The 57336-nt window shown below is 59.7% G+C and carries 51 protein-coding genes and 9 pseudogenes; 37 read left to right on the forward strand and 23 right to left on the reverse strand.

Annotated elements, in window-relative coordinates; genetic code table 11:
- Positions 1-15: 15 nt before the first annotated feature.
- From GHK62_RS07540 to GHK62_RS07565, 6 genes are all read right to left on the reverse strand, one after another.
- Positions 16-961 (reverse strand): IS630 family transposase gene (locus GHK62_RS07540; RefSeq protein ID WP_167528167.1). Its coding sequence is split into 2 segments (ribosomal slippage): positions 16-621 and positions 623-961, totalling 945 coding nucleotides; the frame shifts between segments, so codons are not numbered across the junction.
- A gap of 34 nt (positions 962-995) precedes the next feature.
- Entirely contained in the window at positions 996-2204 is a 1209-nt protein-coding gene (locus GHK62_RS07545; protein ID WP_234886815.1) for a DUF1501 domain-containing protein, read from the reverse strand.
- Positions 2170-3546 (reverse strand): DUF1800 domain-containing protein, encoded by a 1377-nt coding sequence (locus GHK62_RS07550; protein WP_327791065.1) that lies wholly within the window; start codon positions 3544-3546, stop codon positions 2170-2172. The genes GHK62_RS07545 and GHK62_RS07550 overlap by 35 nt, the downstream gene beginning before the upstream one ends.
- A gap of 146 nt (positions 3547-3692) precedes the next feature.
- Positions 3693-5039 (reverse strand): KpsE/RkpR family capsule polysaccharide export protein, encoded by a 1347-nt coding sequence (locus tag GHK62_RS07555; RefSeq protein ID WP_153437764.1) that lies wholly within the window; start codon positions 5037-5039, stop codon positions 3693-3695.
- Positions 5040-5699: an ABC transporter ATP-binding protein gene (locus GHK62_RS07560; RefSeq protein ID WP_153437766.1), complete on the reverse strand. Its 660-nt coding sequence runs from the start codon at positions 5697-5699 to the stop codon at positions 5040-5042.
- Positions 5696-6466, reverse strand: a complete 771-nt coding sequence (locus GHK62_RS07565) for an ABC transporter permease (RefSeq protein WP_153437768.1) — start codon at positions 6464-6466, stop codon at positions 5696-5698. The genes GHK62_RS07560 and GHK62_RS07565 overlap by 4 nt, the downstream gene beginning before the upstream one ends.
- A gap of 1551 nt (positions 6467-8017) precedes the next feature.
- On the opposite strand from GHK62_RS07565, the pseudogene GHK62_RS35180 reads away from it, so the two are divergent.
- Together GHK62_RS35180 and GHK62_RS07570 are read left to right on the forward strand one after the other, a co-directional pair.
- Positions 8018-8311: pseudogene (locus GHK62_RS35180) on the forward strand (transposase); the annotation flags it as partial.
- A 12-nt stretch (positions 8312-8323) separates the two neighbouring features.
- The gene (locus GHK62_RS07570) at positions 8324-9166 is read left to right on the forward strand and encodes an IS1595 family transposase (RefSeq protein ID WP_234886816.1); all 843 of its coding nucleotides are present in this window, start codon (positions 8324-8326) and stop codon (positions 9164-9166) included.
- 79 nt (positions 9167-9245) lie between these two features.
- Here GHK62_RS07570 and GHK62_RS07575 read toward each other — a convergent pair whose 3' ends face one another.
- Both GHK62_RS07575 and GHK62_RS07580 read right to left on the reverse strand, forming a co-directional pair.
- A complete protein-coding gene (locus GHK62_RS07575; RefSeq protein WP_327791064.1) occupies positions 9246-9698 on the reverse strand; it encodes a hypothetical protein in 453 nt (150 codons plus the stop codon).
- A 109-nt stretch (positions 9699-9807) separates the two neighbouring features.
- Positions 9808-10353 (reverse strand): annotated as a pseudogene (locus GHK62_RS07580) (HEPN domain-containing protein); the annotation flags it as partial.
- Between the two features lie 344 nt (positions 10354-10697).
- Between GHK62_RS07580 and GHK62_RS07585 the strand changes: the two are divergent.
- Positions 10698-10895: a hypothetical protein gene (locus GHK62_RS07585; RefSeq protein WP_153437772.1), complete on the forward strand. Its 198-nt coding sequence runs from the start codon at positions 10698-10700 to the stop codon at positions 10893-10895.
- Positions 10896-10987: 92 nt separating this feature from the next.
- Here the strand turns inward: GHK62_RS07585 and GHK62_RS07590 are convergent, their stop codons facing one another.
- On the reverse strand, positions 10988-12298 hold the full coding sequence (locus GHK62_RS07590) for a calcium-binding protein (RefSeq protein ID WP_234886817.1): 1311 nt from the start codon (positions 12296-12298) through the stop codon (positions 10988-10990).
- Positions 12299-12745: 447 nt separating this feature from the next.
- Here GHK62_RS07590 and GHK62_RS07595 point away from each other — a divergent pair, with 447 nt between their 5' ends.
- Both GHK62_RS07595 and GHK62_RS35380 read left to right on the forward strand, forming a co-directional pair.
- On the forward strand, positions 12746-12913 hold the full coding sequence (locus GHK62_RS07595; RefSeq protein WP_153437774.1) for a hypothetical protein: 168 nt from the start codon (positions 12746-12748) through the stop codon (positions 12911-12913).
- Between the two features lie 508 nt (positions 12914-13421).
- A pseudogene (locus tag GHK62_RS35380) lies at positions 13422-13801 on the forward strand (ATP dependent DNA ligase); the annotation flags it as partial.
- On the opposite strand, the gene GHK62_RS07600 reads toward GHK62_RS35380, so the two are convergent.
- Complete coding sequence (locus GHK62_RS07600; RefSeq protein ID WP_153437776.1) at positions 13736-15337, reverse strand: calcium-binding protein; 1602 nt, start codon at positions 15335-15337, stop codon at positions 13736-13738. The pseudogene GHK62_RS35380 and the gene GHK62_RS07600 overlap by 66 nt on opposite strands.
- Before the next feature lie 1035 nt (positions 15338-16372).
- On the opposite strand from GHK62_RS07600, the gene GHK62_RS07605 reads away from it, so the two are divergent.
- On the forward strand, positions 16373-16717 hold the full coding sequence (locus GHK62_RS07605; protein ID WP_153437778.1) for a hypothetical protein: 345 nt from the start codon (positions 16373-16375) through the stop codon (positions 16715-16717).
- A gap of 75 nt (positions 16718-16792) precedes the next feature.
- Positions 16793-16993 carry a hypothetical protein gene (locus GHK62_RS07610; RefSeq protein ID WP_153437779.1) on the forward strand — a complete coding sequence of 67 codons (201 nt, stop codon included), beginning with the start codon at positions 16793-16795 and terminating at the stop codon, positions 16991-16993.
- 96 nt (positions 16994-17089) lie between these two features.
- Here GHK62_RS07610 and GHK62_RS07615 read toward each other — a convergent pair.
- Positions 17090-17541: pseudogene (locus GHK62_RS07615) on the reverse strand (HEPN domain-containing protein); the annotation flags it as partial.
- Positions 17542-17621: 80 nt separating this feature from the next.
- On the opposite strand from GHK62_RS07615, the gene GHK62_RS33490 reads away from it, so the two are divergent.
- The 4 genes from GHK62_RS33490 to GHK62_RS07640 all read left to right on the forward strand — a co-directional run bounded on the left by GHK62_RS33490 (position 17622) and on the right by GHK62_RS07640 (position 23550).
- Positions 17622-18170, forward strand: coding sequence for a hypothetical protein (locus GHK62_RS33490; protein ID WP_167528178.1), 549 nt, complete (start codon positions 17622-17624; stop codon positions 18168-18170).
- A 115-nt stretch (positions 18171-18285) separates the two neighbouring features.
- A complete protein-coding gene (locus tag GHK62_RS33495) occupies positions 18286-22461 on the forward strand; it encodes a colicin E5-related ribonuclease (RefSeq protein WP_167528179.1) in 4176 nt (1391 codons plus the stop codon).
- 14 nt (positions 22462-22475) lie between these two features.
- Positions 22476-22724, forward strand: coding sequence for a hypothetical protein (locus GHK62_RS07635; RefSeq protein WP_153437781.1), 249 nt, complete (start codon positions 22476-22478; stop codon positions 22722-22724).
- A gap of 151 nt (positions 22725-22875) precedes the next feature.
- Positions 22876-23550, forward strand: coding sequence for an RHS repeat domain-containing protein (locus tag GHK62_RS07640; protein WP_167528180.1), 675 nt, complete (start codon positions 22876-22878; stop codon positions 23548-23550).
- An 81-nt stretch (positions 23551-23631) separates the two neighbouring features.
- Here the strand turns inward: GHK62_RS07640 and GHK62_RS07645 are convergent, their stop codons facing one another.
- Positions 23632-23820 carry a hypothetical protein gene (locus GHK62_RS07645; RefSeq protein ID WP_153437783.1) on the reverse strand — a complete coding sequence of 63 codons (189 nt, stop codon included), beginning with the start codon at positions 23818-23820 and terminating at the stop codon, positions 23632-23634.
- Between the two features lie 235 nt (positions 23821-24055).
- On the opposite strand from GHK62_RS07645, the gene GHK62_RS07650 reads away from it, so the two are divergent.
- The 17 genes from GHK62_RS07650 to GHK62_RS07720 all read left to right on the forward strand — a co-directional run bounded on the left by GHK62_RS07650 (position 24056) and on the right by GHK62_RS07720 (position 35810).
- A complete protein-coding gene (locus GHK62_RS07650; RefSeq protein WP_153437784.1) occupies positions 24056-24322 on the forward strand; it encodes a hypothetical protein in 267 nt (88 codons plus the stop codon).
- A gap of 94 nt (positions 24323-24416) precedes the next feature.
- Positions 24417-25166 carry a hypothetical protein gene (locus GHK62_RS34150; RefSeq protein WP_234886818.1) on the forward strand — a complete coding sequence of 250 codons (750 nt, stop codon included), beginning with the start codon at positions 24417-24419 and terminating at the stop codon, positions 25164-25166.
- A gap of 5 nt (positions 25167-25171) precedes the next feature.
- Positions 25172-26533 carry a secretin N-terminal domain-containing protein gene (locus GHK62_RS07655; protein WP_234886819.1) on the forward strand — a complete coding sequence of 454 codons (1362 nt, stop codon included), beginning with the start codon at positions 25172-25174 and terminating at the stop codon, positions 26531-26533.
- Positions 26534-26542: 9 nt separating this feature from the next.
- Positions 26543-27016: a prepilin peptidase gene (locus tag GHK62_RS07660; RefSeq protein ID WP_153437786.1), complete on the forward strand. Its 474-nt coding sequence runs from the start codon at positions 26543-26545 to the stop codon at positions 27014-27016.
- A gap of 1 nt (position 27017) precedes the next feature.
- Positions 27018-27488, forward strand: a complete 471-nt coding sequence (gspG, locus tag GHK62_RS07665; RefSeq protein ID WP_153437788.1) for a type II secretion system major pseudopilin GspG — start codon at positions 27018-27020, stop codon at positions 27486-27488.
- On the forward strand, positions 27475-28536 hold the full coding sequence (locus GHK62_RS07670) for a PilN domain-containing protein (protein ID WP_184108716.1): 1062 nt from the start codon (positions 27475-27477) through the stop codon (positions 28534-28536). Before gspG ends, GHK62_RS07670 begins: the two co-directional genes overlap by 14 nt.
- On the forward strand, positions 28536-29126 hold the full coding sequence (gspM, locus tag GHK62_RS07675) for a type II secretion system protein GspM (RefSeq protein WP_167528181.1): 591 nt from the start codon (positions 28536-28538) through the stop codon (positions 29124-29126). Before GHK62_RS07670 ends, gspM begins: the two co-directional genes overlap by 1 nt.
- A 23-nt stretch (positions 29127-29149) precedes the next feature.
- Positions 29150-29665 carry a hypothetical protein gene (locus GHK62_RS07680; RefSeq protein WP_153437796.1) on the forward strand — a complete coding sequence of 172 codons (516 nt, stop codon included), beginning with the start codon at positions 29150-29152 and terminating at the stop codon, positions 29663-29665.
- Complete coding sequence (locus tag GHK62_RS07685; RefSeq protein ID WP_153437799.1) at positions 29662-30531, forward strand: general secretion pathway protein GspK; 870 nt, start codon at positions 29662-29664, stop codon at positions 30529-30531. The genes GHK62_RS07680 and GHK62_RS07685 overlap by 4 nt, the downstream gene beginning before the upstream one ends.
- The gene (locus tag GHK62_RS07690; protein WP_153437801.1) at positions 30528-32168 is read left to right on the forward strand and encodes a GspE/PulE family protein; all 1641 of its coding nucleotides are present in this window, start codon (positions 30528-30530) and stop codon (positions 32166-32168) included. Before GHK62_RS07685 ends, GHK62_RS07690 begins: the two co-directional genes overlap by 4 nt.
- A complete protein-coding gene (locus tag GHK62_RS07695) occupies positions 32165-33172 on the forward strand; it encodes a type II secretion system F family protein (protein ID WP_234886820.1) in 1008 nt (335 codons plus the stop codon). The genes GHK62_RS07690 and GHK62_RS07695 overlap by 4 nt, the downstream gene beginning before the upstream one ends.
- Positions 33079-33378 carry a type II secretion system F family protein gene (locus GHK62_RS34155; RefSeq protein WP_234886821.1) on the forward strand — a complete coding sequence of 100 codons (300 nt, stop codon included), beginning with the start codon at positions 33079-33081 and terminating at the stop codon, positions 33376-33378. The genes GHK62_RS07695 and GHK62_RS34155 overlap by 94 nt, the downstream gene beginning before the upstream one ends.
- Positions 33375-33854 carry a prepilin-type N-terminal cleavage/methylation domain-containing protein gene (locus GHK62_RS07700; RefSeq protein ID WP_153437803.1) on the forward strand — a complete coding sequence of 160 codons (480 nt, stop codon included), beginning with the start codon at positions 33375-33377 and terminating at the stop codon, positions 33852-33854. Before GHK62_RS34155 ends, GHK62_RS07700 begins: the two co-directional genes overlap by 4 nt.
- Entirely contained in the window at positions 33847-34236 is a 390-nt protein-coding gene (locus GHK62_RS07705; protein WP_167528182.1) for a type IV pilus modification PilV family protein, read from the forward strand. Before GHK62_RS07700 ends, GHK62_RS07705 begins: the two co-directional genes overlap by 8 nt.
- Positions 34223-34891 carry a PulJ/GspJ family protein gene (locus GHK62_RS07710; RefSeq protein ID WP_153437806.1) on the forward strand — a complete coding sequence of 223 codons (669 nt, stop codon included), beginning with the start codon at positions 34223-34225 and terminating at the stop codon, positions 34889-34891. The genes GHK62_RS07705 and GHK62_RS07710 overlap by 14 nt, the downstream gene beginning before the upstream one ends.
- 224 nt (positions 34892-35115) lie before the next feature.
- The gene (locus GHK62_RS07715) at positions 35116-35367 is read left to right on the forward strand and encodes a type II toxin-antitoxin system Phd/YefM family antitoxin (protein ID WP_153437808.1); all 252 of its coding nucleotides are present in this window, start codon (positions 35116-35118) and stop codon (positions 35365-35367) included.
- A gap of 2 nt (positions 35368-35369) precedes the next feature.
- Positions 35370-35810: a PIN domain-containing protein gene (locus GHK62_RS07720; RefSeq protein ID WP_153437810.1), complete on the forward strand. Its 441-nt coding sequence runs from the start codon at positions 35370-35372 to the stop codon at positions 35808-35810.
- A gap of 80 nt (positions 35811-35890) precedes the next feature.
- Here the strand turns inward: GHK62_RS07720 and GHK62_RS07725 are convergent, their stop codons facing one another.
- From GHK62_RS07725 to GHK62_RS07740, 4 genes are all read right to left on the reverse strand, one after another.
- Positions 35891-37462: a Fic family protein gene (locus tag GHK62_RS07725; RefSeq protein WP_153437813.1), complete on the reverse strand. Its 1572-nt coding sequence runs from the start codon at positions 37460-37462 to the stop codon at positions 35891-35893.
- 647 nt (positions 37463-38109) lie between these two features.
- Positions 38110-41127 carry an AsmA family protein gene (locus tag GHK62_RS07730; protein WP_153437815.1) on the reverse strand — a complete coding sequence of 1006 codons (3018 nt, stop codon included), beginning with the start codon at positions 41125-41127 and terminating at the stop codon, positions 38110-38112.
- A gap of 689 nt (positions 41128-41816) precedes the next feature.
- Positions 41817-42146: a type II toxin-antitoxin system PemK/MazF family toxin gene (locus tag GHK62_RS07735; protein WP_153437817.1), complete on the reverse strand. Its 330-nt coding sequence runs from the start codon at positions 42144-42146 to the stop codon at positions 41817-41819.
- Positions 42136-42393, reverse strand: coding sequence for a hypothetical protein (locus tag GHK62_RS07740; RefSeq protein ID WP_153437819.1), 258 nt, complete (start codon positions 42391-42393; stop codon positions 42136-42138). Before GHK62_RS07740 ends, GHK62_RS07735 begins: the two co-directional genes overlap by 11 nt.
- 223 nt (positions 42394-42616) lie before the next feature.
- Between GHK62_RS07740 and GHK62_RS33500 the strand changes: the two genes are divergently transcribed.
- Complete coding sequence (locus GHK62_RS33500) at positions 42617-43753, forward strand: SpvB/TcaC N-terminal domain-containing protein (protein ID WP_167528183.1); 1137 nt, start codon at positions 42617-42619, stop codon at positions 43751-43753.
- A gap of 445 nt (positions 43754-44198) precedes the next feature.
- Here GHK62_RS33500 and GHK62_RS34160 read toward each other — a convergent pair.
- Positions 44199-44643, reverse strand: a pseudogene (locus GHK62_RS34160) (TA system VapC family ribonuclease toxin).
- On the reverse strand, positions 44640-44867 hold the full coding sequence (locus GHK62_RS07750) for a CopG family transcriptional regulator (RefSeq protein WP_153437820.1): 228 nt from the start codon (positions 44865-44867) through the stop codon (positions 44640-44642). Before GHK62_RS07750 ends, GHK62_RS34160 begins: the two are co-directional and overlap by 4 nt.
- Positions 44868-45033: 166 nt before the next feature.
- Here GHK62_RS07750 and GHK62_RS34165 point away from each other — a divergent pair.
- A pseudogene (locus tag GHK62_RS34165) lies at positions 45034-45335 on the forward strand (substrate-binding domain-containing protein); the annotation flags it as partial.
- Here the strand turns inward: GHK62_RS34165 and GHK62_RS34820 are convergent.
- Positions 45316-45441 (reverse strand): hypothetical protein, encoded by a 126-nt coding sequence (locus GHK62_RS34820; protein WP_268833797.1) that lies wholly within the window; start codon positions 45439-45441, stop codon positions 45316-45318. The pseudogene GHK62_RS34165 and the gene GHK62_RS34820 sit on opposite strands and share 20 nt — an antisense overlap.
- Before the next feature lie 645 nt (positions 45442-46086).
- Between GHK62_RS34820 and GHK62_RS07755 the strand changes: the two are divergent.
- The 4 genes and pseudogenes from GHK62_RS07755 to GHK62_RS07770 all read left to right on the forward strand — a co-directional run bounded on the left by GHK62_RS07755 (position 46087) and on the right by GHK62_RS07770 (position 50495).
- Positions 46087-48199, forward strand: a pseudogene (locus GHK62_RS07755) (ParB/RepB/Spo0J family partition protein).
- 107 nt (positions 48200-48306) lie between these two features.
- Positions 48307-49497, forward strand: coding sequence for a DUF932 domain-containing protein (locus GHK62_RS07760; protein WP_153437822.1), 1191 nt, complete (start codon positions 48307-48309; stop codon positions 49495-49497).
- A gap of 193 nt (positions 49498-49690) precedes the next feature.
- Positions 49691-50134, forward strand: a complete 444-nt coding sequence (locus tag GHK62_RS07765; protein ID WP_153437824.1) for a DUF3846 domain-containing protein — start codon at positions 49691-49693, stop codon at positions 50132-50134.
- 127 nt (positions 50135-50261) lie between these two features.
- The gene (locus tag GHK62_RS07770; RefSeq protein WP_234886822.1) at positions 50262-50495 is read left to right on the forward strand and encodes a hypothetical protein; all 234 of its coding nucleotides are present in this window, start codon (positions 50262-50264) and stop codon (positions 50493-50495) included.
- 57 nt (positions 50496-50552) lie between these two features.
- On the opposite strand, the gene GHK62_RS07775 is transcribed toward GHK62_RS07770, so the two are convergent.
- Together GHK62_RS07775 and GHK62_RS07780 are read right to left on the reverse strand one after the other, a co-directional pair.
- Positions 50553-51743 (reverse strand): DUF1173 domain-containing protein, encoded by a 1191-nt coding sequence (locus GHK62_RS07775; protein ID WP_184108714.1) that lies wholly within the window; start codon positions 51741-51743, stop codon positions 50553-50555.
- Between the two features lie 122 nt (positions 51744-51865).
- Positions 51866-52110 (reverse strand): annotated as a pseudogene (locus tag GHK62_RS07780) (ATP-binding protein); the annotation flags it as partial.
- Between the two features lie 206 nt (positions 52111-52316).
- Between GHK62_RS07780 and GHK62_RS07785 the strand changes: the two are divergent.
- The 3 genes and pseudogenes from GHK62_RS07785 (at position 52317) to GHK62_RS07795 (ending at position 55021) form a co-directional block, all read left to right on the forward strand.
- Positions 52317-52643, forward strand: a complete 327-nt coding sequence (locus GHK62_RS07785) for a hypothetical protein (protein WP_153437826.1) — start codon at positions 52317-52319, stop codon at positions 52641-52643.
- A 15-nt stretch (positions 52644-52658) separates the two neighbouring features.
- Positions 52659-53695: pseudogene (locus GHK62_RS07790) on the forward strand (DUF7146 domain-containing protein).
- Positions 53696-54079: 384 nt separating this feature from the next.
- Positions 54080-55021 (forward strand): DUF2493 domain-containing protein, encoded by a 942-nt coding sequence (locus tag GHK62_RS07795; RefSeq protein ID WP_153437828.1) that lies wholly within the window; start codon positions 54080-54082, stop codon positions 55019-55021.
- A 653-nt stretch (positions 55022-55674) separates the two neighbouring features.
- On the opposite strand, the gene GHK62_RS07800 is transcribed toward GHK62_RS07795, so the two are convergent.
- Both GHK62_RS07800 and GHK62_RS07805 read right to left on the reverse strand, forming a co-directional pair.
- Entirely contained in the window at positions 55675-56079 is a 405-nt protein-coding gene (locus tag GHK62_RS07800; protein ID WP_184108712.1) for a type II toxin-antitoxin system VapC family toxin, read from the reverse strand.
- Positions 56076-56336, reverse strand: coding sequence for an antitoxin (locus GHK62_RS07805; RefSeq protein WP_153437830.1), 261 nt, complete (start codon positions 56334-56336; stop codon positions 56076-56078). The genes GHK62_RS07800 and GHK62_RS07805 overlap by 4 nt, the downstream gene beginning before the upstream one ends.
- Positions 56337-57336: the final 1000 nt, after the last annotated feature.

The following is a 57336-nucleotide window of genomic DNA, read 5'->3' on the forward strand; positions in this document are numbered from 1 at the left end:
TAGAGTCTGTCAGACCTACGTTGAAACGTATCCTGCATGCCTGAGATAGGCGGCGCATTCGTGCGGGCTGAACGCCTTGAGAGCTTCGCCGACGCGCCGCCATGTCGCCTCGACGCTACGCTCGTCGGCCTTGCGCAGCAGGGTCTTGAGTTTGGCGAACATCATCTCGATCGGATTGAGGTCGGGGCTGTAGGGCGGCAGGAAGAACAGATGGGCGCCGGCGTCGCGGATGGCGCTGCGCGCCGGCTTGCCCTTGTGGCTGCCGAGATTGTCGAGGATGACGATATCCCCGGGGTTGAGGGTTGGCGCCAGGCATTGCTCGACCCAGGCGGTGAAGGCAATGCCGTTGATCGGGCCGTCGAGCACGAAGGGTGCGACGATGCGGTCGTGACGCAGCCCGGCGAGGAAGGTCAGCGTCTTCCAATGGCCATGCGGTATTCTGGCGATCAGCGGCTGGCCGCGCTGACACCAGCCGCGGCTGCGCGTCATGTTGGTTTTGACCCAGGTTTCGTCAACGAACACCAGGCGGCGCGGATCAAGTCGATGTTGATGGGTCTTCCAGCGGCTTCGGAAGCGCGCCACCTTCGGCCTGTCCTGCTCGCTGGCGATCAGCGTTTTTTTTAAATGTCTTGCCTTCGCGGCGCAGAAACCGCCAAACGGTGTCATGCGAGACATCGATCCCGGCCGCCTTCAGATCGGCGGCAAGCGCCCGCACCGTCCAATCGGTTTTGGCCGCCAGTCGGCGGTGAACCTCATCGGCCGCCGCGCCCCGCAGCATGGGTTTGACATGGCCCCCCATCTTGGCCGGCGCCAAACCGCGGCCGGACCGGTCGAGCTGGCCGATCCGCACCGCCGTCGCCGCCGATATCCCAAAGCGCAAGGCGGCCGCCCGCACCGTCATGCCTCCGGCCAAAGCGGCGGCGACGCGCTGGCGTAAATCAAGAGAAAGAGGTCGCGCCATCATTGCTGGCCTCCTCACCAGCAATGATCTTGAATCACAATCCCAACAAAAAGGGAATCCTGTTTCGATTCAGCTTAACGCTGACCGACTCTAGCGGGCGGTCCGGAAATAGCTTTCGCATGACCAGTTCTGGGTCGAGCCTCAAGCTTTCGGCGGCTGACATGGCGATCAAGGCGTCTAAATCGATCGTGGGGGTAAGATCGCGCCCCTCATAGAGTACATGTGCCGAGAGCCCCGGCCAATCCGATAACACCCTGCCGCCGTTTACTGCGCCACCCAGCAACATGGCAGCTGACGCAGTTCCGTGGTCTGTGCCACCGGTACCATTTGCCCGGGCTGTACGGCCAAACTCCGTCGCAACCATAACTGTTGTGCTATTCCAGACGCCGCTAAGACCGTTGCGTAATGCAGCAATCAATGCGTCGAGACCTTGTAGTTGATTCGATAGGCGAGTCTTTTGTGCGCTGTGCGTGTCCCAACCGTTGGTCTCTATCATGGCGATTCGTGGACCATTCTCGCGTGCAAGAAAGCGCGCGGCAGTACGCCCGACAGCCGCTGAATCTCGCCCAGCCTCCACATCCTTGACGAGGCTATGGGTCTCCATCGCCGTACTCCAAAGCGCGTGCAATTCCGGGTCGGCGTCGTACAAGGCCGCCACCCGCATCAGTAGGTCTTCCGGCGCCTCCGGCAGCGCCGAAGGCTCGTAGGAGATGACTTCCATCTGTCCCCTCAAGGCCAAGGGAACCGTTGGCGCGAAGGCAATCGCCTCATCTCGCGTTTTTGGTAGTAGCGAAGCGAGCCTATTCAGCCAGCCGTCTTTGATCTCATAGGGTTTGTTGCCGCCGCTTTCCAAGACATTCTGTCCATCAAAATGGGAGCGCTCCCGATAGGGCGAGGCGACAGCGTGGATGAACAGCGCTTGTTTCTTAGCATAAAGGCCGGCCATGTGCTTAAGGGAGGGGTGTAACGCGAAAGCGCTGTCGAGCTTGTGCATCGCTGCCGGATCGATCGCAAGATCGCCGCGCAAGCTCGCTAAGGCTGGCTCGCCATATGGAACCACCGTGTCGAGACCATCAGCAGCACCGCGTTGGATGACGAAGACGAAACGCCTGTCAGTTTCAACATTCGCCAGCACAAGTCGGGGAGCGACCAGATATGCGCCAGCGTTTGCAGCCGTGCCACACAGGAATTGCCGACGAGGAATCATGCTATCTCCTTTGAAACTCGGGGGAGACCAGAACAAGGGTAGTTCCTACAATCACCGAGTCGGCGCGGGAGACCTCGGCGAGCGTCCGGTCGGAAAGAGTTCCAGCCTGCAGATTCCGCGCCAATGAGCGTGCGTCGAGCACGTTGGCGGTTAATGCCAACCTTTGCGAGATCTTCACTCTGCGCATAAGCGCATCTGGCGCGACCCAGCTTGCTGCAACATCGTCGTATCCGGCCGGAGAGCGCGGCTGCCAAGCGGGCTGGCCGAGCTGGCGCAGCAGCTGCGCGGCATCTACATTGCCGGGCTCGGTCCAGCCGAGGCCGCGCAAAGCGGAAATTATCCACTCCCAAGGCGTTTTGAACTTCCGAGGCCGAGGATCCCAAGCTTCAGGCATATCGATCAAGGTCCTGTAGACGGACGGGAGATCGCCGCTGGTCTCAAGAAACGATATCTTGAGTTTTTCGACGGCACTGCTCGGTGGATCATCAGCAATGAAGTGACGAGCCAGTTTTGTGGCGAGGTGCGTAGCCGTCGCCTCTGCCTTTGCAAGGTACGCAAGCACCGCGCGGGCCTGTCCGTCGCCATCTTGCGGATAGACTTTGCTGATTATGACGCGCTCGCCTGGTTCGTGCCATTGAGGTTTGAAAAGAAAGCTGCCAGGGCGACCATGTTCGGAGCGGGTGACACTCCATCCAGTGAGGGCGAGCGCAAATTCCGTAACGTCCTTTTGCGTGTAGCCGCTGCGCGCGCCAAGGGTATGCAATTCCAGGATCTCACGAGCGAGATTCTCGTTTACACCTCTTTGTTTCGCTTTTTTAGCTTTCGCGTCGCGCTTGGCGCGACTACTGCCGGGCCCGATAGAACTAACTTGGTCCAGGAATATTTGCATAGCGGGATGCTGCTCGGCGGCAACGAGCATGTCCTCGAAACGCCCCAAAACGTGTGGCCGGATGACCTCGCGTTCGAATGCACCGGCGAGCACCACGAGTTCTGGCTTGTCTGCCGAAATCGCGAAGTGGTTGGACCAGAAATGCACTAGGCGTTCGATGAATGGCGCGCGTGTAACGAGTGCCGAGATCACGCGCATTTCTACCTCGTCACGATAAAGCCGGCGGCCGCGCTTGCGCAGCCTCATGCCGGCAGCCATTCGCGGCGCTTCATCCATGGCACGCAAGTCCTGCCGCGCCCGTGCAAAGTCTGCGAAGATTTCGCTTGCCGACCGAGCGGAAGCAAAGGGCGAGGGCGTCTCCTGATAAAGATTAAACTGATCGAGCAAAAAAGCTCTCGCCTCACTCGGCGGTGCTTCTTCGTAGCGTGCGCCGAGACCGAAGCGGTTCAATGCGATCGACAGATCGGCGGGGCGAGCTTTTGAAACCACGCATCCCTCCATTCTCTTCGTCGCCGCCCTTGACAGCCGTGCTTTATCCTTCGCTTTTGTGCAGCGGATTGGATTAAGGCGCCCGCGCGGCGCAGGGGCCGTTGGACCGCCATCGTCCACGGAAATCGACAGCCGTTTCTTGTCGATTATGCGCGATCCCGAACATTGTAGTAGGCCATCACGCCAATGCCCCAAGCAAATATCAGCCCGAGGGTTACGAGCAAGGTGTTGAGCAGTCGGCTCGGGTATTGCGCCAATTCGGAGAGCGTTGGCTCGATGAAAAGCGCGAGATAGCGCTGACGGTTGTTCGCTTCAATACGGGCCTTTTCTAGAGAGCTCAATGCCGCCGTGTAGGCGCGCTCGGCAAATTCGCGCTCGGTTTCCAACTCCTCGAACTCCGCGATGCGCCCAGCGACGTCGGGCGAATTGACTTCCATCGCGGCTGCGTCTCGTCCTTCTCCTGCGCCCAGCCGCTGACGCTCAATGGCGAGTTGCTGCTCCAAGCTCTCGATGCGTGTTTTTAGGACCCGGATCCGCGGTGTATCTTCGCGCATCTGGCTTTTCGCCGTCGCGAGATCAGCGTTCAACTGCGTCAGCTGCTGCTCGAGCGAACCGATTAACTGGACGGCGAGCTTTGCTCCCTCTACCGGGTTGATTTCCTGTGATTTGTCGCGATAGTCGCGTAAAGCGGCACGCGCCTTGACGAGACGCGCTTCCCCCGCCAATACCTCGTCCTGCGCTGCTCTCAGCACGTCGTTGCGTGCCGAAAGTGATAAGCTATTCACGAGGCTGTCGCTCTGATTGACGATGAATTCAGCGATCGCCTGCGCCCGCTTCGGGTCGAAGGCCTTGACAGTCACCTGCATGATGCCGGAGGCGTGGTCGAAGTTGACGCTGACCATATCCCGCCAATATTCGAGCTTGTCCTCGATCGGAAGGCCGGACCCGATGCCATAGAAAAAATCGAGGCCGCGGGTGGTGTAGGTATCCTCCAAATTGAACTTGCGGTCGGCTACTGCAACCATCCGCTCGCTAAGGATGTAATCCATGAGGATGTAGCTGTCGGAGACCGTGCTGCCGCCGGAAGCTTGGGTAAACATGCCGAGGATGTCGCTAGAAACGCCGCCTTCAACGCTGCGCACGGCGAAGGATGCGGAGCTATGATATTGGTCGGCGGCGATGAACGCCATATAGATGGAAGCTAGTGTTGCAGGCAGGGCGACAAGCCCGAGGAAAGAGATGCCGATGATGGCGTGGCGCAAACGCACCTGCATCTTGAGCCAGCTAGGGCGCCAGCGCGTGTGTTCGACGGGTTCAACCGTGTAGAGTCGCTCTGGAAGCGGAATGACCGGCGCGCTGTGCTTGCCGAGAAGTCCTTCGAGAACGGCTATGCCCTTGCTTTTGGTGCCGCCTTTGGCGGCGGGCGGGGCATCGTTGTCGGCGGCCTGCGCGGAACCAGACCTGTTGACCGCGGCGTCTCTGCTGACCGCCATTTAATTCCCCTTCATATTGTTGTCGTGCGCGCGGATGGCGTCCTCGACATCCTCATAATAGGTCAGCTTGCCCTTTTCCAGCACGACGCCGCAGTCACAATAATCGCGGATCGTGCGCGTGCTGTGCGAAACCATAACCACATCGGAATCTTGAAGCTTGGTCTCGAAAACTGTCTGACACTTCTTCTTAAAATTTGCGTCACCAACCGCCGTGATTTCATCGACAAGATAATAGTCGAAGTTGACGCCCATGCTCAAGCCGAAGGCGAGACGCGCCTTCATGCCAGAGGAATAGGTGCCGACTGGTGCCTTGAAGAAGGGACCAAGTTCGGCGAAATCCTCTACGTAGTTGATCAGTTGCTCGGTATCGACGCCATAGATCCGGGCGACGAAGCGCACGTTCTGCTCTCCTGTCATCGAACCCTGGAAGCTGCCTTGAAAGCCGAGCGGCCAGGAGATCTTACCGCGTCGGATGATTCGGCCTTTGTCGAGCTTGATCGCGCCGGCGATCAATCTCAAGAGCGTCGATTTGCCGGCTCCGTTGCGGCCGAGCAGGCCGACACTCTTGCCCCTGTTAAGGGTGAGCGAGGCGTCCTCAATGATCGGCTTCTTGATGCCTTTGGTGCGGGCATATTTCGTCGCCTGCTCAAACCGGATCATTCGTTTCTCAGTGTCTTTTTGGAAAGGGTGAACACAAGCATTCCGACAAACAATGTCAGAAATGCGAATCCATATAAGTAATTCATATCGAGGCCGATCGCCCGATATTCAGGATAGAAACCCCGACGGAAGCCCATGATGATGTGCACCAAAGGGTTGAGCAGCACAAGATCATGGTAGGGCGCCGGGATCGAATCCGGCAAGAAGAATACCCCAGAGATAAGGAAGAGCGGGCGGTTGAGGATACTGAACACCTGTTCGTAGAGCGGATACTTCAAAAACAGTACGCAGTTGACCATCGCCACCCCGAGACCGCAAAGGCACGCCATCGCCACCGCTTCGAGGATGGCCGGCCAATGTAGGCTCGTCTCCACCCGCATGGTTGCAACGATCGTACCAAGGACGACGAAGGCAACAAGTGATGTCGTTCCCACCTGGAGGACGAAGCGCGCGACGACCGTGTCGATCGGCGCGACATTCGGGTAGCTGAGCAGAGTCCTGTTTGCTCTGACGGCGCTGTTCAGATAGCTGGTCATCGCTTGGTAGAACTGGAAGGCGATATAACCTGTTGCGAAAAACAGGGCAAAGCTCGTGCCGAGCGCAGGTACGCGGGCGATTGCGCGGAAAATCAGCGTCATCAGCAGGATATGGGCCGCAGGGTCAAGCAGTGCCCACACGTACCCACCGGGTTTTGATCCAAAACGAGTGGACATTTCCCGGACCAACAGGGCGCCAACAACACGGAAATGTGTGGAAAAATAGCTCATTTTAGTCACCCGAACGGATAGAGAAGAAGCCCCATCATCCTAAGCCTCCATTCCGGACAGGTGGTGGAAAAGCGAAGAGATCTCCTGACGCCGGCGAGGTCTTCATTGCCGACGCGGCGCGCGACGGGTGCAACTATACCGGTCAACAGGACGCCATCCGAATTCGTCGGTGAGCTCCCAACTCGAATAGAAGGGACAGCCGAACTGCAGGTCTTCGGTGGGAAAAGTATATGACTTTCCCCAGGGTCCTGGCTCGACGCGGTCAACAAGGTCATTATCCGCTCACGCAAGCTTCGTACAGCTAAACAAATATATTATTGTTGGCAGGGCGCCAAGCCTCTGTGGCCGGTGGGTCATTCTCAGCCGATCTTCATCAGCCGCCCACCGTGTTCGCCCCGACATTGTTCGTCGACCCTCACTGCAGATAGGGCCTTCGGAGCCATCTTCGAGCCTGCTGTTGCGGATTATGTTGTGTTGAGCGAAGTCAAGATTGCTGCTGCCGAAGCGGGCAGCAGGCGCGTCGGAGCAGTAGCTGCGGTTTCCGTTGCGGGAGTTCAGCCAGACAGCCGGTTCGGCGAGCAAAGCCGATCGTGATCTGATTGAACTCACGTTTCTGATGGCGGCTGATGCCACCTCTCCTCAGCCGCGATAGACAAATATTCCGCCATTCCGTTCGAAGGTATGGTTGGCAGTCCTGTTATGCCGAACCGTCGATGGAACGCGCCGATTCGGAGGGCGGCGCCGTATGATATCTCAGCCATGCGGATGGGAACCACAGACTTTGAAGCGCCAAGTGGAGGCTACACTCGCCTTGGGGCCTATCGCGGTCACTGCAAGTTTGCGGAATTATGTAGCAAATGCCACAAGGTTGAAATGCTCCATTGGACTTCGCAACTGATGCGAGTATAGGTGCATTTGTTGATGAATATGCATGTTGGTAGACTTTATGGTTTCCCCTACGTTTGTGCACCTGAACCTCAATTGGAATGCCGAACCCAATGCGCCTGCCCCTGAGGTTCGCACCTCCGGTTCCACGGTCGAATTGCGGTTCCGATTGAACACTTGGAAACCGGGAGACGGCCACCAGAATGTTGGATTTCTCACGTTCAAGGGGTGCCGAGTGTGGCGACTTGGCCCAACGAACGACGAGGGCTGGTTTTTGGGCCAATGCCGCTACAGCGGACAGGCCCCAGAATGGGGCGAATTCTATGAATTGAAAGGGAATGATCCCTTTAGGGACGCGCCTGATGACTGGCAGGTGCCTTCTTGTCCCGGTGACGGTGAAAGGCACTACCTGTTTTATCTTCGCGATGAAACCTTCGAATGTATTGCGAGCGGATGGGCTTTTCGGGGTTAGGCAGCCAAATCCCGCGAACCGGCCAAAGGTGAGAATAGTAAGCCGGGGCAACAATCCGAGCCTCGTTAACCATGTAAAGGCCGAGCGATCGACTCTCTTCAGCCCGCCTGGTATGAACGGGCATGATTACGAGAGCGACACGAATAGCCCGCTGATCCCGACGCCTTCCGAGGCGGCGTATCGGCATTCGTTCGTTGTCCCGAGGTGATCATGCTCCGCACCAACCTTCCGATCCTGGCTCCCAACGCCTACGACCCCTTCGAAGAAGAGGCCCGGAGGTTGGAAATACGAGCGTTGCCGGCCAGCACTTCCTGCTGACGAAGAAGGCCCGAAACGTCGATCCGTCGGCCGTCTGGGGGCTGGGTGAGGACGAGGCATATGGCCTGTTCTGCAGCTTCCGCTGGTCAGCAAACGGCGGCCAGCCGTTCTGCCCTGCCTGTGGCGATGTCGAACCATACAGCATTCGCCGCCGTCGCTTCCGTTGCTCGGAAGGTGATTGCATGCGCGAGTTCTCGGTGACGTCGGGTACCGTATTCCACTCCCGCAAACTCTCCTTCAAGAAGCTCCTGATGGCAATCTGGGAGGAGGTGACGGCCGTCAAGGGGCTTGCGGCCCTGCACCTGACGCGCAAGCTCGGCGTCGAGTACAAGACCGCTTGGGTGCTGCTGGCGAAGATCAGGGAGGCGATCGGCAAGCGCCGGGCGAAGATGAAACTTTGGGGCTCCGTCCAGATCGACGGCAAGTACATCGGCGGGCACATCAAGCCCGAGAACAAGAAGGAAGATCGCATCGACCGCCGCCGCAAGGAGAACCAGAACGGCAAGAGAATGTGCGTTCTCTCCCTCCGCGAACACAATCCCGATGCGCCGAACCGCACGATCACCCGCGTCGTCTCCGACGAAAACCCCAAGGCGGCATGGGCGGCTGTCCGCGACCACATCCAGCCAAAGTCGGTGCTCACGGCAGACGAACACGGCTCCTACGACGACTTTGTCGGGCTGGCGATCCTGCGGCGGGTGAACCACAGCCAAGCCTATCAGACCGAGGACGGGACCGACACGAACCGGATCGAGAGCTTCTTTGCCCGCGCAGAGCGCTCCTACGTCGGCATTCACCACCGCTTCTCGGTGAAGTACCTGGACTGGTACATGGCTATGGTCGCGTGGAAAGAGGACACCCGCTACATGGGGCTGCGCTGGCAGCTCGCGGACGTGCTGCGGACGGTGACGCATCGCACGACGTCGGAGAACCTCTGCGGATACTGGCAGGGCGCGGCGGAGCGCATCGAAGACCAGGTGTGGAGCGAAGACACGACGGTCGAGAAGCAGCGTTATCTCCGCTGACGGCCGACGTAGACGCTGGGAGATAATCAAAAGGAGATAGCGATGAAGGTCGGAACTGAAGAAGGTCTTTGACCTTGGACTACCTGGCGATCTCCCAGAGACGCCGCCGTCCGTCGGGAGCGCCTGACGACCGAACCAGCCCCGCCTGTTCCATCCGTTCGAGCAGGCCGGAGAACCTCCCTGCCAGGTTTGGGCGAATCTCGTCGATCTCAGCGCCAAAACCCTCGCGTTCGGCAAACTGTTTCGACAGATCACCTGCAAGGATCGGCTCTTCCGCATCGCGAAGAAGCTCGAGAACGCCGCGGCGGACATCACGGCCCCTGAGAAGGTCGGTCACGCGGCGACCAGGGGTCGATCGATCTTTCCTTCTCGGCTGCTGAGAATGCCCAGGCGTTGCACTGGGATCGAAGACCTTGATCACGGTCGCGAAAGCGGCCTTTTGCGCTTCCAAGACGAGCGCCTCGGCCTTGATCTCCTCAAGTCTGGCCTCCAGTTCAGCCAGCTTTTCCTTCAGTTCTTCGACGACCGACACCATACAATCCAACTCCATCGACAGAGCTGGAGGTAACAATTTTTGCAGTCGGAATCTTGTGGCATTTGCTACCTAATTCCGCAAGTTTGTGGGACCGCGACGGACAGCATCAATTGACATCCACAGCCCGCTCCAGGTTCACCAATCGTTCCTTGCAGATGGTTTCAACAAGCCGGTGAAGGTGCCGGATTCGTTCGAGGATCCAGGCGAGCGCTTCCTCGGTGATCTCGAAATGTTTCGAGTAACGCGCCTTCACATAGGCCTCGTTGAGTATGTTGTACCAGGCGGTAAAGCGGTGTTGGTCACGCGGCCACGCCTCGACGAGCCGGCGATCGTGATCCTCGGCAAGCCCGCGGAGGAATTTCAAGTTGTGCGACGGTGGGCTGTAGTTGGTAAGCGTTAGGAGCACGCACGAATACGCCGTTTCGACTGCTTGGTGGAGCAGAAAGGCGGCGAGGGCGAGATTGGATTTGTCTTGGTAAAAACGACCACCATCAACGAAATCCTTCGCATTCGCGAAATGTCTCTCGAAATGCTCCCGTGCCACCCTGAGTGCGTCGGCCGGAGACAGCCGTCTCGGCTCGGCCAGCCGGCGATCATCGAGCTCGTAGAGCACGATGCCTTCGCGGCGGATGTCGACAGAGAAATATTGCCCGGCTTGTATGGCGTCCTGCTGATGATCGCACTCTGCTTCGCCGGCAGTTGGGTCCTGGCCTCTCTGGCCTCCGCAATATTCTGACTGAGCGCTCTAAAATGATCTACTTTAGACGGCTCCACCATGCCACTTATCAGGCACGAAGGCTGTGGGTGGAAGTGGTTGGAAGCGGTTGCCGGCGCTCAGCGCCGGAAACATAGTTTCGGCGAGCGTCGACGTCTAAAAAATTGGCGGATGTAAATTCTCGCGGACTAAAAATCACAATCCCACAGCATATTTGGGGGAGTAGGATTTCTATTTACCTTTCAAGGCATAACATCCCTGAACCACTTGGGGAGGGGGATATGAGACTCGCATTCAGTTTATTACTTGCCGCAATTGGTATTTCGTTTTTGCTGCCAAGCGACGGCTATAAGGCAGCCTTCTTTATCGCATGCGCGCCCTTTGCATACTTTCTCACAAAGGAAACATCGATTGAGCCTCAGCGCGCGTTTGCAGGCACGGATCAAGCAACCAGCGATGACGACGATTACACCACCTGAGCGTGCGTAGGCAGAAGTCCTGCTTAGCGGGCTCAGTCCGATGGCAATAAAAACCCCACCGAAGCGGGTTTGATCTCGCGCATGCCGTCCGGTCAGAGGATGAAATAGTCCTTCGTCAGAGTCACGGCGTCATCCAGATGGATCTTGAGATCGACGACCTTGTCGCCGTTCACGTCCGCGTAAATGTAGGTGTCGGATGCCAGCTGTTCGTAGCGCAGCTGTCCCGCGCTTCCGTTGAACGCAGCCGTCCCCACAAAGGAGAATGCCTGATTTCCCGTCAGTTTCGTGCTTGCGTCGATCGCCGAGAGATCGATCTTGTCCTGCTCGCTTAAATTGAAGTCGAAGATCGTATCGAACGTCGAGTTGGACGATTCAGAAATGGCCTGGAAGATGTGTCTGTCGGCGCCGAGACCACCGTAAAGGCTGTCGGCTCCTCCGCCACCATAGAGCCAGTCATTGCCCGAGCCCGCGGCGATGATGTCGTTGCCGCCGCCGCCAGTCATGCCATTCGCACCTGCGGTGCCGAACAGCTGGTCGGCGAAATTGGAGCCGATCAGATTTTCGACCAACGAGTAGCTGTCACCCTTCGCGTCCCCAGTGTTACTGCTCGGGCTGCTAAGTTTGGCGATAACGCCGGCCGCAGCGTTGGCATACGACGCGGCATCGGTTCCATTGCCGCCGATGAGCTGGTCGCCGCCGGCACCTCCGATCAACGCATCGTTGCCATCGCCACCATTTAGAGTGTTGGCGGCCGAGCTCCCGAAGAGCACGTCATTGAAACGCGAGCCGAGCAGATTCTCAATGGCGATGTAGGTGTCACCCTTGGCATCGTTGGTATTGATCGATGGCGCGATGAGACTTGCGGTAACCCCAACCGCAGCAGTGGAGTAAGAGGCAGTATCGAAGCCGGCGCCGCCTTCCAATCGGTCCTGGCCAACACCGCCGATGAGTGTATCGTTGCCGGCGTAGCCGAGGAGGACATCGTTTCCGCCGTTGCCGTTGATAGTGTCGTTGCCATCGTAGGCATATAGGAGATCGGCCAGATTGCCGCCAGAGATCGAATCGTTGCCTTTCAAGATTTCGATGATCACACCAGCATCATCGGTTGTGCTGTAGGTCCGCGCAGCCGCGGCGATCTTGGTGGCGGCGATACTCCCGCCTTCCACATAGAACAGCCGCTGGCCGTTGTAGAAGGCAGCATAGCTCGTCACTGTCCCGGCGATCGGCTCCCCGTAGGCGTTGTAAGCGAACCCACTGCCACGAAACTCCTCCACCGTCCCATCGCCGTAGTCGACGCGGAAGAGTGTCCCAGATTGCACGTATGAATAGCCATAATAGATCGAGCTGAAATCAAAGGCGCTCATATTGAGCGAATAGTTTGACACAACAGTGATTTTCGCCATGCATGCCCCCATACCTAACGGTTCAAGGCATAAAACAGTTTTAAGTTGTAGGCAATGACCTCTCCTGCTTAGCTCGGCAATTGCGGATCAGAGCCAACAGTGATGGACGCTCCAGGAGCGCTCGCTAAGTGGCCCACTTTTTGATAGTCATGGCTTTTAGTCCACCAATTCACGTTGAAGTTGATCATTTTAAAGTTGAATAGAATAAAATATTAATGAAACTTTTGGCTGCAGTTTTCCTGCCATGCGGTTAGACATACCGCACTTCACAACTAATGGGGCGGGAGGGCTGCGTGAGGCTTGTGCTACATATCGGCACTGATAAAGACCGGGACCGCATCGATACAAGAGACGCTGACCGCATTGCGCGGGTTCTTGTCAGAGCGAAAAATCCTCTATCCGGAGATTTTCGCCGATTGATTCCACATCGGGATTTCTGCTTATGCGATGGACGACACCCGCATTGATGGCACGAAGCAGACACTAGCCCTCACGAACCCTGAAGAAATCCCGGCTTTCCGGCAGCACGTTGACGAGCAATTTCGCGCCGAGATCGAGCCAGGCAAGCCGGACTCAGATGAATATCTCCGGAGCGCCTCTATTCCGGACAGGTGATCTTGACGGCGAGCACCAGTGGATCGGCCATAACCATCCGTTCCCGACGTATCATGAGATGGACGACCTGATTGCGGATCCATCATCCGAATCAGAGGCAAGACGAGGGTCACTCAACCTGTACCACTTCAGATCAAAATGGCCGACCTCCAGAGGCCGCCAATGACGGTGTCAAATGTCGAGGCGGAGAAATCGGACCACTCTTCTCCGTCGACAAACTCCTTCGAGCCCCGTCTCATGGCTAAACCGCCATCAGCACTGCCAGCGGGATTGACCACGCCGCAGTTAGGCCGATGATGATGGCGATCAGTTCCTTCATAAGAAAGCGCTCAAGGTGGCGTCGACGGTTGCTCATCGTATGTTCCTTCGTCCGCTACTTTCGTTGTGAAGGTAGCCACAAGAAGGTCTTACGAACAGTTATAATCTACTAAAACCGTGGTGTTACTGTGGAAAGATTGTCCGCCCGCGGCAGGTTGTGCTCGTTGTGGCGGTAGAGGCTCCCGCTCGAATCGTCGGCTATGAGCCGTCGACCAGCTTGGCGCGATCGGGCGCCTGCTGCTAGCGGCAAGAAAATGCGAGGTCTCGTCTATGTCGGCCGCTGCGGGACCGGCTGGAGCCATCAGGAATCCATCGAGCTGCGCGAGCTACTCGATGCCATCAGGACCGAAAAAGTTAGCGGTGTCGCTACGGCGCAAGGGCGCTGTAGTCGTGCGCCCCGTGCTCAGGACAGCAAACTGGGTCTCCGCACGTTGCCAGCTTGGAGTGTTGGTTCGTGCCCAAGGCTGTTCAAGCCAGCGGCCGTTGCTCCGCTCGACATTACGCCTAGACAATGAAGAAATCGGCGGCAGTCATCCCGATATTCAGGCTGACCGTCGCGAAATGAATTGAACCACCGGCCGCGTTCCCATTGCTGTCGTAGAATAATCTGCCGGTATCACTCTCATAGATGATCCTGTCATTGGCGTCAGCCGCGAGCCCGGTCGTGTTATTGACGAACTGCGCTGCCGTCAGGGCCCCGGTACCGACGATGGCTGTGAAGACCGCATTTTCCAACCGGATCGTGTCGTCCGCGACGTTGAAGCCATTGATCGTGTCAACATTCGTCGTGGCATTTAGCGCAGTGTTGAAGAAGAATGTATCCAAGCCAGTGGAGCCAGTCAGGCTATCGTTACCGAGTCCGCCATTGATCAGGTCGTTTCCGGCACCACCGTTGAGACTGTTGTTGCCGGCGTTTCCCGTCAAAGCATTGTTCAAGGTGTTCCCGGCGCCGTTTATGTTGGCGGTTCCAAGCAGAGCGAGATGTTCGACGCCGCCAAAAACGACAGGCGCGCTACTCAAGCTGAAAGATATCGACGAGCGAACCGTATCTGTCCCGGAGCCGTTGTCTCCATTCTCGTCGATGACGTCACCAGTGTTGTCCACGAAATAGGTATCGTTTCCTTGTCCGCCACGCATTTGATCGGCGCCGCCGGCGCCATTCAGTGAATCGTTGCCTCCGTGGCCTCTGAGAAAATTTGAAACAGCATTGCCAACGATAGTGTCTGCGAAATCCGTCCCGCGCACATTCTCGATGCTCGTCAAGGTATCCTGCGCGCCGAACCCGTCTTTGGCGACGCCGGTCGTGAGATTCACGTTGACGCCGAAATCGCCGCCCCTGTTGACGTCCCTATGATATCGGACTGTGTCGATACCGCCGCCACCGTTGATCGTGTCCCTTCCGCCGAGCCCCATAAAATCTTCGCCTGACGCGGAACCCACAAACGTATCGGCAAACTGTGTGCCCCGAAACTCCTCGAAATTGCTGAACGTCTCGGAAAAGCCGTAAGGGTCGATCACCGTGCCGGTGGATGCATTTAGATTGACGCCGCGGAAAGCGGATGGGGTGAAATACGCATCGTCGAAGCTGAGGATGTCAAAGCCAGCGCCGCCATTATATGTGTCATCTCCATCGCCGCCGGATACGAAATCATCACCGCCGTTGCCGTTCAAGACGTCATTGCCGCCGCGGCCCTGGATCGAGTCGTTCCCGGCAGAACCATGGACCGTGTCAGCATTGTTCAGAAGCCACCCCTCCAGCCCGAATCTATCAAATCCCGTGGCGGCGTTTTGAAACAGTTCGAGCGACAGGCTCAGGCCGCTGATCGTCTGGACGAGCGTTCCATTGTGTTGCAGCAACTGGATGGAAGAGATCGTCCCGCCAATTGGATAGCCGCTGGCGTCGAAGGCGAACCCTGTGCCGAAAAGCTCTAATCTCAGACCATTCCCGAGCCCGAAAAGAACCTGCGTGCTGGTCGCGCTGATACGCGTTGCCGTGTGCATGTCGACCAATTCACCGAATGACCCGTTGTAGTCGAATCCCGCAATCGGTGGGTTGTACTGGTTGGGATATATCCCGCCTGGAAAGGAGTAGGTAACCGTAGCCATGTTTCCCCCATGCCGGGACGTGCCCAGCTCAACTATAGTTGTGCAGGATAGGTGGAAGTTTGCTTGGTTCGGTAGTCTATTTTAGACTATTCAGATTATCAGCAAGCGAGAGTTTTGTCACATCACCCGTTTGGGTAGATGGTGGTCCTCGCTGTGCGATATAGCCCCATCGGTCGGCTCGACAAATCAACGGCCCGTGGCATCGTTACGCTCCAAGGTTGCTGGCAACCAATTGTGCCCGCGCTGTAGTTTCTCTCCCGCGGGCTCCCCTTTGTCTTTAGCCGGTCAATCTCTCCGCCAGCATGTCAGCTTCGCGTCAATTGTCCCTACGAAGTGGTTGTCTAGCTCTGGCCAAGAAAAACAGAACCCATCGGCTCGCTAACCGAGACTTCGGATGTGCGCCAGCTTGAAAATCACGCCCCCGGCTAGCGATGGTCGTGAAGCAGGCGACCGAAGCGGCGACGTCGATGCGGGTAGTTGAGAAACGCTTAGCAGCCTCGCTGCCAACATGCCGTCACTCGCGAATACTTCGGAGAATCGAGGCGAGCCAGAAAGAGGGCAGGCATAGCGCGGCGCCTGTCGAGGGCGGTGCGCGTTAGTGAAGCCTGTCCCGGGGCTCAAAAGACGAAAAATTGGGCGACTGAAACTGAAAGTGACAATCCTGCAGACAGAATGGCGAATTGCACAGACTTGCCGCTACCGTTGCCATCCGCGGTATAAAACAGTTTGCGGGATTCGCGACGCGCTAAACGAATCCTGGGGGATGATTGGCAACCGACTCCAACTGTCACGCTTTAGCGCGAGGCGCCGCGTAGTATGCCTTCCACGCACCACTAAAAAATAATGCCTTCCAACCCCAAAAGGTGGATGGACAAGTTCCGCGATATTTTGCTGTTCTGAGCACTCAGTGGTTGCTGTGCGGGGAAGACATGACGCGATACATGACGTCTGATTTTATCGGTTCTGGGATTCAGGTAACGGTTGGCGCTTATTCGAACGCCATCGCTCTTGGCGAAAGCCTTTACGTGAAGGCGGGTGTCCTCATCGGACGCACCGACGGCGGGGGGCGCCGATTACACGGTTTATTCACTAAATGCCGGTGATGCCACCGTCTACGGCACGATTTTCAACGACACCGGCATCGCATTTCAGATCGGCGATCCGTCGGATTCATATTTAGGTGTCCAGAAGCTCACCGTCGGGGAAACTGGACTTATAGAAAGTCTGAACGGTATCGCAGTTTGCTTCAATAGTTACGCTGACGTTAGGAACCATGGCGAAGTACCGGGGCATCAGGGACTGCTTATCGGAAGAACAGGCACTCAGAACCTGGGAATAAGCACGGTGCACAACGCCGGCGTAATTTACGCCGGCAGCTAAGTATTGGGGTGCTTCCAAGCGATCGTCAGAGACTCCGGTTCAATCGAGGACATTCACATCGTCAATGACGGATTGATGTCGTCAAAGATCGGCTCAACCATCGGCGTCGCCGATTATGCCTGGCGCTACGGAATGAATGCTCGGGACTTTGTCACCAATATTGGCAAGATGATCGGAGACGTTCGCTTGGGCGCCGGCGACGATGTCTTTGATGGGCAGCGCGGGCTCATGGAAGCTCGAGCATTCTCTCAAATGGGGCGTAAGACCGATGATTGATGTCAGGCGAAATGCTTATACTCACCACGGGGCGTCGCTATATCGGCTGACCGCCCTCTGATTCGTGATGCCGACCACGCCGGCTCAGCGGTCCCTCTATTTTACCTTCTCGCCGAGATCCGCTAGTCGCGTTGCGCAGACCTCCTCTACTAATCGGTGAAGATGTTCAGTCCGCTCAAGAAGCCATCTGAGCGCTTCTTCGGTGATCTCGAAGTGCTTAGAATAGCGCGCTTTCACATACGCCTCGTTGAGGATGTTGTACCAAGCGGTATAGCGGTGTTGATCGCGTGGCCAAACCTCGACCAAGCGGCGGTCACGGTCTTCCGCAAGGCCTCGCAGGAACTTCAAATTGTGCGAGGGCGGGCTGTGATTAGTCAGGGTGAGAAGCAGACGGGAATACGCAGACTCGACGGACTGATGAAGTTCGAACGCAGCTAAGTTCAAGTCCCCTCGGCAAGATAGAACTTAGCACCTTTGGCAAACGAAGTCGCATATCTGAAGACCCTTTCAAAATGCTCCCTCGCCACCCTTAGCGCTTCGGCTGGGGTATGAGGCACGGCCGGACTTCATCATCGCCGCCAATGGCCATTCAATCTCGAAGACGACGAAGCGGATCAAAACGATCGTCGTGAAGACCGGTGCGGCCGAGTCGGCCGGTTATACGCTCGCTTATGATCAGGCGCCGCTGAGCCAGGCATCACGGCTCATCTCGGTGCAGCACTTCGGCAGTGATCTCGTCCTCGATGCGGCCAACACGATCACCGGCGGCACCGCGCTGCCGAAGACCACTTTCGACTACAACGATGCGAGCGGTACCGGCTTTACCAACGTCAAGACGATCGCCGGGCTGGTGGGGGCGCCCTATCAGCGGCGGAAGTTCGGATACACGATAGACGACCACTACGGACCGCTCGAGAGACGCTACAGAACCTTCTGGGTGCCTGCGGTTTACCAAAACCGGGGACAGCTTTGCCATCGACGTCAACGATTGTCTCGCTGCCGACACGGCTTCGAACGCGGTTACGGATACGCGCCTCAAGAGTCTCTGTGGCAATGGCTCGAGCTATGCCATCGACTGGGAAGGCGATGGTCGCGACGGCCTCACGTCGTTCGGCAAGGGCCATGGCAACTTCTACGGCGACGCTCGCGCTCAGAGGATTGGCGCCAGCGGCATTAATAATGGCGGTGTTCCGGTCACTCTCACCGTCAACCAGAACGGCGTCAGTGAGACGCCCACCATCGGGATCGTCAAATGCGGCTCCACCCTCCAATGCGGCCGGAACTGGGTGGCCTTGGATCTTAACGGCGACGGCCTCGACGATCTCGTCAATCTCTATTTCGGTCGCAGCGACGGCGATCAGGCCGACGGCTTCATCTCGATCTACCTGTTCACCGGCGACCGGCTGGTGCCATGGAATCAACGGCTTCCCGTCGACGACCTTGAGCTATTCAGCGCGCCTTTCGTCTCCGACGTGGACAGCGACGGCAAGGCCGAGCTCGGGCTCGGACGGAACAAGGACGCTCTCAAGGCGAACTTCGCCAACAGTCGCTGGGCGCTGTTCCGCATGCAGCAATCGCAGGCCGGCAATGTCTTTGCCATCCAGGATCTCGGGACATCGACGAGCCTGGTACTGGCTGGCGACTTCAATGGAGACGGCCAAACCGACCTGCTTGCGGCCCCTTCGACGCCAGGGCGTCCAGCCGCCCCGTGGGGCGAAGAGGACACGTACAGGGATAATCCCCTCGACGACCCCGATTACGGTACGTTGCTGTTCGATCATTTCAACTCGACCCCATACCGCATCCTTTACGGCAGCGCGTCTGGCGGACCGGCTAACCTATTGAACACGGTAACGAACGAAAATGGTGGGCAGGTGAAGGCGGCTTACCGTCCGTCGACGGCCTACACGAACAAGTTCCTGCCCTACGTACTGCCGACCGTCGCCTCCATTGCTAATCTCGATGGTCGCGGCCAGACGGCGACGACCGCCTACAGCTACGCCAACGGCTATTACGACCCGAGCCGCCGGCGCTTCCTCGGCTTCGGCACGGTGACGAAGAGCCTTCCAAAGATTGCCGGTGAGACAGCATCGCCGGTTGTAAGAACGACGTATGTCCAGTCGATCGCCGCGATCGGTCTGCCGTCGAAGACCGAATATCTCGACGACGATGGCGTCGTGCGCCGGACGGTTACTGAGACCTATGCGTTCAACACGGCGACGCTGCCCTATTCAGCCCTGAACACCGCGACGACCACGACCCGCACAGAAGGTGCAGATACCCGCACGCTCAAGACGACGCGCAGCTTCGACGCATGGGGCAACATCACCGCCGAGATCGACCATGGCCGCACCGACAAGGAAGGCGACGAGGTGCTGGTCGACACGGATTACACCGTCAACACCGCCGAATACATCATGTCTCTGCCGCACCTGCAGCGCACCTACGACGGTGTCGATCTGACCGGCACGCTGTTGAAGCAGACGCAGTTCTTCTACGACGCTCAGGCTTATGCCACAGCGCCCTCCAAGGGCAGCCTGACCACCAGGCGCGATTTTACGACGGCGAGTGCTTATCAGACTTCGACCTTTAGCTACGATCCCGCCAACGGCAACCGGCTGACGGCGACGATCAGCGGCGACGAGACGACGACGTGGGTCTACGACAGCGCCTATCGCCTCTATGTCGTCAAGGAGACCAACCCGGTCGGCCACGTCACCACCTTCGCGCCGAATGCCGCCTGCGGCGCACCGGCATCGAAGACCGATCCGAACGGCGTCGTCACGACTTACACATACGATGTCTTCTGCCGGCCAACGCTCGCGGAGAACGAGGTCACGGGTTCCTATATCAAGACGAGCTATGTCGCTTTCGGCGATCTGGCAAACCAACGCATCGTCACCACGACCGGCCGGGCGAATTCCACTGGTACGGCCGATGAGGCGCAATATTTCGACGGCCTCGGCCGCGTCTGGCGTGTCTTGACCGCCGGCGACGGCAGCGCGCCGACCTCCTATGTCGACACCGAATATGACGTCCGCGGCAACAAGGCGAGGGTCAGTCTGCCCTATGAGGCGGCACAGACGCCCTATTGGTCCACCACGTCCTTCGACTGGGCAAACCGCCCGTTGAAGATCACGAACCCGGACACGACGGCGAAAAGCTTCTATTACGCTCTGCCGGATACGGTAGGCGCGTCCGGCAACGTTGCCTACGAATACAGCCGTGTCATCGATGAAGAGGGTGGCTACCTCTACACCTACAAGTCCACTGCGGGCGACACGATCGCCGTCTGGCAGCGAACCGCAGCGGCTGCGGATGGAACTTATGTCAGCCGCTATCTCTTCGGTGCGACGTTCGATGGTGCGCACCGGATGGTCGCAGCGCGCGATGCCGCCGGCTCGATCTGGAGCTACAGCTACGACCTGATGGGCAATCGCCTGATCGCCGACGATCCGGATCTCGGCAAATGGCTCTATGTCTATGACGACGCGAGCCGGCTGATCCGCCAGACCGACGCCCGCGGCAAGGTGACGACGATCAGCTATGACAAGCTCGGCCGGCCGCTGAAGACCGCCGCGTATGACGATCTCGCGAACGCGACGGCCGGAACCAACAGCACCCTTCTTTCGCAGAACACTTATGACGCGGCGGAGGTCGGCTACTACAACAAGGGTCAGCTCACCAGCGCCGCCAACGGCAGCGCGTCGCAGCTCTTCGACTATAATGCCGATGGCCTTTTGCAGAGGAAGATCGTCAAGATAGATGGGGTCGAGCACATCGAGCAGACCGGCTACGACAAGGGCCGCCTGCCGCTATGGAAAGACTATGGCCCCGACGCGGAGGCGCTCGATGTCGGCACCAGCGCCAGCAAGTGGGTCTACAACCGCAAGCACCAGCTCTACGCTATCCCCGGCTATGTCAAAGCCGTCGAGTACGAACCGGATGGCCAAACCTCGTCAATCACTTACATCAACAATGTGAAGACGACGTTTGCCTATTCGCCGACGCGGCGCTGGCTGACGAGCTTCAAGACGCAGCTCATTCCCGCCGACGGCAGCGCAGCGGTCACCATCGTCGACGGCTCCTACGGCCGCGACAAGACCGGCCGCATCACCTCGGTCAACGCCAGCGGCACGGGGAACGACTGGACCTACGACTATGACGGCTTCGGTCGCCTTGCAGGCGTCACCCATGCCGGCAATCCCGAGTCTGCCTATTCGGAGGACTTCAGCTATTACACCAACGACAACCTGAGGAGCCGCACGCGGCTCGCCGGCGGCTTCGTCTATCCGGCCGCAACCGCCGACCGGCCGCACGCACCGCTCTCCCTGAATGGCGTCGCCTTCAGCTACGACGCGAATGGCAATCTGCTGTCCGACGGCGAGCGGAGCTTCACCTACGATCGTACCAACCGCGTTTCGGAGGTGGTCAATGGCAGTGGGGCCACCGTAACGCTCGCCTATGGCCCCGACGGCGCGCGGGCGAAGAAGAGCTGGCCGCTCGGCACGACGCTCTATCCGGACGCCAATGTCGAATGGGACCCGGCGAAGCAGACGTTCACCCGCTATCCGCACATGGACATCCGCGTCGTCGGCAACACGAAGTACTTCCTGCACCGCGACCATCTGTCCTCGGTCAGGGCTGTTACCGACATCAACGGCACCGTCGTCGAGAGGACCGCCTACGCCGCCTTTGGCGAGGCGACCAACAAGTCAATGACGACGCAGAAGAACTATGTCGGCGAGCGCTTCGACCCGGAAACTGGGCTGATGTACCTCAACGCCCGCTACATGGACCCGAAGTTCGGCCGGTTCATCTCGCCGGATGATTGGAACCCCACGCTGGCGGGCGTCGGCACCAATCGCTACGCCTATGCCGGAAACGATCCGGTGAACAACAGCGATCCGAATGGACACGTCTACAGTGGCACCGAGACCAAGTACGACCCGCGCTCGGAGCGTTCCGAGAAGCTAGAGCGGGACGAGATCGCCGAGCACGATGCGGCGCAGCGGCCGCAGCAGAAGGCGCGCGAGTCGTTCGAGGCGGCGGAGAACGATCGTGAGAAGGAGGGCATCACCGATCTTGACGATCAAGCCAGGGAATACAGGCCGAATTCCTTGTCTGGCGGGGAAACGGGCGGCTTCGAGTTCCACGGGATCGCTCCAGGTGGCGGCGCTGGCGCAGGGGGCAAAGCGCGGGTTGCGAACCAAATTGCACCCAAGATTGAAAGGCAAATGGGGCCGCGCGGTTGGGATCGCGCCGCCATTGATGACACTATTGCGCATCCAGAGCGGACTGTCATAACTCGAGACACCCGACATAATCCGCAAACTGGCAACCGGAATGATGATCCGGCAACCGCCTACGTCAACGCAGATGGCAGTTATGTCGTGAGGAATGATCGAACAGGGGACGTTGTCCAAATCTCAGATCGCACTGATCCAAATTGGAAGTCTCCTTTTTAGCGAGGTACTAGCGGATGGAAACTGATTATCTGACCATGGCTGAAGCTCTTCAGTTTATTCACGAATGTGAGCGACGAAACGCATTCATATATGGAATCGAGAGGTTCACCCGCGAGAGTGGCATGAATGTACCTGATTTGGACGGCATTGCAGATTTCTCATCGTTGCCGTCGCAGGATGTGCAGAAGTCAATTTCATCCGCCCGGGATTTCTTGGCATCTTTCGGAAGATCAAAGGAGGAGCGCTTTAAGATTGTTTCCTAACCGCGCAGCTATGGGGGCGTGGCCTTCAGCTACGATGCCAACGGCAACCTTCTTTCGGACGGCGCGCGCAGTTTCACCCACGACCGCGCCAACCGTGTGTCGCAGGTTGTCAATGCCAGCGGCGCGGCAGTGACGCTCGCCTACGGCATCGATGGCGCGGGCGAAGAAGAGCTGGCCGCTCGGCACGACGCTCTATCTGGACGCGAATGTCGAATGGGATCCGGCGAAGCAGGTGTTCACCCGCTATCCGCACATGGATATCCGCGTCGTCGGCAACACGAAGTATTTCCTGCATCGTGATCATCTCTCCTCGGTTCGGGCCGTCACCGACAACAACGGCGCCGTCATCGAGAGGACCGCCTACGCCGCCTTTGGCGAGGCGACCAACAAGTCGATGACGACGCAGAAGAACTATGTCGGCGAGCGCTTCGACCCGGAAACCGGATTGATGTACCTCAACGCCCGCTACATGGATCCGACCTTCGGCAGGTTCATCTCGCCGGGCGACTGGGATCCGACGCTCGCAGGCGTTGGGACCAACCGCTACGCCTATGCAGGAAATGATCCAATCAACCAGAGCGATCCGAACGGGCATAACGCTGGCATGGGACTTGCCATGCTGGCCGGCTGCGCGTCGGAAAATGGCGATGAGCGCTGGAACGCGCTGATGCAAGGCGTAGGGAAACCAGCAGGTTCCAGCACCTACAGCTATCCGGTGTCGAAGGATCACCGGTGTGCGCGGCTCAAATCCCCCCTGCGCGTGGCTTCGCACAGGTGGGACAAGCAATTTCACCGGGCTGGCGATCTCGTCAGTCTCCGCTGGTAAAGCGGCGGACGGTTCCGAGGACTACACGGTCAATCTCGTCGGTGCGCCGGTGGCCCGGATCGCAAAAAAATTGGGCTACAATTACCTCGTTGAGGTCGGCGGCACGATCACGCTGCAGACGTTGAGCCCGATGCGGGTCAGAGCCTTTTGGATATCCTCGAAGAATCGCTCGCGACCAATGGTGTGGCGGTCGTCAAGAAGGCGGGTCGCCACGAGATCGTGCCGGTTTCGGATCCGCGTCGTCGGTCGGCGGCGAAGTACTTTCGGCACCACGACCTTTCGTCGGTCGGGTCCGTCAACGACGTAAACGCAACGTTGTCGAGAGCACCCGCTACGCCGCTTTTTGCGAACGGCAGGTAAGGGCTGACAAGCCCTCGAACCGAATATTGTCTCGGTTAACCCGTTCGCTCGATCTTTTGGTGTGGAAATCGGGCGCTGCCTCGTTGAGTTGCGATCGATTCCAACCTAGCCATGCTGCGATTATTAGTGGCAGGTGGCATTTTTCATGCGCATTGGCGGATTTCTTGTTTCTTCCATTTTCTTCCTCTCCCTCGTTTCCGCTCTCCGAGCCCAGACAACCGAGGTGCACGTCAATCCGGTCGGTGCCAACGAGGCGGTAAGGCGCATCGAGGCTGGGCAGTCGGAAGTCACCAACAACGGCGTTTTCACCTACAATTATCCGATCGAGATCCCGGCGGATGGCGGTGCGAAGAGCACGCGCATCCTGGGGGAACAGGCGATGGCCCGCGCGTTAGGAGCTCCTGTTCAATAAACCTGTGGAAAGGCTCGATCGTCTCTAATACCCGAATCCTCGCCACTGATTCAGTCCTGTAAGACATTGAAAGCAGAGGTTGAGGGAATTCGGGGTGCGCAGAGTTCGGTTTGTTCTATGCATGGGGCTTGCCATGCTTGCCGGTTGCGCCTCGGAAAACGGCGACGAGCGCTGGAACTCGCTGATGGAAGGTGTTGGAAAACCAAAAGGTTCCAGCGCCTATGGCTATCCTAGTTCAAAGGCGGTCACCGGGGCGCGGACGGCAGGTTCCACGCCCACGGGGTTCGCGCAGGTCGGCACAGGCGACTTCACCGGCCAATCGCTCTCTTCAATCTCCGCTGGCAAAGCGGCGGATGGATCGGATGGCTACACGATCAATCTCGTTGATGCGCCGGTGGCTCAGGCTGCCAAGAAAATTCTCGGCGACATCATGGGCTACAACTACCTCGTCGATCCTAAGGTTGGCGGTACGATCACATTGCAGACGTCGAGCCCGATGTCGCGGCAGAGCTTGCTCGACATCCTCGAAGTCTCGCTTGCGACCAATGGTGCGGCGATCGTCAAGAAGGCCGACCGCTACGAGATCGTGCCGATCTCGGAGGCGACCGCTTCGAACGCGATCATCGGCGCGCGCGTGCCGATGAACGAGCCCGGCATGAAGGTGCAGGTGCTGCAGCTCAACTATATCGGCGCCGACGAGATGCGCGAAATCATCGAGCAGGTGAGCAAGAAGGGTGCGGTGCTCAGGACCGATCCGACGCGCAACTACATCGTCGTCGCGGCAACAATGGCGAGCTTGCTGCCATCCGCGAGGCCATCTCCGTCTTCGACGTCGACTGGATGAAAGGCATGTCGACGGCGCTTTACCCGCTCAAGGCCTCGCAGCCGCAGGAGCTGGTGAGGGAGCTTAATTCCGTCTTCGGTGTCGACGGTGGGCCGAACGCAAAGACGATCCGCTTCATTCCGAACACGAGACTAAACGCTATCCTCGCGATCACCTCGCGGCCGAGCTACCTGCCGAAGGTCTCCGCCTGGATTGCCAAGCTCGACAAGATCGCTGAGACGAATGAGGAGCAGCTCTTCGTCTACGAGATCCAGAACCGCCCGGCGGCAGAGTTGGCAAAGGTACTGCAGAGCGTGCTGGCGACCGGCCAGCCAAGCGGCGGAACCGTCGTCCGACAAAGCGTTGTGGCCCCCGACCTCGTAGCGGAAACTGTTGCCGCGGGTGGAGAGGGGGCTCCGATCGAGATGCCGCCGGAAGCAGCGGTTGCGCCAGCCACTGCACCGGTGAGTTCCATTCCTTCCGTCGTCGCCGACGTTGAGAACAATGCCCTGCTGATCTCGACTACGGCGCGGGAATATCAGCGGATCGAACAGATCCTCCGGCAGCTCGACGTGCTGCCCACGCAGGTGTTCCTCGAGGCGGTGATCGCCGAAGTGACTTTGAACGACGAGCTGAAGTTCGGTCTGCGCTGGTATTTCGAGCACAATAGCAACGCCTTCGGTCTTTCCGATCTTGCCTCGGGCGCGGTAGCGGCAGCATTTCCCGGATTCAACTGGACGCATCTCGCAGGGGACGCGCAAGCCGCACTGCATGCGCTCTCCAGCGTCACAAACGTCAAGGTCATTTCCTCGCCCAACCTGATGGTGATCAACAATCAGCAAGCCAAGCTTCAGGTCGGCGATCAGGTGCCGACGATTACCCAGACGAGCACGAGCACGACGTCGGCCGATGCCGTGATCGTCAACTCCGTCGAGCTCAAGGACACGGGTATCATTCTGGCCGTCACGCCGCGCATTAATAGCTCCGGGCGCGTCATGCTCGACATCCAGCAGGAGGTCAGCAACGTCGTGGAGACGACGACCTCCGGTATCGACTCCCCAACCATTCAGCAGCGAAAGATTTCCACGCGCGTTGTCGTCAATGACGGTGAGAGCTTGGCGCTTGGCGGCTTGATCCAGGAGAAAAAGTCGCTCAATCAAAAGAAGATGCCGGTGCTCGGCGACATTCCGGTGTTCGGCAACGCCTTCAAGTCGAAGGCGGACGGTATCAATCGTACAGAACTGATCATTTTCATCCGGCCACGGATTGTGCGTGACGTTCAGGAGGCCCGTCAGGTGACCGACGAGTTCCGTCAGCAGTTCGATTTCGGGCGCACCGATACGCCGGGCAGACGCATGCAGCGCGACCTCGTCCGCGTCGCCAACTAGGGGAAGGACATGGAGGGTCCAGTCTTCGCCATTCTCCTGGTTCAGCTACTGGTCATCACGCTGATTGATGCCCGCAGGTCGATTATCCCTGATCTTTGTAACGCGGTTCTTGGGCTTACCGGAATCGCAGCGCACTGGCTGCTCGGCAGCTTCGACGCGTTTCGGATTGCATCCGGCGCGATCATTTTTGGAGGCACCTTCGCGCTGGCACGGGCTCTCCATTTCCGCGCTCGCGGTCAGGTTGGGCTGGGCCTCGGCGACGTAAAAATGGCTGCGGCGGCGGGATGCTGGATTGCGGCCGAAAGGTTTCCCCTGTTTCTCGCCGTTGCGAGCTTCAGTGCGCTTCTCTTCGTGCTGGTGATGCTTCCAATCTGGAAGGGCGATCTCGGCACAAGAAGGGTGGCATTCGGACCATTTCTTGCCCTTGGTCTCGTCTTGAGCTGGCTTGCCGAGATGAGCTCTGTTTCCGTCCTGGAGATTTGACATGCTCTTGCCGCCACTCATCCGTAAAGCTCGTCCATCCGATCGGAATTGCGCTCGGCCGAACGAGGAAGGCAACGAAGCAGGATTTACGCTCGTCGAACTGCTCGTCGTGCTGGCGATCATCGGCCTGACGACGGCGTTTGTTGCGCCACGAGTTCTGAACTATCTCGGCACCGCCAAGGCCGACAGCGCCAAGATCCAGATCCGAAACCTAGAAAGCTCGCTCGAACTCTACTTTCTCGACCTCGGCCAATATCCAACGACTGAAGAGGGCTTGGCCGCGCTCTCGAGTGCGCCGCAAAATGCCAAGAGTTGGAATGGCCCCTACCTGAAGAATGCCGCTGATCTGAAAGATCCTTGGGGTAACGTCTATCGTTATCAGGCGCCTGAGGGCGACCAGTCGTTCGTCGTCAGTTCTTTTGGGCGCGACGGTAAGCCCGGAGGAGAGGGGGAGGATCGTGACCTTCCGTGAGCTCGCCCCGTCCCTCCACGCCTTCACGCTCGGTCTCAAGGATTTCCTGATCTGGTGGCGGAGCGAACTGCGCCACGCGCTCCCGCCCTTCCTGGCATCTCGGATGCGGGCGCGAACTCCGGCCGTGACGGTGCTTAGTGTTGCGCGGGAGGGCTGCAGGCTGGGGGACGATCCCGACCTGATACCCCTCGCGGATTTGGGGGAACGGTTGCGGGCGCTTCAGGCGGGTGGCGCTATGCGAACGGCCGGTATCCGGGTCCACCTCGCGCCCGACCGTTGTCTTCGCCGCGTCGTTTCCCCTCGACGCCTGCCGATCTCGGCACTCAGGAAAGCGGCTGAGCTCGAGGTCGAGACCCAGACACCGTTCGACAAAAGCGACGTCCAGATTCTCGTGCCCGCACACCTGGGCGCCGCCTCGGCCTATTACCTCGTGCGCAACGGCATCCTTGCCGAGATGCAGCACCAGTTGCGGACGGCGAACCTTCAGGTGAGGGAGCTTTCAACCGCGGGCAAGAACGGCGCGCTTGACCCGCTGGTGATCAGCGGTACGCCGCTTCGGGTCGCGCGGCGCTTTAAAGCGCAGAAGGCCCTTGTTGCAGGGATGGCAGCGGTGACCGTTGCCCTTCTCGTTCTTTCCTGGGATCAGCTCCATTCAAAGGCATCGGCCGCAAACGGTCACCTCGATGGGGAAATTACGCGCGCCGAAGTCGAAGCGCGAAAGGCCCGTCGCGCCTATGATGCGTATGTGGCAAGGATTTCCCAAGTCGAAGCACTGAAGTCGCAAAGCCTCGCCGGCCCGCGTGCGACGGTGATGTGGGAAGAGCTGAGCAGGATCGTTCCGGACGCAAGCTATCTCACCAATCTCACCGTGAAGGACGACCGCGTTGAGATATCGGGCTTTTCGAAGGCATCGTCCGAACTCATCCCTCTTATCGAAGCCAGCGATCTCTTCGAATCGGCGCAGTTTGTCTCACCGGTGGTGAAGGTGCCGGGGTTCGAGGGCGATCGTTTCACAATTTCCTTCAGCCAGGGCGGAGCGAAGCGCTGATGCTGAAGCTCGTCAACGCTCCGCGAAGGGCCCAGCGCGCGATCGCGTTGCTCCTGCTTGTTATATTCGTTGTAGCCGTTGTTGGTAGCGCCGCCATTGCATTCAATGGTGTCTGCCGCAGCTTGTCCGAGATCGAAGACAAGCGACGGCTCCTGGGACGGCTTGATGCGATCCGGTCGGCAGCTGCGATCTTCCTCAAGGCCAATCCGACGCCGCCCCTCGGCGGCAACCAACTGTTCCTGGAAGGCGAAAACGAGGCAGTCATAACCGCGGGCCTGCAGGGCTGGCTACAGGAGCAAGCGGCAACAGCGGGAGCCGTGATCAATTCGGTCAGCAATGTTCGCATGAACGGCGAGAATGGCATCACCTTGCTGGGTCTGCGCGCCAATCTCTCAGGTTCCTTGGAAGCGGTCCACGAGATCGTTGCGGCCATAGAGGCCAGCCAGCCGAGGCTGTTCATCAAGGAGATGGACCTCCAGTCGAACTACCAGGAGATCTATGGGCTCGACACGGCTCCCACGCTGAGCGCGACGATCCTGATGCTAGGCGCAACTGAAGGCAACGGACAAGCCGAAGGGGGCGACCCGTGAGACGGAGCTTTCTGGTCGGTTGGATGATCGCCGGCACCTTCAGTGCGGTCCTTTGCTCATGGGCGTACCGGCTGGAGTTGGATCAATCCGCTTTGCCTTACGACTTCGCGTTCGAAAAGCCGAAGAAAGGGACCGAAGTCGCCATGGCAGCCGGCGACAGAGGCGAAATCGCCGACGCGATCCAATTCCAGCTTCGCCCGCTTTTCTCGCCTTCGAGGAGGCCAGTGCAGATTGGGGACCCCGAGCCAGCGCCTGTACCAGAAGAAGTCGACGCGGCACCGACGGCTCCTGTGGCGGTGTCGGCGAGGCTGAAATTGCTTGGAACCGAGAGGGCCCGCGGCAGCGGCACGGCGCTCATCCTCGACGAAGATTCCGGGATGAGCAACTGGGTGGCCGCCGGCGGAGCCATTGGTGGCTGGCGGGTGCTCGAAGTTCGCGCCGATACGGTCCTCCTTGCAAGCGACGGGTCGGCTGCGCTGCCGGAGACAGAGCCCAACCTCACGCTCACGCTCTACCCGGAGCAGGCAGGAGGCCCATGAAAAGCCTTCTTGCATCCCTTCGCGACCGCGACGGCGGTTTCGGCCTGATATCTGCACTCCTGTTCATGCTGCTAATCTCGGCTGCCATAACACCGCTGGCGATTGCCGGACGCGTGCAGGTGCTTTCGACTGCTTACACTCATGAACGCCGGGAGTTCGAGATTCTGGCGGACGGCCTCACGCGTACGATTTACGCTCTCAATCGACACGAGAATGCGCCGTTGCGCTGGCAGCGATGCGAAACCGAGCGCTACGTCTTCTACGTGGATATTCAGGACCAGAGCGGCCTCGTCGATTTGAACAGTGCGAGCCCGCAATTGCTGCAGTTTGGGTTCCGCGCCCTTGGCCTCAACGAGACCGATGCGCTCACGGCCGCGACGCTCGCGGAGCGATATCGAAGTCCGGGTGGAGGTGACGCGGACGATATCAGTGGCTCTCCCGTGGATCTCAAGCATGCGCCATTCGAAGACGTGACCGAGCTTGCCGACTTGATCGACGCGGAGAAGATATCGATGAGCCAGCCTCAGCGCATCTTCACCGTCTTCAACAAGACCGACACCGTGGCACTGCGCCATGTCGGCGGCCATCTGCGCCGCATCATCGAGGAAGGCCGAGGCTTGGAGTTTCTCGCGGACGGCGCGGGCCATTCGTCCGTGTCGGAAGTCAGCATCGTGCGCTTCAGAAAGGGTCGCCCAAGCGGCTTCCTGTTCCAGGCAATGATGGAGCGTGCGGCGGAGGAGGGCGAGCGTGCGCGGATGTTGCGGCGTACCGTCAGCGTGATGGAGGAAGGGGATACCGCCATTCCAACGGAGACCGGCCCATGTCGCGGCGTGGCCGAGCTGCTGACACGGAGCTACGATCAATGAACGGCTCCTCAGACGGCTCAATCCCGGTGTTCATCACGTTTCTGCAGGACAAGGGCCGGTGGTCCGCTGAGGCTGCACGGCGCGTTCGGGTGGCGCTCAGCACCTCCTATCTGCCCTTCGACGTCGTGGTCACGGAACTGGGCATATCACGGGACGAGGACCTTGCGGAATGGCTCAGCGACTACCTTGCGGTTCCGCGGGTGCCAATGCCTGAGACCGAAGTGCTGTCGAAAAGCTGCGAAGGCTTCGATCTCGCTTTTGGCCGCGCGCACGCGGCGATGCCGATTGGGACCGAGGGCGGGGACCAAGTCCTCGCATTGGCGAACCCGCTGGATGATGCAGCGGTGGCGCTGCTCGAATATTATTTCGATACGAAGCTGCAGATAAGGGTCTTCTCGCGACGGGAAATCGCCTCCGCCATAGACTCTCTTGCAGCACTCGGAAGCAGCCGCCCCACCGATATTCCGTCTAATGGCCAGCAAGCGTTCGAAGAAGACGTGGACCGGCTGCGTGACATTGCATTGGAAGCGCCGATCATCAATCTGGTATCGACCATTGCGCAGAACGGCTTCGATAGCGGGGCGACGGACATTCACATCGAACCATTCCAGGATCGCGTCCGGGTGAGGTATCGCCGAGACGGGCTCCTCTCCAACAGCGAGTTCGTTCCGAAGTCGGCGCTTGCGGGGATCGCGACCCGCATCAAGATTCTTGCGAGCCTGAACATCGTCGAACGCCGGCTGCCCCAGGACGGGCGCATGCGGCTCGCGCTGAGGGGAAAAGAAGTCGATTTCCGCGTTTCGATCATTCCGAGCGTACACGGCGAAACCATCGTCCTGCGCCTTTTGCACGCCCAGGTTCCATCGCTCGACCTGTCGGATCTCGGTTTCGATCCATCGGCGCGCGAGGCGATTGCTGATCTTGCCCAGTCTCCGAACGGCGTGTTGATTGTCACCGGACCGACTGGAAGCGGCAAGACTACGACGCTCTATTCGCTGGTGAGGCAGCTCAACCGAGAAGGCGTGAAGATCTTCACGATCGAGGATCCGGTTGAATACCAGATGGAAGGCATCACGCAGCTCCAGGTCAATCCGGCGATCGAGCTCACCTTTGCTCGCGCGCTGCGATCGGTCCTTCGGCAAGATCCGGACGTCATCCTGGTGGGCGAGATCCGTGACCGCGAGACTGCTCAGATCGCCATTCAGGCGGCGCTCACCGGTCACCTGGTCCTGACAACGCTGCATACGAACAATGCCGCCGGCGCGGTCACCAGATTACGGGACATGGGCGTCGAGGAATATTTGATCTCGGCGACCCTGCGCGGCGTAATTGCGCAGCGCCTCGTTCGCGTTCTTTGTTCCTGTGCCCAAGATGACAGCGAGGGTCGTATGGGGACTACATGTCAAATCTGCAGCGGACAGCGGTATTCCGGTCGGCGCGCAGTCTACGAGATCCTGCGGATGCGGCCGGCGCTTGCCGCGGTCTTGGAAGGAGGCGCCTCCGAGTCCGACATCGGGGCCCGAGCGGTTGCTGATGGCATGATTACAATTGAAGCCTGTGCGGAGCGTCTGGTCCGTGACGGAGTGACGGACCGGAAGGAAGTCGCGCGCGTTCTCAACACGTCGGATGCCTCATGACTACGTTCGTTTACCGTGGCTACACCGGCGACGGAGCCGAGACATCAGGAACAGTGGATGCGGTCGACAAGCAGGAAGCGATGCGTCTTGTCTTGAAGAGCGGTTGCCGGCCACTGTCACTCGAGGTCGCGGCAGCGAGAACCCATTTTCTCCGTCGAGACTGGTCGCTTCAGCGGGCCTTTCAATCCATCGATTTCGGTCGATTCTTCTCCGAGTTGCAGATCTTGCTGGAGGCAGGCTTCACGATCGATGCAGCGCTCAAGGCTGTGGCCGAGGACCGCCGAATAGCGCCCGGCCATGACGAACTCTCAAAACTCCTTGCAGCGGTAATGTCGGGTGGCTCGTTTTCCGAGGCATTTGCCCGCCTGCCGAAGGCCCCACCTGAAGCCGTGGCCCTGCTTCTGAGTGGCGAACAGACGGGCCGTCTCGATCAAGTCGTTGCATCTCTCGCCAAGACCTTCGAGGAGCAAAAGGCGCGCCGCGCCGAGGCCATCGAAACGCTTCTATATCCCGCCTTTCTGTTCGCCGTCATGCTGTTTGCCATCGGCATTATCATGTTCGTTCTGGTGCCAGCGATCGAGCCCGTGTTCGAGGGTGCCGAAGCCGCGCGGCCGATGCTGATCTCTGTCTTTTCTTCAGGCCGGCGTCTTCTTGTCGACTGGTCCTGGCTGATACTGCTGGTGCTCGTTTTCGCGCTCGCCGCGACTGTAGGAGGCCAGACGACTTCCGCCGGCCGCCACGCCCTTTCCCGCGCTCTGCTGCAAATGCCGATACTCGGAAAGATGGCTCGTACTGAAGCCATCGCGCGCTATCTGCAGGTCTTGGCGACTCTGACGGCAAATGGCGTTGGCGCAAAAAAGCACTGGATCTCGCCGCCCATGCTTGCCCGCTTGTCGCCTACAGAGATCGGTTGCTGGAGATCAGGGATCGGGTTGTCGGCGGAACCTCATTGCGGCAGGCCATTGAGGCTGCGGATCTGTTCGATCGATCGACCTTGTCGCTGATCAAGGTCGGCGATGAATCAAACAAGCTCCCCGATGCGCTGAAGCGTGCAGCGTTCCTGTTGGAACGGAAGGAAAGAGAGGCGCGGCGCCGCCTGTTCGCGGTGCTGGCGCCAGTGTTGACGATTGCAATGGGTGCCCTTATCGGAGGGGTGGTTATTTCGGTGATGACCGCGCTGCTCAGCATCAACAATCTGGCTGCGCAATGAGAGACTGGGACGCTCAGCTTCGACGAGCAACGGCCGGTTTTACACTGGTCGAGATGCTTGTGGTCCTTGCGGTGGTGGCCGCAGCCACCGGGATCTCGTTCCTCGGCGTTCGAGTCATACGCGCGGTAAACTCCCCCGAGGCTGTCGCTCACAAGATCGGCGACAGCTTGGCTGCGCTGCGTTACCGCGCGCTCAACACGGGACGAGCGCAGTCGGCACGCTTCGATGTTCAACAAAAGAAGGTGATTGTCGCCGCAGACGGCTCCGAGATAAACGTGCCGGCCGAATATTCCATTGTCGTGACCGCTGGAAGAGAGGCGGATGAGGATGACAGGGAGCCCGAGATCACCTTTCTACCGGACGGCTCTTCTTCCGGCGTTGAAATCAGCATTTCGGACGTATTGCGAAATGACGCCAAGCTGCGCGTCAACTGGCTGACCGGTCTTGTCGAATATCCCGAGGATGCACATGATTGATCGGGATGAGGGCTTCACTCTCCTCGAAATGCTGATCGCCTTCCTGATCCTGTCGACCGCTCTCGTGGTCGCAAATCAGAGTATCTCTTCGTCGGTAAAAGCATTCTCCACGACCAAAGACATCAGAGCGACGGACCGATTGGCAAGCGAGATCTTCATTGGGCATCTCGATGATGGAGGAGCCGTGATTGGCGAAGAGATCGGCCGATCCTCTGAAGGGTACGCGTGGCGAATAGGCCGAATGCCGGCTTCTGGAGCAGCAAGCGGTAGGGAGGCCTTGCGCGCGTCAGTCAGCGTGTATAACCCGCAGGGGAAGCTCGTCCGCACTTATGTGACCTATTTCGTAGCGCCGAATGACGAGCAGGGTAATGTCGATCACTGATGCTTCGGTCGTTGCCGCTTCCAGGCTAAACGGCTCGTGCGTGCCTCCAACCCCGCTGAGTTCAGCTTCGCAGTGCGGATACACCCTTGTGGAGGTACTTGTAGTCCTGGCCATCGCCTCGATCATGGCCGCCATGATGATCGGCGGCGTACGACAGCTGCAGGGTTTGCTACATCAGGGAGAAAGGTCTGCGACGCAGTCTATAGTGGACGCGGTCGCCGATCGTGTGGCCGACGATTTGGCAGGCGCATTGGAACTTCCGTTGCTGGGGTCCGCTTCCGACCAGCCTGCCGCAATGGTGGGCTCGCCTCATGAAGTTCGGTTCAACGCCGTTGTCCGCACCGGCTTCCGCAAACGGGCGCTTCGAGAGGTCGTTTTCAGCGTTGAAGCGCTCCAACGGACGCTCGTCCGCACCTCGCTACCGCGCCGGTTGGGCGAGGCTGAACGCACCCGTAGAACAGAAAAGCATGTGCTGCACCCTGATATAACCGAGATCACGTTTCGGTACATGACGAGGGAAACCAACGGCAAACCCGCTTGGTTGGATGACTGGAGCGGCCGGACTTTCTTGCCGATTGCGGTTCAATTCCAAATCGAGTTATCCGCAAGGGGCGAACAGATTAAAGCCTCCAGAACAGTCGGCATGCTAAGGTGAAGTGTAACGCGAATTTCCCCGCAACGCGCTTCGCGCCGGATCGCACCTCTCCGTACAGGACGCCGGTCCCCACGTCGGCCAGCATATATCCGGCGTGGCTCGCTCGGATAGCGGTTTCGACTGGACGCAAGCGGGGGCTTGGCTTGTGATTAAAATCCAGCCCTCGCTTGGTTCAGGGCAGCGGAATCATATATGACTACCGGTGGTCATATATGAGAAATGCCATGAAAGAAATCCAGCTCAAGGACGCCAAGGCGACGCTCTCGGCCGTGGTCGATCGGGCCGTGGCCGGCGAGCCGACTGTCATCACCCGCCATGGCCGCAAGGAGGCTGTGCTGGTTTCCTTCGAGGAATGGGAGCGGGTTTCCAGGGTGCCGGACTTTGCCGACCTGCTGTTGGCCTTTCCCGGCGAGCCGGCAGATATTCCTGAACGGTCGCGTAAGTCCGCCCGAGCATTGCGCGAAAACGGTGTCTGACCTTGTATCTTCTGGACACCAACATCGTGTCGGCCGAGTCGACCACCAAGCGCCAGGTCGGCGTCGAGGCATTTGCGGCTTGGGTGCGCGCGCACAGCGACCGGCTCTATCTTTCGGCCATCACCATCGCGGAGATCGAGGCGGGCATCGCCCGCGCCGTCAAAATCGGGGCGACGACGAAGGCGGAGAACCTGCGCCGCTGGCTCGCAGCAATAGAACATTTTTATGCCGGTCGGATCCTGTCGTTCGGCGTCGAGGAAGCGAGACATGCCGGCCTGATCCTCGACCGGGCGCGTGCTCACGATCCCGGCTTTGAGGATATTGCCATTGCCGCCACTGCCGCCGCGCATGACCTCACCGTTCTGACGGCCAGTGAACGCCATTTCGAGCCGCTGGGCGTGCCCCTCACCAATCCCCTGAAGCAGTTGCCGACCATTCAGTAATAGCAGTGCCGGGACTAGCCGACCCGCAGCCTAACTGTGACGATCATCAACCTGAGGTCAACAAACGTTGCTCGTAGACTCTAGTATTTGGCGCTCCAGGCCGATTTTTTCGGGCGCGGGGGAGGGGGAGCCTCCGAAAGTTCTTCGATGAACAGCGCCAGCGGCCGTATGTTCTCATGCTGGCTAGCCTGTTCCAGGCAATCCATATACCGCTCGCGTTGATCCACCGGAACGACCGTCCAAGGCAGACCTGCTTCTGCCATCAGTGCATTCATCAGGAAGCGACCCATGCGCCCGTTCCCATCGGGGAAGGGGTGAATATAGGTGAACAAAAAGGGTGCTACGATTGCCTTAACCCTCGCATCGCACTCGTCGGTAATGCAATCGAACAACGCATCCATCGCGTCAGGGATTGCAGACGGGGGAAGTGGGACGTGAGAGGACCCGCGGAGATAGACGTTGTGGCTTCGATATCCGGCAAGCTTGTAGGCTTCGATGATGCCTGCGGTCACTGACGGCTGGAACATTGCACGGAACCAGTCCTGATGGCGGTGCGAAAGTAATTCGCCTGATGGAATGCCGTCAAGAATTGATCGGATGTCCTGCTTGACCTCTTCGAACGCAAGGCGATAACCCTTTGCGGCCAGAGCGTTGCGCGTCTCATAGTCTCCTGCGTCCCCATCCGGATTCCAGGCATCTGAGCGGACGCGCTCGATGAGTTCCGCTGATACCGAATAACCTTCGATTGACAAAGAGTTAAGGGCGTCGGCAATATACCGCTCCTCGACCTCCTCCATGTATCCGTCGATGTCGTTTATGCGCCTCTCGTCAATGTCGGTGGTTTCTAGCACGTCGACGCGCATCTTGGCCCACATGTTTCGGATTCGTGTGGCGGCGGGGGCGACCGCTTTCCTCTCGTCCAGTATCGCGTGTACCGAATTATTGAAGGGATTCTCCTCTGATACGTTATACCCGGCAGCTCGCATGGACGCGACGATGGCATCGGCATCGCGCTCGCGGCCAAGGTGTCTGAAGGCTCCAGCTATGCGTCCTGCGAGCTTGCTATGGCCACTTGCAAGGAGTGCGCGTGACAGCGAGGCTGATCCACGGATCGAGCCGATCACCGAGATGACGTCGGTCTGTGCGGCGGACCACGTGTTCTTCGCGATGCCGATGAGAGCGTTCTCCTTGCCCATCAGCCGCATACCTTCATGCTCGACGGCAGGTTCCGATTGAGGCACCCTCAGTAAGAACATCGACGTGTTTCCGGGCATGTTGATCACCTGGTTGTTGGCCGCAGGGCTTCGGACGACAACCTGCTGCATCACCGTGCGGTTCTCCGCCCACAGCGCAATTGAAGCCTCTGGCGACAGACACCAGTCTGAACCAAATCGCTCATCGAGGTAGCGTTGCAGGAACTCCCAGTAGACAGTGCTCCAGGCGTTTTCTATCCTCGACTTGTCAGACGGCCGGGAATTTACGGCGAGCCATCCGCGCACGATTTCTTCGAGAAAACCCGTGCTTATTAGACGCTCTCGGTTGCGCCTACTTAGCTCTTCGCTTTTGATGACGCTGCGTGTCCCCGCTTCAGTGACTCCCTTCAGCTCCTCTAAAGAGGCGGCCAGTAGTTCATGGGGGGCATTTCCCGGCATTGGCGTCCTCCTTGTCGCACTAATGTGGCGTCATGCTGCAACACTCATTTAATGTCGCGCTTGCACACTAAATTGATGTAATGCTCTTACACTAATTTGATGTCACGCTGCGACACTAATCTAATGCAACGCTCAGACACTAATTTGATGTCGCCCGAAGAGCAAGGCGACTAGGCAACGGTGACGTTCCTTTTTCAAGGGCAATCTTCGCAATCGCCTGCATTTGCGGGATTTGTAGCGCAGGCGAGGGGAGGGCTGGGGACTGCCCGAGCGGAGCAGCTTGCCGGGGGCAGTCGGGTCCCGGTTCCCGGCCGTTGGCCGGCGCTATGCTGAACCTCCTGCGGCTGCCCTGTTAACCGGTCAAGCTGCGCGCGAACTGGCTACGGCGCTTCAAGCGCCTGCGCCTCGTACGCTCATTGTTACCTTTGCAGCATGAATCCCTTGAGGATTCATGCTGCAGCCCCTGCGCGCCTAAAAGACGCGCGGCGCTATGGGGAGGCTGACTGTGGGCATACGGAGACCTGGCAAGTTTTGGACGGTATACACTTTGCAATCCCGCAACCAGTGCCAGTTGGCCGCACGCAAAGTGGTCGAGGTAGTTGTATCTCGACGTTGCGTTAGGCTTCTGCGCCTCAAGGCGAGGTTTTCTATCTAAGTAACTGATTAAAAATGTTTTCCAGTGCACCACTCGATTCCTGGTCGGACTGTTCCGCACCTTGCTGCGGTTGCTCATTTGCGGGTTGCGGCGGGGCAGGTTCCGGGCCGGCCTGCTGTGCCGGAATTGCCTGGTCGCCCTTTGCCGCATCGCCGGCAATAACCTCTTCGATGGAAAGCTGATGATCTTTTCCTTGCAGCATCTTTTCTACGCCGCCACGGATGAGGTCCTCGACCGGGCGGCCCTTCTTTCCTTTGGAGAGGAGATCGTCAATCCGCAGCTTTTCGGTTGGCAATCCGATTTTCTTCAGTCTCGCCAAAGCGGCGCCAGGATCCTTCAACAATCCCGAGAGATCAGGATATATCCGCGGGTTGGCAAAGCTTCCCTCGACGACGACCGGAACCCCGACGCCGTCGGTCGATATCTCGGCTCCCTGTCCTTTCAGCGAAGCGACGACCCGGGGATCGAGACGAAATTTCAGGGAGCTCTCCGCCAGGTTGGCCGCGCCGGTCCCGGTCATGCGCACGAGCGGCCCGACAAGCTTGATATCTTCGGTTCGCGCAACACCACTCTCAATGGAAAAGGACGCGCCAAGTTCGGTAAACTCGGTCGCTTTGTTTTCGTCCTGTTTGAAGCCGGATGACATGAGGCCGACGAGATTGTTATAGACGTCGGCGATATCGAGGCCGCGGATGGCGCCATCCGAGAAGCGGACATTTGCGGTACCGTGAAGCGAGTTTGCCAATGCCTTGGTCGTTCCGCCCGCGCCCGCAATGTCAAGCTTCGCCTGCAGCGCACCCTCAAGATGCCGGAAGCCTGCCATGTCGGTCAGAAGCGGCGCGGCCGAGGCTCCAGAAATGGACGCCTGCAAGGCAATCGAAGGTTCGGACTGGGAGCCATCGGCCTTCAGGCTTGCAGCAACGTGGCCGCCGTAAAACGGACTTTCGGGAAGGGCGATGCTTGCGACACCATCGGAGACGATGAGGCTCGTTGCAACCGGTCCGGCGAAGACGCGGCCGTATCCGAGTTTTTTCGCGTTCACCTTGATCGATGCGTCGATCGATTGGAGCGCAGAGAGATCCAGCGGAAGATCGGGCTTTGTTGTGTCTCCTTTCGGCTTTTTCGCTTTCGCTTCAGGCGCAGGCGACTGTACGCCGGCAAGGCGTGCGAAATCCAGTTCCTCAAAACTGAGTGCGCTCGCTATCTTCAGTGGCGTCGTGAACTCAACAGACCCGTTCCCGCTCCCTTGCACGCCGTTGACCGACAGGGTGGCGCGCTTAAACGAAACGCCTGTTGGGCCAGCCCTGACGTCACCTTTGAACGCAAGCGGGCCGACGCTTTCCGCCCCGCCCCGGCCAAGCCAGGCAAGGAATGCATCAAGATCAGTCGTTGAGAAATCGAGCTTTCCGACATACTGACTCGGAAGCGCAGCCTTGCCATCGATGGCGAGCGATGCGTCCGGCATGCGCAACTGGAGCTCGAGGGGGACTTCAGTTGCGTTGGGATTATTCTTTGCCAGAAGAACGTCGCGGATGGGGATTTGCAGTTCGACGGCGATGGGCTTGTCCCGCCATGCCAGACTGCCTGTAACGTGCACTGGCTTTTTGAGGTCCTCGATCGTGATTGCGAGCTTCCTTGCCTTCACCTCACGCATGTTTTCATCAGAGATATTCGGCACGACAAAGGTCGCGTCGCGCATGCCAATATTGCCAGTCAGATTGATTGTTTCTCTGAGCGCATCTTCGCTCAGGCCGCGAAAGGCAAAGGCGGTATCTATCGTCAGGGCACCGGACAGTGGGACCGATTGCCCCATCAACGATGCCAGTTTAACGATGTCGAGCCCGTCACTGGATATACGACCCTGGAAGGCCGGCTCGTCGTCGCGAACATCGGTGCTGACATTGGCGGCAAGGCTGCCCGCATCAATACCCAAGTGCGCGAGCCGTGCAGAAAGCTCTCCGTCCTTGAGCTTCGCCACCAGCGAGACGTCCGAGGCCGAGACGTCGCCAAGGGTCATGGTGCCAACGTGAACGCTCATGTCGCTGTCGAAATCAGCCAGAAATCTGAGGCTTGCGGGGGAGGCGGAGTCCGCTGACCCGGCCTTCGGTTGCGAAGAATCCGACATGGCCTCGGCAAATGGGCTCAAATCCAACTGATCCGTATCGAGGTCAGCGAGAACCCGCGGCCGTTTGCCGGGTATGAAGAGCGCGTCGAGGCCAAACGCATGGTCGCCGGCACGCAATTTGCCGCCGCGGATCTGATAACTGCCATTGGCATTGAGCGCCACTTGCCCGGCAGCCTCGAACTCCGCGAAACCGGATGCAGGCACGGGATCTGCTCGGAGAGAGACGCTCATCTCGGTTGGCTGGCGTTGGAGCAGTGACCGCAAAGAGGAAATGGCAAGGGTGGTCTCGTAGCGTCGCTCCTCAATCCGGGCATTCGCCGAAAGGGACAGTTCATCATCGATGCTCGGCGCCGAAAGCGAAAGGTCGACATCAGTCACGGTCTGTTCGGACCCCGCTGCGTCTGTCCGTGCCAACGTGCCGTTGGCGATCGAGATTGAATCGATCGCGCTTCGTTCGAGGAAAGTGGCCAGGTCCGCTAGCGGATCGCCTTGTTTCGCCGGATCGTCGTCACCAGTCTGTGTCGTCGAAGCGCGACCCGCGCCTTCACTGAGCACGATCACGGGCCGATCCAACTTGATCTCTTTTATGTGCAGGCGATCCGACCATAGGGAGGACAGCGACACGGAGCCTGCCACCTCCCCGATTTCGGCGGTGATGCCATGCGTTTCCTCGGAGAGCGTGACGTCTTCCGCTAAAACCGCGAGATGGGGGAAGGCGGAAAGCCTGACAGGACCATTGAGCGAAATTGAACTGCCCGTCGCAGCAGATAGCTGCCTGCCGAGTTCGCCGCGAATCCAGTCGCTTGAAACGAGGCTTGGCAAGACGGCGATGGAAGCGACAGCGAGCGCACCGAGCGCCAGAAGACATAGAAAAAAGCGCCTCATGTGCCCTCCGTCTTTCAAAAGCGGTTGATTCGGTATGGTTTTCCATCAGGCGCCCCTTTGCAAATGTTCCGTGGAGCCGAGTTACTCCCGGCAAGGGGATTTGTCGCGCTGGTGAAATACCCCTTGGTCCTTCAGTGAACGGCGGTATTGTTCGAAGGGAAGCGGCGCCTGTTGCGCTGGCGATGACGGCAAGAAGGCGGGACTTTCACGCATCTCAGATGCAAGAAAGTCCGTGTAAGACCGTTGGTTTTGAGACCATAGACAACGACGTGTCGGCGCTACCGATAAGGGCACAGAGCCTGACAATTGTGCATGATTATCATTGTCGGCTATTGCGACATTGCCACCTACATCATTCGTCGGGTCGTCGTCCGAATGAGATCTTTGCGGGTTGCCACCGGGCTCATCGAAGGCCACTTTTTTCACGCGGCCTTCGGGCGGATGCTCGAGCAAATGCCGTGTGATGGGCTTAGTGGGACGACAGTCCCATCGCCCCACTGCTGGCGTTTTCACCAAGTCCATAAACGCGAACGAACCCTTTGGGCCTGCAATTGCGCACCGTCACGCCAAAGAGATTGAAGCGCGGGCGCTACCCATATGCAGCGCTGATGAATTCGCTGCGACGGAGAGGCCACGTTGTCTCAAAGGCTAATCCCGCCAAGCCAATGCCAGTAACATGCCGTTCGATCCTAATTAAGCCCGATCACTTCGCGAATGGCATCCTCTAGGTTCTTCATGCGGTCCTCATCGAGATGGCCGATTTTCTTACCTAGATTGGACTTTGGAATAGTTACTATCTTGTCCGACATAGCGTAGGTACGCTCGGCAAGTCCGTTTTCGGCAGTTGGATCAATCTCGATGCGAAACCAAGGCGCATCAACCCACTGAGTAGTTGTCGGGATGACGACAACGCTATCCAAAGGAATTTCTTCATTTTGTATGACGATGGCAGGCCTAGGCTTACCCGTGTATGCGCCCTTTGCCGCCATGGTGTAGATCGCGCCGCGCTTAATCGTCATCGCTAATCCCGATGCTATGGGCTTCGATCCAACGCATCACATCTTCTTCGTCTTCCTTGTTCGCCCTGATGTTTGCTGCCTGTCGAGCCATTTCTTTTTGGCGGGCCTTGCGAATATATTGCAGTGCAGCCTCACGCATCGCCTCACTTGGCGTTTGGTGGTTTTGTTCTGCTGCCCTTAGGAATTGCTCTCGCACATCCGGATCTACCCGCGTGCTTGGTAATGTAGCGAAACTTGTGTTTGACATTGTGTGACACCTTCTGTCTTACATTATGTATCACATTGGAACTGCGGCTCGCAAGACTCGCAAGCAAAATAACGTACTACGTGGAACACACTCGAAGAGGCCCATAGCCGTCAGGACGAATACCTGCTGTCCAGACGGCCACAGACATTGAAGCATGTAAGAACGATCACCGGCCCGAGTTGCTCCGTGCCCTTGCCGATGCCACGCATTACCTTCGCCCGGCGTGGCGACGGATGGCGATCTCAGTGACGCCGGCGTTGACAGCGCGATCTGGGAGCCGGCGGCGGAACTGCCGGAACATCAGCCGCAACCGGATCAGCCGGATCTGTCGAATGAGAAGACGGTCGAGGCCGACGCCGCAGATGCCCCGACGATCGGGCTGGCGGCGGCAGCGGCGACGAGCGCCCCGACGGAAACGCATGTCATCGCCGCAACCAAGCCGGCGGCCGGCCGGCCGGGGGTGGCGTCACGGATGGACGTCACCAACAACGGTGCCTTTTCCTATAGCTATCCGATCGCGCTGCCGGCCTTCCGCGACCTCGAGCCGAAGCTCGAGCTGAACTACAATTCCAGTCGCAAGACCAGGACCGGTGGCGACTATCAGGGCTATCTCGGTTACCAATGGGGGCTGTCGGGCGTGCCGGTCATCGAGCGCGCCGGCTACCAGCTCGGGGTGCCGCAGTATGTGGCCGAGGACGTTTACCTCTTGAACGGCGAACCGCTCGCCAAATGCGCCGCCGGAACCGCCAGTCCGGGCACCTCTTGCAAGGCCGGCGGCAACTGGGTCTCCGAGGTCGAGAACCACCTGAAGATCCATTTCGACGGCACCGCCTGGATGGTGACCGGCCGCGACGGCACGGTGACGACGTTCACCGCCGTTGGCCAGCTGCCCGGCGCGCCCGCCGGACCGCATCCCGATGCCGCGCTCAACTACCACTTTTTGGCGACATCGGTCGTCGACGTCAACGGCAACCGGGTCGACTATTCTTACGATTGCGTCGACCTGCCGGTCTGCTATCCGAAGGTCATTTCCTACAACGAGCGCGCGGTCGAGTTCTTCTACGACGTCCGTCCGGATTATCTCCTCGATCTTGCCTCGGGCGCGGTGGCGGCGACGTTCCCCGGATTCAACTGGACGCATCTCGCAGGCGATGCGCAAGCCGCACTACGTGCGCTCTCCAGCGTCACAAACGTCAAGGTCATTTCCTCGCCCAACCTGATGGTGATCAACAATCAGCAAGCCAAGCTTCAGGTCGGCGATCAGGTGCCGACGATTACCCAGACGAGCAGGAGCACGACGTCATTGCCGCCGATATCATTCGTCGGATCCTTCCGAATGAGACTTTTCCGGTCGCCTTGACGTTTGTCGTCACGCGGGACGTTGTGCCGGGCGAAACCCAAATTGCTGGCGCTGCTGGCGAAAGGAAAGGCGGCGTCCTTGAAACAATAGTCGCGCCTGACCCCTGCGTCCCTTGTATTATATCTGGCTCCATACTCTGCTCGTGCAACACTATGCTGTTCGAGCTGATGGCTGTCCTTCAGCTTGGAACATGGTCAGAAGAATGAGGTGCGGATGGGGATCTGCGCTGCGTTGGCTAACAATCGCTTCGCGCGTTGGCCTGGCGCCGCGCAGACGCGCCGTCAACGACAAACTTCAACTGACGGCAATCGGCTGCGGTGTCGACACTTTGGGGCGTCACAGCGGGGGCGTCTGCTTTCTTCGGCAATAGTAGTCGCGGTGATCGCGGTGGGACCTGGCCTGCGCCACCGATCTACGTTCTGCTGGGTTAATGTATCGACGGAACTCACGACCTATTTGCGGTGATCAGGTGCAAGGCGGAATTGCCCCTTGTGACCGCCGCTGCTGAGAGCTTGCGATCGAACGTCGCCAACTTGCCCCCACGCGCCTTGGCGAGCGCAAGCAGATAGGTGTCAGTTACCTGCCCCGAAGTTAGGATTTTCGTGGGGGCAATATCGCCTGACCCGACAAGACTCACATCGTCCGGCCAAAAATCATGACCGGGGAGCGACCGCAATTTGCTGACGATCTCAATCACGAGTGACGGGGAACCGGGAGAATTGGGATATTTGGAGCTGCCGACAAGTCCGGATGACGCCATTTTCGGTGGTGGGGCAGGTAGCCCAGGCGGTCTGACCCGTCGCCGCAAACCATTCGTGCGCATCGTCATGGGCTACATGGCCCGGATCGGTTAAGGCAATCAGCACATTGACATCGAGCAGGAAAGTCACGGCAGTTCGTCACGCAAGGCGTTGACGATTTCGAGCGTCACCGGACGCGCATCCGGCCGAGGCGACAGGAGAGGAATTCCATTGCGTTCGCCGCTGCTGCGCGGTCGGCGCAGAGAACGTCTCGCCAACTCGGAAATGACCTCGCCCACGCTCCGGTGCTGCTGGGCTGCCATTGCCTTTGCGGCGATCAGGACATCGTCGTCGATTGCCAGGGTCGTTCTCATATCCGCCTCATCGCGCATCAATCATCACGCATCATATCAAGCAAGAGATCGCTATTCTCAAGGTCGCTTACTCCAAAACTTCATTGCCCGGCATTTGGAATCGCGGGAGCACCGCGTTCGATGTTGGTGGGTTCTTCCTGCGAGCGGGCAAGCGGCGAGCGATTTTCGGGTGCGGCAATATTTCTGTGCTCATGACGGCCTTGCCCTGACTGTTGTCACTGAGGTTTTCGGCCCTGGCTACGGTATCCCTGAAGATGTCTCGTGGTCGGCTTCGGGGACTTCTCCCCGGCGACTCAGATTTCACCGCCGCTGACCACCGTGCCCATGGAAGGCGCCGAATGCGGCGCCGTGGGTCTCAGGTTGCTGGTCCAACGGATCGAGCAGCCGCGCCTGCCCGGCATGCTACGGCACATTGAAATTCTTCGCCTGATAGCAGAAGGCGCGGGGCTTATTTTCGCTTCCAGATGACCCGCATGACCGCGCCGTCGATCCAGCAAGCGCGCTCGCCGGCAAAGGTGGTCGTCGCGAGCACGTCGTTGTAATGGTCGACATACATGTAATAAGGTGATGTCATGTTTCCGAGTGTGCAGCGCTTTGGGCCAGAGGTGCAACTTCAGGCGCTGCCAACCGGCGGCAATTGAGAGAGTTCAGCCCCACTCCCGTTTTCCACACCGACTTTTGCGGGCGAAGCAGGCCCGGACCTTGAACGCGCTTTCCATTGCGCGGAAGAAAGATGAGCGAGGTCTCAGTTGTCGGCGCCGGCGACTAACCCGTTTGTGCAACAAGCCCGATGCTTACGCAGGAAGCGAGATGTTACTCACAGGAGGGACCTGGCGCTCGGAGCAATCAAATCAGCTCGGACGAAAGGGGCGCGACCTGCTGCATGAGATAAAAAAATCGGGCCGCCGGAAGACCGAGGCCCGTTTTGAGGTGTGAAGGTGTCTAACCTCCAGAGGGGAACAGCCGACGCGATGGTACTGGGAGGAAAACCATCACTCTGCATCAGCTATGGTCAGTATGCTCATTTGCTGGGCAATCGACAATCATTTATTGTGCAGTGCAGCTATGCGTATCCGCGGTCTCGATCTGTTGGCGGAAGCGCTTCCGCGTCCGTTCGGCGGGTCGGCAGGACGGCAGAGGGAGGGGAGGGAGGGTGGATCCGTGACGGGTTGAGAAGTGCGGAGAGAGGCTCCGGCTGGCTCGTCATGGAGAAATGGACATGGCTCAAGCCAACCAGAAAATCGTTCTCAGCGCCGCGCGTGACATCCCCTTCAACAGGCTCGTCCTGTCGCAGCAGAACGTCCGCAGGACCAAGGCTGGTGTTTCGATCGAGGATCTTGCCGAAGACATTGCACGCCGCGGTCTGCTATCGAGCCTCAACGTGCGGCCCGAACTCGCGCCCGATGGCAAGGAGACCGGCTTCTACCGCATTCCGGCCGGCGGACGGCGCTACCGTGCCTTGGAGCGGCTGGTCAGCCAGAATCGCCTGGCAAAGACGGCGGCTGTTCCCTGCATCGTCAGCAGGGGTGAGACGCTCGAGGTCGAGGACTCTCTTGCCGAGAACGTGCATCGCCTGCAACTCCATCCGCTAGACCAATTCCGCGCCTTCCAGACGCTCCGCGAACAGGGGCTGGACGAGGAGGAAATCGCCGCGCGGTTCTTCGTCAGCATCGCGACTGTCCGGCAGCGGCTGCGGCTCGCCTCCGTCTCGCCGCGGCTGCTCGAGCTTTACGCCAATGACGAAATGAAGCTTGAACAGGTCATGGCTTTCTCGATCAGCGACGACCATGTCCGGCAGGAGCAGGTCTGGGATACGGTTTCGCGGCAGCATTCACGCGAACCTTACTACATCCGCAGGCTGCTCACCGAGACCGCGATCCGGGCGACCGACCGCCGCGCCGTCTATGTCGGCGTCGAGGCGTACGAGGCGGCGGGCGGGGCCGTGATGCGCGACCTGTTCGATGAGGACAATGGCGGATGGCTGCAGGACCCGGCGTTGCTCGAACGACTCGTGATTGAGAAGCTCACGGCCGACGCCGAGGCCCTCAAGGCCGCGGAAGGCTGGAAATGGGTCGAGGCTGCCTTCGATTTCCCGTACGGATATACCTCCGGTCTTCGCCGCTTCTACGGCGAGCGGGCCGAGTTCACTGAAGGCGAAGGCGCTCACTTTGATCAGGTCAAGGCGCAATACGAAAAGCTCGACGCCGAATATGCCGGCATGACCGGGTATTGCAAAGAGACCGAGCAGCGACTGGTGGAACTCGGAAACGAGCTCGACCGGTTGAAGGACCGGCCCCATGTCTTCGATCCCGCTGAAGTCGCTCGCGGCGGAGTCTTCATCTCGCTCGGTGCTGATGGTGAGCTCAAGATCGAGCGTGGTTTTGTCCGGCCCGAGGATGAGCCGCAAGTCGAAGGCGTTGTTGATGGTGCGTCGGATGCCGATGGTGAAACCGGTGATGACGTGTCTGCGTCGTCGTCCGTTGGCGAAGCCGCAGTGACCGGCGCGCCCGCTCACAATGCACAGATCGACGAGGGGGGACGACGACGGCAAACTCCGACCGCTCTCCGACCGTCTTGTCGAGGACCTGACGGCGACGCGCACGGTCGCCCTCAGGAACGCGCTGGCGAACAATCCGGCCATTGCTTTCATCGCGGCCTTACATGTCTTCGTCCTGAAGACCTTCTACGTCTACGGGTCGGATTCGTGCCTGGAAGTGACGCTCCAGAGCGCGAAGTTCGGCCAGACGCAGGGGCTCGGCGATACGGTCTGGGCGAAGGAGATCGAACTGCGGCACGAGGCCTGGGGGCAGGATCTTCCGAAAAACCCGAATGAGCTCTGGGATTTCCTGCTTGCGCTCGATGACGTCAGCCGCCAGGTGCTCTTCGCCCATTGCATCTCGCTCTCCGTCAATGCGGTTGTTCAGCCATGGAACCGACGGCCGGCGGCGATCGCCCATGCCGATCGGCTCGCTCGCTCGATCGGCTTCGACATGGTGGAGGCAGGCTGGGAGCCGACGGTCGACAACTATCTCGGCCGGGTGACGAAGGCGCATATCCTTGAGGCGGTCCGCGAGGCGAAAGGCGAGCAGTCGACGGAGCTCATTGATCACCTGAAGAAGCAGGATATGGCGCGTGAAGCCGCGCGGCTGCTGAAAGGCGGCAGATGGCTTCCTGAACCGCTTCGGCTCGCTGTCGACGACGTGCCGATCGGCGACGCCATTGCCACGACTGACGTCACGATCGAGGACGATCCTTCCGAAGACGTGCATGCCGAAAAGGCGTCCCCCGACGCTCTCGAAGACGAGCATCAGGACCTCGCAGCTGCAGAGTAACCTGCGTATCCCTTCCCACTACTACATCGTCGCCTGCCACCCCGGCAGCAATCATCCCCATCGGCCCGGCCCTCGCGCCGGGCGCTTTCATTTTTAGGAGACTGCACATGAACACCATGGTTTCCAGCGTTCAGCCGGCGTCGACTGGCTTCAGGGTCGACATCTCGCACGGAGAGCGCGTCGGTCGCGTGTCGTCGGAATGGTTCTCACGCCCTGACGACGAGCGCTACCTCTCCCTTGGCGAACTCTACGATGCGGTGAAATCGCGGGCCGACCGCGCCCATGCCCGCACGGTCGAAAGCTCCGCCATCCGCGTCGAGGCGAGCCGTAATAATGCCGAGCGGCTCGAACTGATCGTTGCCGCTGAGACACGGCCCGTCACGCCGACACACTGGAGCTACGGACAGCTTTGCGGCCTGGTCGGCGCGCCGGCGAGCTATATGCGCCAGCTTCCCGCTCCGCTTGCCGGCATCAACCTCCAGCACGGGCTCATCAACCACAGCGCCGAATTGGTAAAGACGCTCGAGGCCGACGACGGACGGCTCGAGCTCAGGGCGATTACCGGGCCAGAATACGGGAGAGTGTGGGACCATGAGCTTGTGTCAGCCGTCATGAACATCGCCGGCAATGGCACCGGCGACACGATGTGGAAGGTGCCGGGCGTTCTCGACTGGTCGACGATGACCCACAATCCCTTCGTCGACATCAGCAAGGAGACCACCACGCTCTATGCCAGCGACCGCGACGTCTTCCTCTTCCTCGTCGACGACACGCACCCGATCGAAGCCGGGCGCCTGCCGAACGGCGAACCGGATCTCTATTTCCGCGGCTTCTATTGCTGGAACAGTGAAGTAGGCTCGAAGACACTCGGCATTGCCTCCTTCTACCTGCGGGCCGTGTGCTGCAATCGTAATCTCTGGGGCGTCGAGAATTTCGAGGAGATCGTCATTCGCCATTCGAAGTTTGCCGGCCATCGCTTCGCCCATGAGGCTGCACCGGCGCTGAACAACTTTGCGAATTCGTCCCCGGCGCCCTTTGTTGCCGGCATCAGGGCGGCACGCGAGCGCATCGTCGCCGGCACCGATGACGACCGGCAGGGTTTCTTGCGCAAGCGCGGCTTCTCGAAGGCTGAAACCGCCAGGATCATCGACACCGTCCTGCGGGAAGAAGGCCGGCCCCCGGAATCGATCTTCGATTTTGTCCAGGGAATAACGGCGCTTGCCCGAACGAAGTCTCATCAGGACACCCGCCTCGAACTGGAAGCCAAGGCGAAGAAGCTGCTCGAACAGGCTTCCTGATCCTGCCTCCACTCAAGGATTCCCACCATCCGTCTTATCGCCCGGCTTCGCGCCGGGCTTTTCGCATTCCGAAAAAGGACGATGCAGCGACAGTGGCAAGAGGAGGAGGTGGGCTGAGCCGCGTGTGGCCCGGTCGGAGGTGGAGCGCGTGCTCCGGTGCGGGCCGGTCACTTTCGCGCGCCGGAGAAACACCATGAAAACCACCAAGGCCTATCTCGTGGAGCCGTTGAGCGCCACGATTCGCGTCGTCTCGATACCTCAAGAAAACCGGCTTGCGGTTATCCGAAGCCTCATCGGATGCAACCGCATCGACTTCGTCCGGATGGACGATCGCCTGGCCGTCGTTGTCGATGATAACGGCCTCGATGGCACATTGCCCTGCCTGACGCGGCTCGATGGCTACCCCTCACCGCTCGCCGGTAACCTTCTCGTCATCGGCACGGATGAGAATGGCGACCCTATCGACGTCGCGGCTGGAATCGACGAGATCGCCGGCCGGTTCACCATCATCAGGCCGGTCCTGCGCCCGGTTTTCGAGGTGCTCGAGGGCACGCGGATTTTCGGGAGGCAATTGTGCGCGATGGAAGTGCGCATCGAGCTACGCCCACCCACTGTCGTCAGCGAAAATATCCACTGATCGTCACGGCGCAGACGGTCTGTCTTTGACGCGCATGGCCGGCGCACCGGTCCGTGACCTGTTTCCACCGACCATCATGCCCGGACTTCGACAGAAGCGCCGGGCTTCCCCTGTAGAGGAGAACCCGATGAGCTTCGCAATGCCGAGGCCTACCAATCGCGCCTGCGTTCAGGCGGCGAGCCTGATTGGCGGACGTGCGCTGATGGTCAACGCTGTCGACGAGGAGGCGGCACGGTTCTGGCAGAGACGAGGCTTTATTCCGACAACGGATGATCCGCTCGTCCTCTTTCGATCCATCGCCGCAGCGCATGAGTGCGATAAAGGTCGTCGATTACAACACGGCACGGTCGGGACAGTTTGAGGCTCGGACGGTTCTGTTTCGCTTGCTGTTTCATGCTTTACGGGCGCCGACCGACCACTACGGCAATCTCGGCATTTCGCCCTCGGTTACGCGCCAGACCCATGGGGTCATCTCGGGTCTTGCCTCGATCATTTCGGCCATGGCGCGCTCATAGTCCTCACCTCTCCCAGCCGGGACGATGAACATGGCGACCGGGGAGGGCCGCTGCTCCGGGAGCGTAACCGAAACGATCGGTTGATCGCGCGAGAGGTTGAAACGCAACCCCTTGACGCTCTTGCGTCGCAGTCCTGACAATCTCTCCAGAAGAAGCCGCTCGTGAGTGCTTTCGAACGGGATCCAGTTCTCGTTCACCACCATCATGGCGACCTCTTCGACGGCAGCGACCCCGGATGGCGAAATTCCGAAGGTCGCGATCAGGATGAGGTGGAATTCGCCGTTCGAGCGCCAAAGCTCAAGTTCCGTTTCGTATCTGGCAACGAGCCGCTTCCATGTCCCTTCCTCGATCATAAGGGGAAAGGGCAGATGCCGGAGCGTGATGCGGTGTCCCTCGCGGGCAACTGTGAACTCCTTCACTTCCGCAACGATGATCATCAGCTTGCGCGGCCCCGTCAGGGATGCTTGCGCGCCGGCAAGTGCTGTAGCCCGGCGCGCCGCAATTCCTTCCTTGTCCTCGTGATGGAAAACCTCCGGCACGAACAGCACGTCGCTGAGCTCTCCGCCTCGTGCCGTCATTTGCGACGCAGCATTCGTCAGGCTCGTGCGTACCCGGCCCCAGCCACGCCTGCCGCCCCAGGAGGAGCGCCATGCGGTCAGTTCCCCTATTTCCCACAGGTAGTGCAGCATGGCGCGCAACGAGAGCTTCTTCGTTTCGTTGCGGATGGCGGGCTCCGACGGTTCTGTCGGTGCAGTCGGCCCCGTGCGCGGGCCTCTCTTCGTCATCGAGAAATCGAGCTTCAGGGCCGAGCGGCCGTTGGCATCGATCTGTATGGCATTGCCGATCAAAGGCCCGAGGCCGGTCAACTCGTAGGGAGCCTCATAAGATGGGCAGGCCGGCTCGTGATCACGCCCGGAAAGCGGCATGCGTTTGACGAGATACTGTCCGTCTATCCGCGCGATGTACATGGCAACCGACGGATCCTTGCACTGGCAATGCGGCCGGAGCTTCTGCTCGTAAGCGTGGGGAAGGAGGCTTCGAAGATCAGCAGAATCCTCTGCGTATGACGTGTCGCCGATCAGAAACCGTCGCACACCGCTCCTCCTGCCTTGTCTCGGAAATCTCGTTCAGACGGATCGTCCAATGGCAATGTAGCCGAATCCTTCGGTTAGACTAACTCAAACAAAGCAGTATGTGCAATGTCGGATGATCTGCTTTATCGCCACAGGCAGGACAGTGGCGCCGCGGCAATCCTGTCGCCGAACGGCACAACATCGGTATTGTCATAAAGGACGGCGCCAAAGGCAGATTTCTCGCCATATGCTTCTGCAAGCGTCCTGATGCCCCCGAATCGCTCACCTTCACGGTGGCGCTTGCGCTGACCTCGATCGCTGCGATCGTGCCATCGTCGCGCTCGAGCACCACATCCAACTCGCGCATCTGCTGGTCCCGGAAATGATCATTGGAAATCAACAGGCTGTTGATTGGGATGTCACGTGATGAAACCTGGAAGTCGCTCACGGCATGAACTTGAACCAATACCCCCTCTTCTTCGGAGAGGACGCTGCGCGACGCAGGAGGGAGAGGGGGGCCGGGAAAGGTCGGCTTGGCAGGGCTTGGAGAGCGCCCGCGAGGTCGTCCATTTCTCGCTCTCTACGGGGTTCCCCATGAACGTCATCGCTTCTAAAGTCACGAACGTGGCCGCCGCACCGCTCATTGTCGCCGGCCGGCCCGTCCCAATGCTGAATGCCGGCCATGAGCTCCTTCCGCACCTCAACCGCGGCCGCTCCATCGGCGCAGCCGATCGTCGGCCCCTTATGACGCATGCCTTTAGCGGCAGCGATACCGAGTTCTGGTCATGGGAAGGCGCGTTCGAGGCGACTGAGACGGCTAAGGCCCTGCTTCGATGCAAGTTCGGCGCGGTGATTGCCCGGGCGAACGCGCCGGAGGTGGCACTCGGACTTCGCCGCATCGCTGTCGCGACTCTCAAGTGACGGAGGCTGCCGCCCATGTTGTCCGCTTCGGAACTGGCGGATCGTCTCGCGCGCGATGCCGAGGCGGCCTGCCGCCACTATCTCTCAGCCGGCCGTCGGGTCGGCAACTACTGGATCGTCGGAAACGTCGCCAACGACGAGGGCCGCTCGCTCTACGTTCAACTTGCCGGCCCGCGCGCCGGAAAATGGGTCGATGCGGCGACCGGCCAATACGGGGACCTGCTCGACCTCGTGCGGGAGGCCTGCGGGCTCATCGACTTCCGCGACGTTGCCGCAGAAGTGCGGCACTTCTTGAGCCTGCCCCAATCCCAACCGGCGTCGCCCCGAAAGGGCGACGCCCGGGACCTTTCTTCGGTCGACAGACCAGCCTGGGAACGCGTCCGCCGCCTGTTCCGGATGACGGAGCCACTGGCGGGGACGCTCGCCGAGCGCTACCTGCGTGAGCGCGGCATCCTGCGGGCACCCGCACAGCCGGCGCTGCGGTTCCATCCATCCTGCTACTACCGGGATCTGGTGAGCGGTCGGACGATGAGCATTCCGGCCCTGATCGCCGCGGTGACCGATCCCTCCGGCGCGATCACCGGAGTGCACCGAACCTGGCTTGACCCGAACGGCGACGGCAAGGCCAAGGTGGACGATCCCCGCCGTGCGCTCGGCCGCCTCCTCGGCAATGGCGTGCGTTTCTGTTTTCCGAGCAGCGCGCGCGTTTCGGTGATGGCGGCCGGCGAGGGCCTCGAAAGCATGCTGTCGCTCTCCCAGGTGATGCCGGGCATGCCAATGGTTTCGGCGCTGACTGCAAATCACCTCGCCGCGTTCCGGCTCCCGAGGGTTGCCAGCGCCTCTATATTGCCGCCGACGCCGATGCGGCCGGCCGCCATGGTCTCGAGGCATTGAGCCGCCGGGCGCAGGCGGCGAGAATCCTGCCGCTCGTGCTCGCTCCGGAACTCGGCGATTTCAACGAGGATCTGCGGCAGCTGGGGCCGGAACGGCTCATAGCCCATTTGCGGGCGGAGCTCGCGCCGGAAGACGCGCTGGCTTTTCTGCCCGCTTGAGGCGGCCGGCAGGGGCCGCGAGCCGGTGCAGCGCCACCGCATTAGGGAAGGCGCGTCGCTGGCGCCTGTCCTTCCGGTGGGCGCACACCCGCGGGCCTGCCGGGAGCCGACCCTTACCACGCGGTCCCGGGCCTTCAGCGGGGCAGTCAGGTTTCTTCCCCTGCCGGGCCAGCTTCACGCATCGGCCATTCCGAAAATCCGTTCCCCGGTTCTCGGGCCGATGCGATGGCCCGGCATTCCTCGCGGGACAAGAAACCTTCTTGTCCCCGCCCTGCGCTTGCGCTGGGCCGCGGCGCAAAGCGCCGCGGTTCCGGCCCGGCTGTCGCGTGGGAGGGACCGCCGTCAGGCCGCGAGAGGCGCGGCCGCAACCGGATGGAGAGACCCATGGACCTTTCGCTTCCCCTTGACGACGGCTACGACCTCCACCACGCGTCTTCGCCGACCAGCCGTTTCATCTACGAGATGCAGCTTTACGGCCATCGCCCCTTCCAGGATGAGCCGGACCCGCGGCCGCTGCCCGAGGAGCCGGTCGTCCAGTCGGCGCTCACCACGATCTTCGATGCCCTGTTCGGGATGCTCAGCGACACGCGGTTGGAGCCTGATCTCGAAGGCTTGCTCTGGTCGATGGTCAATCTCTTCCATCGCGCCGGCGAGCGCATCCAGCGGGAGCTTCAGCGCAACGAGGACGGGCAACGCGCCGGACAAAGCGAACAGGACGGCTCGGAAGTGAAGAGCGTCGAGCTGGAACGCCTTGTCGCCGAGGGCATCACGCTTCTGGAGCGCCGCAACGCCTTCGAGTTCATGCGCGATTATGCGGCTGACCTGTTCGAGGCTGAGACCGGGTCGGCATGGCGGCCGCGCACCGGCTCGAAGGTCAACCACGCCCACATGACCGCGGCGATGATCGACAGCCGCGATTTCCTGTCCGCCCGCCGGCGCGCTGAGACCGAGGTGTTGATCCCCGCCGGCACCAAGATCGCCTTCGGCGGCGGCATCGACTACAACGACCATCAGGCGATCTGGGACGCGCTTGATCGCGCCCGGACGAAGTTCCCGGACATGGTGCTGCTGCACGGCGGCTCGCCGAAGGGCGCGGAGCGCATCGCCGCCTGCTGGGCCGAGACCCGCAAGGTGACGCAGATCGCCTTCAAGCCGAACTGGACGAAGCACGCGAAGGCCGCCCCCTTCCGCCGCAATGACGACATGCTCCTGGCCATGCCGAGCGGAGTCATCATCTTCCCGGGCTCCGGCATTACCGGGAATCTCGCCGACAAGGCCCGCCGCTTCGGCATACCGGTCTGGCGCTTCGGAGGGAATGGCGCGTGAGCGCCATTCCCCCTGTCTTGCGTCGTCTTTCCTCATCACTGCGCCAAAACCGAAGTATCGAACCCGCGTTACTGTAAGATATATGCGCTCGCAGGACAGGAACGAGCCATGGCCACGACAGCGCCCAGGACGCACCCGTCTCGATGCGGTTCGGCGACGATGATCTGACCATTGTCGATTGCGGCGCGGAGCTGCTCGGCCTGTCGCGCAAGGCGCAGGCCGGCGAATTCGCGGCTTTGGACGCCACTCCCAAGCATCGGACATGCATGGGTGGAGGGCGCGCCGGCCGCTCGAGGATGTTGGCGGCGTGCTCGGCTATGAGCGCTTCCTGGACATCATGTCGGTGGTGTGGTGGGCATTTCGATCCCGAGTGGGTGGCCTAGCGCATCGGCCCGAAAATCGGCCCCGATTTTCGGAAAGCACGATGCGTGGAATCAAAGAGTTACAGCGTCCTTTGTGCGTCCTAAAGGACGCGCGGAACGCATTGCGCCTGGATGTCAAGCGCCGGCTGTTTCAGCCAAAGCCGAGACGTAGCGAACCGAAGGCGGCGTAAGTAAACGCAGCGCCGCGATCGCCCGCATCACTCCGCCATCAGCATTCAACCTTGACGATCAGGATGTCGCGGATCCCTGGCTGCCCCGAAGCTGCCATGTTCAAAGCGACCAGTCCTCCACACGTAGATTCTCAACCCTGTTGAACTCGCCGACATTGTTGGTGACGAGCGTCAGTCCACGGGCTTTCGCCTGTCCCGCGATCAGCACATCATAGGGGCCGATGGGCGTCCCCTTCGCCGCAAGGGCGGCTCGGATCGCGCCCGCGACAAAGGCATCGTTCTGGTCAAAGTCGAGGATAGGAAAATCCGCCATCAACAAACGCAAGGTTTCGAGGTTGTGTTGGACCTTTGCGCTTCTCTGCGCTCCAAAATAGAGTTCATACGCGACGACCGACGGCAGGCCGATACTGCCCTGAGGGCTATCGAGTACACGGCTGACCAATGTATCCGATTTGCGGCCGATCAAGGCAATGACGGCATTGGTGTCGAGAAGATGCGAGATCACCGAAACACCGCGTCAATGTCTGGCCGATCCTGCTGTTCCGGCTGCTCGCGCCCGCTCTCCATAAAGTCTTCACTCATGCCACGGGCGAGCGCCGCCTTCAGCGACGACCACGGCTCGGCCTCCTCGACATGCGGGCGCAGAATGAGAGCATCGCCCTCCTGCGTGATCTCCACGCGGTCGACGTTGAAGCGGAATTCTTTCGGCAGGCGAACAGCCTGCGAATTTCCGGACTGGAATACCCGTGCAAGATGGGGCATGGTCGCCTCCCTTCTGTATCTACTCAGCCGTATATACGATCCTTCGGCCCTCAGTTCAAGAAGGGCTTGATCGCGCCCGGCGATCCGCCGGGCCGAGCTTTATTTCGCCGGTAAGCCGGCTCGACAAAGCCTGCAAGTAGTCGCCGCGGTGATCGACCGGCTGGCGAGCGGCGAGGGGCATGACGCTGGCCATCAGCTCCTGCACGCGAGTCGATGGCCGTCAAGCAATGCCGGATCGCCGTCGATGAATACAGTTGCGATGTCGCCGGGCGCCCCTGGTACGTAGAGCCGGACGCAAAGGCCTTCGGCCGGTTCGGCAGGCCCCAGGTGATGAAGATTGCGGCTGCTTTTTCCAAGGCAATCCGGCCGGCGGCATGTGCACGGGGTGAACGAGAGCCGACCCCGCTTGTACATCCCTGCCAAGGAGACTGCGGTCGTGCCGAGGCCGGACGGTGGGCAAGATTGCCGAAGATCGCTGGTCAGGGCCGGCGCGGGCCAGCTGTGCAAGATATTGCCGCGTGGCTTGCTGGCGATATGGTCACCGCATTCGGATCAACGTGCAGCCGACAGACGTGGCGGGAGTGGAGTGCGCTCGCTCGCGCCAATTGGCAGGGATGGATGAGAATGACGGTGGGTCGGACGGTGTGCCCGTATCGGAAGGTGCTGGCGGTCTTCTGCAGTGCTGGACGGGGCGGCCGGTGTGGTCTGTCGCCAGCTTCGGTTGCACGAGACCATTCCCGTTTCTGTGTCGCCCTTTAGCCGACCGCCTGCTTTCGCGGTCAACCCCTGAAGGGGTACGTCTCGGCAAAAATTCCGCAAAATTCGACTTCGGTTCTTCATGCGGGCGCCTGGCGCATTCCCGCCCGCAATCGGTGAAAGCGCGCCCGCTTTTTGGCGGAAAGTAGAATTTTGCAGCATTTTCGCCGAGATGACCGCAGCAGACCGGCCGTCTCTTCACGCGCCATCGGGAATGGTCCCGAGCAACCGAAGGAGACAGCAT

Source organism: Sinorhizobium terangae, assembly GCF_009601505.1.
Classification (GTDB): domain Bacteria; phylum Pseudomonadota; class Alphaproteobacteria; order Rhizobiales; family Rhizobiaceae; genus Sinorhizobium; species Sinorhizobium terangae.

Bases quoted from the DNA above. Each gene is read 5' to 3' on its own strand.
- GHK62_RS07555 (WP_153437764.1), bottom strand. From the start codon at position 5,039: ATGGCGGTCAGCAGAGACGCCGCGGTCAACAGGTCTGGTTCCGCGCAG.
- GHK62_RS07560 (WP_153437766.1), bottom strand. From the start codon at position 5,699: ATGATCCGGTTTGAGCAGGCGACGAAATATGCCCGCACCAAAGGCATC.
- GHK62_RS07565 (WP_153437768.1), bottom strand. From the start codon at position 6,466: ATGAGCTATTTTTCCACACATTTCCGTGTTGTTGGCGCCCTGTTGGTC.
- GHK62_RS07570 (WP_234886816.1), top strand. From the start codon at position 8,324: ATGCGCGAGTTCTCGGTGACGTCGGGTACCGTATTCCACTCCCGCAAA.
- GHK62_RS07585 (WP_153437772.1), top strand. From the start codon at position 10,698: ATGAGACTCGCATTCAGTTTATTACTTGCCGCAATTGGTATTTCGTTT.
- GHK62_RS07590 (WP_234886817.1), bottom strand. From the start codon at position 12,298: ATGGCGAAAATCACTGTTGTGTCAAACTATTCGCTCAATATGAGCGCC.
- GHK62_RS07595 (WP_153437774.1), top strand. From the start codon at position 12,746: ATGGACGACACCCGCATTGATGGCACGAAGCAGACACTAGCCCTCACG.
- GHK62_RS07600 (WP_153437776.1), bottom strand. From the start codon at position 15,337: ATGGCTACGGTTACCTACTCCTTTCCAGGCGGGATATATCCCAACCAG.
- GHK62_RS07610 (WP_153437779.1), top strand. From the start codon at position 16,793: ATGTCGTCAAAGATCGGCTCAACCATCGGCGTCGCCGATTATGCCTGG.
- GHK62_RS07635 (WP_153437781.1), top strand. From the start codon at position 22,476: ATGGAAACTGATTATCTGACCATGGCTGAAGCTCTTCAGTTTATTCAC.
- GHK62_RS07640 (WP_167528180.1), top strand. From the start codon at position 22,876: ATGGCGCGGGCGAAGAAGAGCTGGCCGCTCGGCACGACGCTCTATCTG.
- GHK62_RS07650 (WP_153437784.1), top strand. From the start codon at position 24,056: ATGCGCATTGGCGGATTTCTTGTTTCTTCCATTTTCTTCCTCTCCCTC.
- GHK62_RS07655 (WP_234886819.1), top strand. From the start codon at position 25,172: ATGTCGACGGCGCTTTACCCGCTCAAGGCCTCGCAGCCGCAGGAGCTG.
- GHK62_RS07660 (WP_153437786.1), top strand. From the start codon at position 26,543: ATGGAGGGTCCAGTCTTCGCCATTCTCCTGGTTCAGCTACTGGTCATC.
- gspG (WP_153437788.1), top strand. From the start codon at position 27,018: ATGCTCTTGCCGCCACTCATCCGTAAAGCTCGTCCATCCGATCGGAAT.
- gspM (WP_167528181.1), top strand. From the start codon at position 28,536: ATGCTGAAGCTCGTCAACGCTCCGCGAAGGGCCCAGCGCGCGATCGCG.
- GHK62_RS07680 (WP_153437796.1), top strand. From the start codon at position 29,150: ATGATCGCCGGCACCTTCAGTGCGGTCCTTTGCTCATGGGCGTACCGG.
- GHK62_RS07685 (WP_153437799.1), top strand. From the start codon at position 29,662: ATGAAAAGCCTTCTTGCATCCCTTCGCGACCGCGACGGCGGTTTCGGC.
- GHK62_RS07690 (WP_153437801.1), top strand. From the start codon at position 30,528: ATGAACGGCTCCTCAGACGGCTCAATCCCGGTGTTCATCACGTTTCTG.
- GHK62_RS07695 (WP_234886820.1), top strand. From the start codon at position 32,165: ATGACTACGTTCGTTTACCGTGGCTACACCGGCGACGGAGCCGAGACA.
- GHK62_RS07700 (WP_153437803.1), top strand. From the start codon at position 33,375: ATGAGAGACTGGGACGCTCAGCTTCGACGAGCAACGGCCGGTTTTACA.
- GHK62_RS07705 (WP_167528182.1), top strand. From the start codon at position 33,847: ATGATTGATCGGGATGAGGGCTTCACTCTCCTCGAAATGCTGATCGCC.
- GHK62_RS07710 (WP_153437806.1), top strand. From the start codon at position 34,223: ATGTCGATCACTGATGCTTCGGTCGTTGCCGCTTCCAGGCTAAACGGC.
- GHK62_RS07715 (WP_153437808.1), top strand. From the start codon at position 35,116: ATGAAAGAAATCCAGCTCAAGGACGCCAAGGCGACGCTCTCGGCCGTG.
- GHK62_RS07725 (WP_153437813.1), bottom strand. From the start codon at position 37,462: ATGCCGGGAAATGCCCCCCATGAACTACTGGCCGCCTCTTTAGAGGAG.
- GHK62_RS07730 (WP_153437815.1), bottom strand. From the start codon at position 41,127: ATGAGGCGCTTTTTTCTATGTCTTCTGGCGCTCGGTGCGCTCGCTGTC.
- GHK62_RS07735 (WP_153437817.1), bottom strand. From the start codon at position 42,146: ATGACGATTAAGCGCGGCGCGATCTACACCATGGCGGCAAAGGGCGCA.
- GHK62_RS07740 (WP_153437819.1), bottom strand. From the start codon at position 42,393: ATGTCAAACACAAGTTTCGCTACATTACCAAGCACGCGGGTAGATCCG.
- GHK62_RS07750 (WP_153437820.1), bottom strand. From the start codon at position 44,867: ATGAGAACGACCCTGGCAATCGACGACGATGTCCTGATCGCCGCAAAG.
- GHK62_RS34820 (WP_268833797.1), bottom strand. From the start codon at position 45,441: ATGACATCACCTTATTACATGTATGTCGACCATTACAACGACGTGCTC.
- GHK62_RS07760 (WP_153437822.1), top strand. From the start codon at position 48,307: ATGAACACCATGGTTTCCAGCGTTCAGCCGGCGTCGACTGGCTTCAGG.
- GHK62_RS07765 (WP_153437824.1), top strand. From the start codon at position 49,691: ATGAAAACCACCAAGGCCTATCTCGTGGAGCCGTTGAGCGCCACGATT.
- GHK62_RS07770 (WP_234886822.1), top strand. From the start codon at position 50,262: ATGAGCTTCGCAATGCCGAGGCCTACCAATCGCGCCTGCGTTCAGGCG.
- GHK62_RS07785 (WP_153437826.1), top strand. From the start codon at position 52,317: ATGAACGTCATCGCTTCTAAAGTCACGAACGTGGCCGCCGCACCGCTC.
- GHK62_RS07795 (WP_153437828.1), top strand. From the start codon at position 54,080: ATGGACCTTTCGCTTCCCCTTGACGACGGCTACGACCTCCACCACGCG.
- GHK62_RS07805 (WP_153437830.1), bottom strand. From the start codon at position 56,336: ATGCCCCATCTTGCACGGGTATTCCAGTCCGGAAATTCGCAGGCTGTT.